At 59.7% G+C, this 55,719-nt stretch carries 57 protein-coding genes (2 of these 57 only partly in view); 38 read left to right on the forward strand and 19 right to left on the reverse strand.

The genetic code is table 11. The features are described 5' to 3' along the window. From fliA to ACEN8R_RS03540, 11 genes are all read left to right on the forward strand, one after another. A protein-coding gene (gene fliA / locus ACEN8R_RS03490; protein WP_018925059.1) for an RNA polymerase sigma factor FliA crosses the window boundary here: on the forward strand, positions 1-344 show its end. Its footprint begins 397 nt before the window's first position; only the last 344 of its 741 coding nucleotides appear in the window; its start codon lies beyond the left edge, outside the window; it ends in the stop codon at positions 342-344. Positions 345-511: 167 nt separating this feature from the next. Further along, positions 512-883, forward strand: coding sequence for a chemotaxis response regulator CheY (locus ACEN8R_RS03495; RefSeq protein WP_167331167.1), 372 nt, complete (start codon positions 512-514; stop codon positions 881-883). A gap of 21 nt (positions 884-904) precedes the next feature. Next, complete coding sequence (locus ACEN8R_RS03500; protein WP_018925061.1) at positions 905-1,693, forward strand: protein phosphatase CheZ; 789 nt, start codon at positions 905-907, stop codon at positions 1,691-1,693. A gap of 37 nt (positions 1,694-1,730) precedes the next feature. Next, positions 1,731-3,998 (forward strand): chemotaxis protein CheA, encoded by a 2,268-nt coding sequence (locus tag ACEN8R_RS03505; protein WP_018925062.1) that lies wholly within the window; start codon positions 1,731-1,733, stop codon positions 3,996-3,998. 49 nt (positions 3,999-4,047) lie between these two features. Beyond that, the gene (locus tag ACEN8R_RS03510) at positions 4,048-5,178 is read left to right on the forward strand and encodes a protein-glutamate methylesterase/protein-glutamine glutaminase (RefSeq protein ID WP_018925063.1); all 1,131 of its coding nucleotides are present in this window, start codon (positions 4,048-4,050) and stop codon (positions 5,176-5,178) included. After that, a complete protein-coding gene (locus ACEN8R_RS03515; RefSeq protein ID WP_018925064.1) occupies positions 5,178-5,918 on the forward strand; it encodes a flagellar motor protein in 741 nt (246 codons plus the stop codon). The genes ACEN8R_RS03510 and ACEN8R_RS03515 overlap by 1 nt, the downstream gene beginning before the upstream one ends. A 15-nt stretch (positions 5,919-5,933) precedes the next feature. Further along, positions 5,934-6,827 (forward strand): flagellar motor protein MotD, encoded by an 894-nt coding sequence (gene motD / locus ACEN8R_RS03520; RefSeq protein WP_018925065.1) that lies wholly within the window; start codon positions 5,934-5,936, stop codon positions 6,825-6,827. 43 nt (positions 6,828-6,870) lie between these two features. Continuing rightward, positions 6,871-7,659: a ParA family protein gene (locus ACEN8R_RS03525; protein WP_018925066.1), complete on the forward strand. Its 789-nt coding sequence runs from the start codon at positions 6,871-6,873 to the stop codon at positions 7,657-7,659. A 30-nt stretch (positions 7,660-7,689) separates the two neighbouring features. Continuing rightward, entirely contained in the window at positions 7,690-8,556 is an 867-nt protein-coding gene (locus ACEN8R_RS03530) for a CheW domain-containing protein (protein WP_018925067.1), read from the forward strand. 74 nt (positions 8,557-8,630) lie between these two features. Next, positions 8,631-9,116: a chemotaxis protein CheW gene (locus ACEN8R_RS03535; protein WP_007938663.1), complete on the forward strand. Its 486-nt coding sequence runs from the start codon at positions 8,631-8,633 to the stop codon at positions 9,114-9,116. Then, a complete protein-coding gene (locus ACEN8R_RS03540) occupies positions 9,117-9,509 on the forward strand; it encodes a DUF2802 domain-containing protein (protein ID WP_018925068.1) in 393 nt (130 codons plus the stop codon). A gap of 117 nt (positions 9,510-9,626) precedes the next feature. Here the strand turns inward: ACEN8R_RS03540 and ACEN8R_RS03545 are convergent, their stop codons facing one another. Both ACEN8R_RS03545 and fliK read right to left on the reverse strand, forming a co-directional pair. Beyond that, complete coding sequence (locus ACEN8R_RS03545) at positions 9,627-9,956, reverse strand: EscU/YscU/HrcU family type III secretion system export apparatus switch protein (RefSeq protein ID WP_018925069.1); 330 nt, start codon at positions 9,954-9,956, stop codon at positions 9,627-9,629. Then, positions 9,953-11,527 carry a flagellar hook-length control protein FliK gene (fliK, locus tag ACEN8R_RS03550; RefSeq protein WP_018925070.1) on the reverse strand — a complete coding sequence of 525 codons (1,575 nt, stop codon included), beginning with the start codon at positions 11,525-11,527 and terminating at the stop codon, positions 9,953-9,955. The genes ACEN8R_RS03545 and fliK overlap by 4 nt, the downstream gene beginning before the upstream one ends. Positions 11,528-11,724: 197 nt before the next feature. Between fliK and ccmA the strand changes: the two genes are divergently transcribed. The 10 genes from ccmA to ACEN8R_RS03600 all read left to right on the forward strand — a co-directional run bounded on the left by ccmA (position 11,725) and on the right by ACEN8R_RS03600 (position 19,110). Beyond that, positions 11,725-12,360, forward strand: coding sequence for a cytochrome c biogenesis heme-transporting ATPase CcmA (gene ccmA, locus ACEN8R_RS03555; RefSeq protein ID WP_018925071.1), 636 nt, complete (start codon positions 11,725-11,727; stop codon positions 12,358-12,360). After that, positions 12,357-13,025, forward strand: a complete 669-nt coding sequence (gene ccmB, locus ACEN8R_RS03560) for a heme exporter protein CcmB (protein WP_007939195.1) — start codon at positions 12,357-12,359, stop codon at positions 13,023-13,025. Before ccmA ends, ccmB begins: the two co-directional genes overlap by 4 nt. Before the next feature lie 80 nt (positions 13,026-13,105). After that, the gene (locus tag ACEN8R_RS03565) at positions 13,106-13,861 is read left to right on the forward strand and encodes a heme ABC transporter permease (protein WP_007939194.1); all 756 of its coding nucleotides are present in this window, start codon (positions 13,106-13,108) and stop codon (positions 13,859-13,861) included. Next, positions 13,858-14,034 (forward strand): heme exporter protein CcmD, encoded by a 177-nt coding sequence (gene ccmD / locus ACEN8R_RS03570; protein ID WP_007939192.1) that lies wholly within the window; start codon positions 13,858-13,860, stop codon positions 14,032-14,034. The genes ACEN8R_RS03565 and ccmD overlap by 4 nt, the downstream gene beginning before the upstream one ends. Then, positions 14,031-14,486 carry a cytochrome c maturation protein CcmE gene (gene ccmE / locus ACEN8R_RS03575; RefSeq protein ID WP_007939191.1) on the forward strand — a complete coding sequence of 152 codons (456 nt, stop codon included), beginning with the start codon at positions 14,031-14,033 and terminating at the stop codon, positions 14,484-14,486. Before ccmD ends, ccmE begins: the two co-directional genes overlap by 4 nt. A 3-nt stretch (positions 14,487-14,489) precedes the next feature. Further along, on the forward strand, positions 14,490-16,493 hold the full coding sequence (locus tag ACEN8R_RS03580; protein WP_018925072.1) for a heme lyase CcmF/NrfE family subunit: 2,004 nt from the start codon (positions 14,490-14,492) through the stop codon (positions 16,491-16,493). Continuing rightward, positions 16,490-17,026 carry a DsbE family thiol:disulfide interchange protein gene (locus ACEN8R_RS03585; RefSeq protein ID WP_018925073.1) on the forward strand — a complete coding sequence of 179 codons (537 nt, stop codon included), beginning with the start codon at positions 16,490-16,492 and terminating at the stop codon, positions 17,024-17,026. Before ACEN8R_RS03580 ends, ACEN8R_RS03585 begins: the two co-directional genes overlap by 4 nt. Beyond that, on the forward strand, positions 17,023-17,496 hold the full coding sequence (locus ACEN8R_RS03590; RefSeq protein WP_018925074.1) for a cytochrome c-type biogenesis protein: 474 nt from the start codon (positions 17,023-17,025) through the stop codon (positions 17,494-17,496). The genes ACEN8R_RS03585 and ACEN8R_RS03590 overlap by 4 nt, the downstream gene beginning before the upstream one ends. Continuing rightward, a complete protein-coding gene (gene ccmI / locus ACEN8R_RS03595; protein ID WP_258612520.1) occupies positions 17,489-18,697 on the forward strand; it encodes a c-type cytochrome biogenesis protein CcmI in 1,209 nt (402 codons plus the stop codon). The genes ACEN8R_RS03590 and ccmI overlap by 8 nt, the downstream gene beginning before the upstream one ends. A 14-nt stretch (positions 18,698-18,711) precedes the next feature. After that, on the forward strand, positions 18,712-19,110 hold the full coding sequence (locus tag ACEN8R_RS03600) for a hypothetical protein (RefSeq protein ID WP_086945855.1): 399 nt from the start codon (positions 18,712-18,714) through the stop codon (positions 19,108-19,110). Positions 19,111-19,166: 56 nt separating this feature from the next. Here ACEN8R_RS03600 and ACEN8R_RS03605 read toward each other — a convergent pair whose 3' ends face one another. The 3 genes from ACEN8R_RS03605 to ACEN8R_RS03615 all read right to left on the reverse strand — a co-directional run bounded on the left by ACEN8R_RS03605 (position 19,167) and on the right by ACEN8R_RS03615 (position 21,656). Further along, on the reverse strand, positions 19,167-19,742 hold the full coding sequence (locus ACEN8R_RS03605) for a PIN domain-containing protein (protein WP_026286329.1): 576 nt from the start codon (positions 19,740-19,742) through the stop codon (positions 19,167-19,169). Then, positions 19,739-20,206, reverse strand: coding sequence for a helix-turn-helix domain-containing protein (locus ACEN8R_RS03610; protein ID WP_018925078.1), 468 nt, complete (start codon positions 20,204-20,206; stop codon positions 19,739-19,741). The genes ACEN8R_RS03605 and ACEN8R_RS03610 overlap by 4 nt, the downstream gene beginning before the upstream one ends. 244 nt (positions 20,207-20,450) lie before the next feature. Beyond that, positions 20,451-21,656 (reverse strand): MFS transporter, encoded by a 1,206-nt coding sequence (locus ACEN8R_RS03615; protein ID WP_026286330.1) that lies wholly within the window; start codon positions 21,654-21,656, stop codon positions 20,451-20,453. Positions 21,657-21,891: 235 nt separating this feature from the next. Between ACEN8R_RS03615 and ACEN8R_RS03620 the strand changes: the two genes are divergently transcribed. Then, positions 21,892-22,524 (forward strand): hypothetical protein, encoded by a 633-nt coding sequence (locus ACEN8R_RS03620; protein ID WP_018925080.1) that lies wholly within the window; start codon positions 21,892-21,894, stop codon positions 22,522-22,524. Positions 22,525-22,581: 57 nt separating this feature from the next. On the opposite strand, the gene ACEN8R_RS03625 is transcribed toward ACEN8R_RS03620, so the two are convergent. The 8 genes from ACEN8R_RS03625 to gcl all read right to left on the reverse strand — a co-directional run bounded on the left by ACEN8R_RS03625 (position 22,582) and on the right by gcl (position 32,405). Further along, entirely contained in the window at positions 22,582-23,580 is a 999-nt protein-coding gene (locus tag ACEN8R_RS03625) for a sulfate ABC transporter substrate-binding protein (RefSeq protein WP_018925081.1), read from the reverse strand. A 106-nt stretch (positions 23,581-23,686) separates the two neighbouring features. Continuing rightward, entirely contained in the window at positions 23,687-24,511 is an 825-nt protein-coding gene (locus ACEN8R_RS03630) for an ion transporter (RefSeq protein ID WP_018925082.1), read from the reverse strand. Between the two features lie 21 nt (positions 24,512-24,532). Continuing rightward, positions 24,533-25,447, reverse strand: a complete 915-nt coding sequence (locus tag ACEN8R_RS03635) for an urea transporter (RefSeq protein ID WP_018925083.1) — start codon at positions 25,445-25,447, stop codon at positions 24,533-24,535. 218 nt (positions 25,448-25,665) lie between these two features. Continuing rightward, complete coding sequence (gene pyk, locus ACEN8R_RS03640; RefSeq protein ID WP_018925084.1) at positions 25,666-27,081, reverse strand: pyruvate kinase; 1,416 nt, start codon at positions 27,079-27,081, stop codon at positions 25,666-25,668. After that, entirely contained in the window at positions 27,071-28,351 is a 1,281-nt protein-coding gene (locus ACEN8R_RS03645) for a glycerate kinase type-2 family protein (protein WP_018925085.1), read from the reverse strand. The genes pyk and ACEN8R_RS03645 overlap by 11 nt, the downstream gene beginning before the upstream one ends. A 208-nt stretch (positions 28,352-28,559) precedes the next feature. Beyond that, positions 28,560-29,453: a 2-hydroxy-3-oxopropionate reductase gene (locus ACEN8R_RS03650; RefSeq protein ID WP_018925086.1), complete on the reverse strand. Its 894-nt coding sequence runs from the start codon at positions 29,451-29,453 to the stop codon at positions 28,560-28,562. A 226-nt stretch (positions 29,454-29,679) separates the two neighbouring features. Further along, complete coding sequence (gene hyi / locus ACEN8R_RS03655) at positions 29,680-30,462, reverse strand: hydroxypyruvate isomerase (protein ID WP_018925087.1); 783 nt, start codon at positions 30,460-30,462, stop codon at positions 29,680-29,682. Between the two features lie 167 nt (positions 30,463-30,629). Further along, the gene (gene gcl, locus ACEN8R_RS03660) at positions 30,630-32,405 is read right to left on the reverse strand and encodes a glyoxylate carboligase (protein ID WP_018925088.1); all 1,776 of its coding nucleotides are present in this window, start codon (positions 32,403-32,405) and stop codon (positions 30,630-30,632) included. A gap of 266 nt (positions 32,406-32,671) precedes the next feature. Between gcl and ACEN8R_RS03665 the strand changes: the two genes are divergently transcribed. From ACEN8R_RS03665 to ACEN8R_RS03685, 5 genes are all read left to right on the forward strand, one after another. Continuing rightward, the gene (locus tag ACEN8R_RS03665; RefSeq protein ID WP_007939170.1) at positions 32,672-33,112 is read left to right on the forward strand and encodes a GlcG/HbpS family heme-binding protein; all 441 of its coding nucleotides are present in this window, start codon (positions 32,672-32,674) and stop codon (positions 33,110-33,112) included. 223 nt (positions 33,113-33,335) lie between these two features. Beyond that, complete coding sequence (gene kynB / locus ACEN8R_RS03670) at positions 33,336-34,001, forward strand: arylformamidase (RefSeq protein ID WP_026286331.1); 666 nt, start codon at positions 33,336-33,338, stop codon at positions 33,999-34,001. Then, a complete protein-coding gene (kynA, locus tag ACEN8R_RS03675) occupies positions 33,998-34,852 on the forward strand; it encodes a tryptophan 2,3-dioxygenase (protein ID WP_018925090.1) in 855 nt (284 codons plus the stop codon). Before kynB ends, kynA begins: the two co-directional genes overlap by 4 nt. 98 nt (positions 34,853-34,950) lie before the next feature. Then, on the forward strand, positions 34,951-36,354 hold the full coding sequence (locus ACEN8R_RS03680) for an amino acid permease (protein ID WP_018925091.1): 1,404 nt from the start codon (positions 34,951-34,953) through the stop codon (positions 36,352-36,354). 22 nt (positions 36,355-36,376) lie between these two features. After that, entirely contained in the window at positions 36,377-37,390 is a 1,014-nt protein-coding gene (locus tag ACEN8R_RS03685) for an AraC family transcriptional regulator (protein ID WP_081626490.1), read from the forward strand. Positions 37,391-37,618: 228 nt separating this feature from the next. On the opposite strand, the gene ACEN8R_RS03690 is transcribed toward ACEN8R_RS03685, so the two are convergent. Beyond that, complete coding sequence (locus ACEN8R_RS03690) at positions 37,619-38,092, reverse strand: Lrp/AsnC family transcriptional regulator (RefSeq protein WP_018925093.1); 474 nt, start codon at positions 38,090-38,092, stop codon at positions 37,619-37,621. Between the two features lie 209 nt (positions 38,093-38,301). On the opposite strand from ACEN8R_RS03690, the gene kynU reads away from it, so the two are divergent. The 3 genes from kynU (at position 38,302) to ACEN8R_RS03705 (ending at position 42,456) form a co-directional block, all read left to right on the forward strand. Beyond that, complete coding sequence (gene kynU, locus ACEN8R_RS03695; protein ID WP_018925094.1) at positions 38,302-39,552, forward strand: kynureninase; 1,251 nt, start codon at positions 38,302-38,304, stop codon at positions 39,550-39,552. A 106-nt stretch (positions 39,553-39,658) separates the two neighbouring features. Next, positions 39,659-40,972, forward strand: coding sequence for an OprD family porin (locus ACEN8R_RS03700; RefSeq protein ID WP_018925095.1), 1,314 nt, complete (start codon positions 39,659-39,661; stop codon positions 40,970-40,972). Between the two features lie 74 nt (positions 40,973-41,046). Then, positions 41,047-42,456 carry an amino acid permease gene (locus tag ACEN8R_RS03705; protein ID WP_018925096.1) on the forward strand — a complete coding sequence of 470 codons (1,410 nt, stop codon included), beginning with the start codon at positions 41,047-41,049 and terminating at the stop codon, positions 42,454-42,456. Between the two features lie 71 nt (positions 42,457-42,527). Here the strand turns inward: ACEN8R_RS03705 and ACEN8R_RS03710 are convergent, their stop codons facing one another. After that, positions 42,528-43,133, reverse strand: coding sequence for a TetR/AcrR family transcriptional regulator (locus ACEN8R_RS03710; RefSeq protein WP_007939160.1), 606 nt, complete (start codon positions 43,131-43,133; stop codon positions 42,528-42,530). A gap of 134 nt (positions 43,134-43,267) precedes the next feature. Here ACEN8R_RS03710 and ACEN8R_RS03715 point away from each other — a divergent pair, with 134 nt between their 5' ends. After that, positions 43,268-44,182, forward strand: a complete 915-nt coding sequence (locus tag ACEN8R_RS03715) for a DUF808 domain-containing protein (RefSeq protein ID WP_018925097.1) — start codon at positions 43,268-43,270, stop codon at positions 44,180-44,182. Between the two features lie 85 nt (positions 44,183-44,267). Here the strand turns inward: ACEN8R_RS03715 and ACEN8R_RS03720 are convergent, their stop codons facing one another. Together ACEN8R_RS03720 and ACEN8R_RS03725 are read right to left on the reverse strand one after the other, a co-directional pair. After that, positions 44,268-45,056 carry an MlaA family lipoprotein gene (locus ACEN8R_RS03720; RefSeq protein WP_018925098.1) on the reverse strand — a complete coding sequence of 263 codons (789 nt, stop codon included), beginning with the start codon at positions 45,054-45,056 and terminating at the stop codon, positions 44,268-44,270. Next, on the reverse strand, positions 45,049-46,347 hold the full coding sequence (locus tag ACEN8R_RS03725) for a serine protein kinase PrkA (protein ID WP_018925099.1): 1,299 nt from the start codon (positions 46,345-46,347) through the stop codon (positions 45,049-45,051). The genes ACEN8R_RS03720 and ACEN8R_RS03725 overlap by 8 nt, the downstream gene beginning before the upstream one ends. 221 nt (positions 46,348-46,568) lie before the next feature. On the opposite strand from ACEN8R_RS03725, the gene ACEN8R_RS03730 reads away from it, so the two are divergent. Then, positions 46,569-46,925, forward strand: a complete 357-nt coding sequence (locus tag ACEN8R_RS03730; RefSeq protein WP_018925100.1) for a hypothetical protein — start codon at positions 46,569-46,571, stop codon at positions 46,923-46,925. Between the two features lie 94 nt (positions 46,926-47,019). On the opposite strand, the gene ACEN8R_RS03735 is transcribed toward ACEN8R_RS03730, so the two are convergent. Beyond that, positions 47,020-48,615, reverse strand: a complete 1,596-nt coding sequence (locus ACEN8R_RS03735) for a glycoside hydrolase family 17 protein (RefSeq protein ID WP_495624579.1) — start codon at positions 48,613-48,615, stop codon at positions 47,020-47,022. 285 nt (positions 48,616-48,900) lie between these two features. Between ACEN8R_RS03735 and ACEN8R_RS03740 the strand changes: the two genes are divergently transcribed. From ACEN8R_RS03740 to ACEN8R_RS03750, 3 genes are all read left to right on the forward strand, one after another. Continuing rightward, positions 48,901-49,752: a glycine betaine ABC transporter substrate-binding protein gene (locus ACEN8R_RS03740; RefSeq protein WP_018925103.1), complete on the forward strand. Its 852-nt coding sequence runs from the start codon at positions 48,901-48,903 to the stop codon at positions 49,750-49,752. 196 nt (positions 49,753-49,948) lie between these two features. Next, positions 49,949-50,260, forward strand: coding sequence for a DUF485 domain-containing protein (locus ACEN8R_RS03745; protein ID WP_007939152.1), 312 nt, complete (start codon positions 49,949-49,951; stop codon positions 50,258-50,260). Then, on the forward strand, positions 50,257-51,915 hold the full coding sequence (locus tag ACEN8R_RS03750) for a cation acetate symporter (RefSeq protein ID WP_018925104.1): 1,659 nt from the start codon (positions 50,257-50,259) through the stop codon (positions 51,913-51,915). The genes ACEN8R_RS03745 and ACEN8R_RS03750 overlap by 4 nt, the downstream gene beginning before the upstream one ends. 385 nt (positions 51,916-52,300) lie before the next feature. Here the strand turns inward: ACEN8R_RS03750 and gltA are convergent, their stop codons facing one another. Further along, positions 52,301-53,590 (reverse strand): citrate synthase, encoded by a 1,290-nt coding sequence (gltA, locus tag ACEN8R_RS03755; protein WP_018925105.1) that lies wholly within the window; start codon positions 53,588-53,590, stop codon positions 52,301-52,303. Positions 53,591-53,953: 363 nt separating this feature from the next. Here gltA and sdhC point away from each other — a divergent pair, with 363 nt between their 5' ends. The 3 genes in view from sdhC to sdhA are tightly spaced (at most 3 nt apart) and all read left to right on the forward strand, a layout consistent with a single transcriptional unit that may run on beyond the window. Next, positions 53,954-54,328, forward strand: coding sequence for a succinate dehydrogenase, cytochrome b556 subunit (sdhC, locus tag ACEN8R_RS03760; RefSeq protein ID WP_015096190.1), 375 nt, complete (start codon positions 53,954-53,956; stop codon positions 54,326-54,328). After that, the gene (sdhD, locus tag ACEN8R_RS03765) at positions 54,322-54,690 is read left to right on the forward strand and encodes a succinate dehydrogenase, hydrophobic membrane anchor protein (protein ID WP_003210573.1); all 369 of its coding nucleotides are present in this window, start codon (positions 54,322-54,324) and stop codon (positions 54,688-54,690) included. The genes sdhC and sdhD overlap by 7 nt, the downstream gene beginning before the upstream one ends. 3 nt (positions 54,691-54,693) lie before the next feature. After that, positions 54,694-55,719, forward strand: partial view of a succinate dehydrogenase flavoprotein subunit gene (sdhA, locus tag ACEN8R_RS03770; RefSeq protein ID WP_018925106.1) — the 5' portion only. Its footprint extends 747 nt past the window's final position; 1,026 of the gene's 1,773 nt are visible here — the first part of the coding sequence; it begins with the start codon at positions 54,694-54,696; its stop codon lies off the right edge, out of view.

The following is a 55,719-nucleotide window of genomic DNA, read 5'->3' on the forward strand; positions in this document are numbered from 1 at the left end:
ACGATTATTACGGGATTTTGAACGACACCCTGGGCAGCCGGTTATTCAGTTTCGACGATCTGTTGCAGGACGGCGAACACGAAGGGCTGCATGAGGATGGCGCGAGTGCTCATCTCGAGCCGTCACGCGATCTGGAAGATGAACGCTTCCAGGCGGCGCTGGCGGACGCGATTGCCAATTTGCCGGAGCGTGAGCGACTGGTGTTGGCGCTGTACTACGACGAAGAGTTGAATCTCAAGGAAATCGGTGAGGTCCTGGGGGTCAGCGAGTCGCGGGTCAGCCAGTTACACAGCCAGTGCGCGGCCCGTTTGCGGGGGCGTTTGGGGGAGTGGCGAGCGCGCTGAAGGCAGTGTGGGGACACTGCGAATGGAGCTGGTGTGGTGTTGAACCGTACCGGTCTCGATCTGTTGTGCTCCAGACAGTCATTGAGTGCTTTGCCGGATTGATTGAAATGGCGCGTCCAGGTGCTGGGCGCGTTTAAGACTGCTTGGAGGTCGAATTGGACAAGAACATGAAAATCCTCATCGTTGATGACTTCTCAACGATGCGGCGGATCATAAAAAACCTGTTGCGTGACCTTGGGTTCACCAACACCGCCGAAGCCGATGACGGGCTGACCGGGTTGCCGATGCTGCAAAGCGGTAACTTCGATTTTCTGGTTACCGACTGGAACATGCCCGGTATGACCGGCATCGACCTGCTTCGTGCGGTGCGCGCCGATGAAAGGCTCAAGCACCTGCCGGTGCTGATGGTGACCGCCGAAGCCAAGCGCGAGCAAATCATCGAAGCGGCCCAGGCCGGTGTTAACGGCTATGTGGTCAAACCCTTCACAGCCCAGGCGTTGAAAGAAAAAATCGAGAAGATTTTCGAACGCATCGGCTGATGTACTGCGCACGGGGGAGCTATGGAGCATAACGAATCTTCACAGGGCGATTTTGAGTCGACCCTGAAAAAACACGCGGTCGAACTGGTCGACAGCCTTGAAAAAGGCAAGTTTGGCGACGCTGTGCAACTGATCCATGAGCTCAACCAGACCCGTGACCGCGGCCTGTATCAGGAAGTGGGCAAGCTCACCCGCGAGCTGCATAGCGCGATCGTCAATTTCCAGATTGACCCGCACATGCCGCAAGCTGAGGAAGTGTCTCAGATCACGGATGCCACCGAGCGCCTGTCCTATGTGGTCAAGCTGACCGAGGCCGCGGCCAACCGCACCATGGACCTGGTGGAAAACGCCACGCCGCTGATCAACAGCCTGAGCGATGAAGCCCAGGCGCTGAGCACGGATTGGGGGCGGTTCATGCGTCGCGAAGTCGGGGCTGAAGAGTTCCGCGAACTGGCCCGGCGGGTCGATGGTTTCCTGACACGCAGCAGTGAAGACAACCGCGTCGTGTCGAGCAACCTCAACGACATTCTGCTGGCCCAGGATTACCAGGACCTCACCGGTCAGGTGATCAAGCGTGTGACCCAATTGGTCACCGAAGTTGAAAGCAATCTGCTCAAGCTCGTGCTCATGGCCAGTCACGTAGACCGCTTTGCGGGTATCGAACACGACCGTGAGGCGATGCTTGCTGAAAAAGATCCACAAAAACATCTCTCTCAGGGTGAAGGTCCGCAGATTCATGCCGATAAAAGAGAAGACGTTGTGTCCGGTCAGGACGATGTGGACGATTTGTTATCCAGTCTTGGATTTTAGTTTTCTGGGTTTTTAGACCTGTAGGAGCACCCCCTTAATGAGCTTCGGCGCCGATGAAGAGATCCTTCAGGATTTCCTGGTTGAGGCCGGCGAGATTCTAGAGCAACTGTCCGAGCAGCTGGTCGAGCTGGAAAGCCGACCTGATGATGCGGACTTGCTCAATGCAATTTTTCGCGGTTTTCACACTGTAAAAGGGGGCGCCGGCTTCCTCCAGCTCAACGAGCTGGTGGAGTGCTGTCACATCGCCGAGAACGTGTTCGACATCCTGCGCAAGGGTGAGCGTCGCGTCGACTCGGAACTGATGGACGTGGTTCTCGAAGCGCTGGACGCGGTGAACAGCATGTTCAGCGAAGTCCGCGAACGCAGCCCGATCACGGCTGCCACGCCTGAATTACTCGCGGCGCTGGCCCGTCTGGCCGAGCCGCAAATGGAAGCTGCACCGGCGCCGGTCGCTGAAGTGGTTGAAGCACCGGTCGCCGAAAGCGAATCGGGCGACATTACCGATAACGAATTCGAACAACTGCTGGACTCGCTGAACGCCGTCAAGGCCCAGGCCGAGGCGCCCGTAGCGGCTGCGCAGCCTGTTTCGCAGCCTGCCGCCGATGCAGCCGCCAGTGACGAAATCACCGATGCCGAGTTCGAGTCGTTGCTCGATCAATTGCACGGCAAAGGCCAGTTCGCCGCCGATGCAGTAGCCGCTGCGCCTGCTGCGCCGGCTGCTCCGAAAGCCGCCGGCGACAGCTCCGACATCACCGACGACGAGTTCGAAGCACTGCTCGACCAGTTGCACGGCAAAGGCAACTTTGCGGTCGATGCGCTGGAATCGGCAATCGCTTCGGCGCCAGCCCCGGCAGCGCCAACCGCCGCTGCGGCCGGTAGCGATCTGATCTCCGATCATGAATTCGAATCGCTGCTCGACGAATTGCATGGCAAGGGCAAGTTCACTGAAGTGGGCACTGCGTCTGCTGTTGCTTCGGTAGCGACTCCGGTTGCCAAGGCACCAGCACCTGTGGGCAAGGCACCCGAGCCAAAAGCCCCCGAGCCCAAAGCAGAAGCACCGAAGCCTGCTGCCGCCGCAGCGCCGGCTCCTGCTCGTGCCCCGGCCGCGCCGCCCGCGGAAAAGCCAACCAGCGAAGCCGAGACCACCGTGCGGGTCGACACCGCGCGTCTCGACGAAATCATGAACATGGTCGGCGAGCTGGTACTGGTTCGTAACCGCCTGGTTCGTCTGGGCCTCAACAGCGGCGACGAAGCCATGTCCAAGGCCGTGTCGAACCTCGATGTGGTCACGGCTGACCTGCAAACCGCGGTCATGAAGACCCGGATGCAACCGATCAAGAAGGTCTTCGGGCGCTTCCCGCGTCTGGTTCGCGACCTGGCTCGCCAGCTCAAGAAAGAGATCAACCTGGAACTGGTCGGCGAAGAAACCGACCTCGACAAGAACCTCGTCGAGGCCCTGGCCGACCCGTTGGTCCACTTGGTGCGCAACTCGGTCGACCACGGTATCGAAGAGCCGGCTGATCGCGAAGCGATGGGCAAGCCTCGCAGCGGCAAAGTGATTCTGTCCGCTGAACAGGAAGGCGACCACATCCTGCTGTCCATCTCCGATGACGGCAAGGGCATGGACGCTGACGTTTTGCGCGGTATCGCCGTGAAAAAAGGTTTGATGGACAAGGATGCGGCGGACCGTCTCAGCGAGTCCGATTGCTTCAACCTGATCTTCGCGCCGGGCTTCTCGACCAAGACCGAGATCTCCGACGTGTCCGGTCGTGGCGTGGGCATGGACGTGGTGAAAACCAAGATCGCCCAGCTCAACGGCACCATCAATATCTACTCGACCAAGGGCAAAGGCTCGAAGATCGTCATCAAGGTCCCGTTGACCCTGGCGATCATGCCGACGCTGATGGTCATGCTCGGCAACCAGGCGTTCGCGTTCCCGCTGGTGAACGTCAACGAGATCTTCCACCTCGACCTGTCGCGCACCAACGTGGTGGACGGCCAGGAAGTGGTGATCGTGCGGGACAAGGCGCTGCCCTTGTTCTACCTCAAGCGCTGGCTGGTCAGCTCCGCCGCTCACGAAGAGCAGCGCGAGGGCCATGTGGTGATCCTTTCGGTGGGCACTCAACGGATCGGCTTCGTCGTCGATCAGTTGGTGGGCCAGGAAGAAGTGGTCATCAAGCCATTGGGCAAAATGCTCCAGGGAACCCCGGGCATGTCCGGTGCCACCATCACCGGTGACGGCCGCATTGCTCTGATTCTCGATGTTCCGAGCATGCTCAAGCGTTACGCCGCACGGCGTATTTGATTCTGGGGGAGCGGGGCGCCAGAGCCTCGCCCCGTCTAACGGAGTGTTTATGGTAGTCAAAGTCCTGGTGGTGGACGATTCGGGGTTTTTCCGCCGCCGCGTCTCGGAAATTCTTGCAGCGGATTCAAATATCCAGGTCGTCGGTACGGCGACCAACGGAAAAGAGGCGATCGATCAGGCCCTGGCCCTCAAGCCAGACGTGATCACCATGGACTACGAGATGCCAATGATGGATGGCATCACGGCGGTGCGGCACATCATGCAGCGCTGCCCGACCCCGGTGTTGATGTTCTCCTCGCTGACCCACGAAGGCGCCCGGGTCACCCTCGATGCGCTGGACGCCGGCGCGGTGGACTTCCTGCCGAAGAATTTCGAAGACATCTCCCGTAACCCGGAGAAGGTCAAGCAACTGCTGTGCGAGAAGATTCTCAGCATCTCGCGCAGTAACCGTCGTGTCAGCGCCTACACCCCTCCGGCACCGGTCGCTGCGCCAGCCCCGACGCCTGCGCCTTCGAGCGTCGGCAGCTACGGCAGCAGCGCGCCTGCGCGTCCGGCACCGGCACCGATTGCGGCGCGCCCCCATGCAGCGGCTCCGTCATCTCCCGCGCCGAAACGCAAAGCCTACAAATTGGTCGCCATCGGTACCTCCACCGGTGGCCCGGTTGCGCTGCAACGGGTTCTGACACAGTTGCCGGCCAACTTCCCGGCACCCATCGTGTTGATCCAGCACATGCCGGCAGCCTTCACCAAGGCCTTCGCCGAGCGCCTGGACAAGCTGTGCCGCATCAGTGTCAAGGAAGCCGAGGATGGCGACATCCTGCGTCCGGGCCTGGCGCTGCTCGCACCGGGTGGCAAGCAGATGATGATCGATGGCCGTGGCGCGGTGAAAATCCTGCCGGGCGACGAGCGTCTGAACTACAAGCCGTGCGTGGACATTACCTTCGGTTCCGCGGCCAAGTCCTACGGCGACAAAGTTCTGGCGGTGGTACTGACCGGCATGGGCGCCGACGGTCGCGAAGGCGCGCGTCTGCTCAAGCAGGGTGGCAGTGCGATCTGGGCCCAGGATGAAGCCAGTTGTGTGATCTACGGCATGCCAATGGCCATCGTCAAAGCCGAACTCGCGGACGCGGTGTACAGCCTCGACGACATCGGTCGGCACCTGGTTGAGGCTTGCATCTGATGGATGTGCTCAGCCTTATCGGGATCATCATGGCGTTCGTCGCCATCATCGGCGGCAACTACCTTGAAGGCGGTCACCTCGGCGCACTGGCCAACGGCCCGGCGGCGTTGATCGTACTCGGTGGCACCATCGGTGCCGCGCTGCTGCAATCGCCGATGAGTGCCTTCAAGCGTGCCATCCAGATTCTCGCCTGGATTCTGTTTCCGCCTCGCGTGGACCTGGCCGGCGGCATTGATCGCGTGGTGAACTGGAGTCTGACCGCTCGCAAGGAAGGTTTGCTCGGGCTGGAAGGGGTGGCCGACGCCGAACCTGACAGCTACTCGCGTAAAGGCCTGCAATTGCTGGTCGACGGTGCCGAGCCGGAAGCGATCCGCAGCATTCTGGAAGTGGATTTCTACACCCAGGAAAGCCGCGACATCGAAGCCGCCAAAGTCTTTGAAAGCATGGGCGGCTACGCGCCGACCATCGGTATCATCGGTGCGGTGATGGGCCTGATTCACGTCATGGGCAACCTGGGCGACCCATCGCAACTGGGCAGTGGCATCGCCGTCGCCTTCGTCGCTACCATCTACGGCGTGGCCAGTGCCAACCTGGTGCTGTTGCCGATTGCCGCCAAGCTCAAGTCCATCGCGTTACGGCAGTCGCGCTATCGCGAAATGTTGCTGGAAGGGATCCTGTCGATCGCCGAAGGTGAAAACCCTCGCTCTATTGAGTTGAAGCTTCAGGGCTTCATGGATTGATGGGGGAAATGGATCATGGCTCGTCGCAGGCAACATGAAGAACATGTGAACCATGAACGTTGGCTGGTTTCCTACGCCGACTTCATCACCTTGCTGTTCGCGTTCTTCGTGGTGATGTACTCGATCTCGTCGATCAACGAAGGCAAGTACAAGATCATTTCCGAGGCGTTGATCGGGGTGTTTACCGACTCTGACCGCGCCCTCAAGCCGATTCCCATTGGCGAAGAGAGACCGAAGACCGTGACCCCGGCCAAACCGCTGGTCAAGGACAGCGAGCAGATCGACGCCGGCATCGCCCAGGCCGCCAACGATCCACTCAAAAGCATCGCCGATGACATCAGCGCGGCGTTTGGCGACTTGATCAGTTCCAACCAGATGACCGTGCGCGGCAACGAGTTGTGGGTCGAGATCGAACTCAATTCCAGCCTGTTGTTCGGCAGCGGCGACGCCATGCCCAGCGACATTGCGTTCAACATCATCGACAAGGTCGCTGCGATCCTCCGGCCGTTCGACAACCCGATCCACGTCGAAGGTTTCACCGACGATCAACCGATCCGCACCGCGCAATACCCAACCAACTGGGAACTGTCCTCGGCCCGTTCGGCGAGCATCGTGCGGATGCTGGCGATGCAGGGCGTGAACCCTGGTCGCCTGGCATCGGTGGGTTATGGCGAATTCCAGCCAGTGGCCAACAACGCCACCGCCGAAGGCCGTGCGCGCAACCGTCGGGTGGTGCTGGTGGTGTCACGCAATCTTGATGTACGCCGTAGCCTCACCGGTACCGGAACGGCTCATGCACAACCGGATGCCGCATTGAAGCGGGCTGGCACACAAACTGCACCGACCCCGGTCAAGTCGCCGGGACGCGAGAGTGCCGTCAATTCTCCGTCACCCGCATTAATACGTTGAGCTATTTCTCGGTCGACGTTTTCGACCGGGAGGAACAATCCGAATGAGAGTCTGGGCAGTTGCCAATCAAAAGGGTGGTGTCGGTAAAACCACTTCCTCCATTGCTTTAGCCGGTTTACTGGCGGAGGCGGGCAAGCGCGTGGTTGTGGTCGATCTCGACCCCCACGGCTCCATGACCAGCTACTTCGGTTACGACCCCGACAGCCTGGAGCACAGCAGCTACGACCTGTTTCTGCACAAGGGCAACGTGCCGCAAGGCTTGCCCGGTCAGTTGTTGATGCCCACCAGCGACGAACGCATTTCCCTGTTGCCATCGAGCACCGCGCTGGCCACCCTTGAGCGCCAGTCGCCGGGCCAGAGCGGTTTGGGCCTGGTGATCGCCAAGAGTCTGGCGCAGTTGTGGCAAGACTTCGATTACGCCGTGATCGACAGCCCGCCGTTGCTCGGCGTGCTGATGGTCAATGCCTTGGCGGCCAGCCAGCAGTTGGTGATTCCGGTGCAGACCGAGCACCTGGCGGTCAAAGGCCTGGAACGCATGGTCAACACGCTGGCGATGATCAACCGCTCGCGCAAACTGGCGTTGCCGTTCAACATCGTGCCGACCCTGTTCGACCGCCGCACCCAGGCTTCGCTTGGCACTCTGCGCGTGCTGCGCGACAAGTACCCGGAAGAAATCTGGCAAGGCTACATCCCGATCGACACCCGCTTGCGTGACGCGAGCCGGGCAGGGCTGACGCCGTCGCAATTCGATGGCAAGAGTCGCGGCGTTCTCGCCTACCGCGCACTGCTCAAGCATCTGTTGGCCCAGCAACTTGTTCCGCAGGTGGCTTGAGATGAGCCTGATTCCTACGATGGTATTCGCATGACCCGGCCGGTGAAGATCACCTCGCGCCCGCAATTGGCCCTTCAGTCTTATCTGGATGGCTTGCTGCAGGACGCGACCGAAGAGCTGTTGCCTGAAGTCGAGGCGTTCCCTGAGGTTGTCGAGGCTGAAGCTGCGCTGGACGAGTTCCAGGCGGCGATGCTCGAAGAGCAGGCGCGCGATGCGCAGAAGCCGGCAGTGGTCGCGGCCCCCGTTGTTGCGCCAGTGGCGAAGGCACCGGTGGCCGTGATCGAAGCGCCGGCACCGATTCTGGCGTCCGTGTCGACGATTGCGCCGTTGCTGCAAGCGTTGGTGCCGCCGGTGGTGGAAGTTCATCTGCCGCCGAGCAACACGCCGCCTCCGGTGGAAAATGACGATCGTCCGGCCTGGGCGGCCGAGCCGTTCGAATGCCTGTTGTTCGATGTCGCCGGGTTGACCCTCGCGGTGCCGCTGGTGTGCCTGGGTTCGATTTATTCCCTGGCCGGCCACGAGCTGACGCCGTTGTTCGGTCAGCCGGAATGGTTCCTCGGGATCCTGCCAAGCCAGGCCGGCAACCTGAAGGTGCTGGATACCGCACGCTGGGTCATGCCGGACCGCTACCGCGACGATTTCCGCCAGGGCCTGCAATACGTTATTTCAGTTCAGGGCTATGAGTGGGGGCTGGCGGTGCATCAGGTCAGCCGCTCGTTGCGCCTGGACCCGAATGAAATCAAATGGAGAAGTCACCGGGGGCAGCGGCCATGGCTCGCCGGCACGGTGATTGAACACATGTGCGCTTTGCTCGATGTCGCCGCACTGGCCGAATTGATCGCCAGCGGCGGGGCGAAGCACATGGGCGGCAGTAAGCCGAACCACAAACCGACATAAAAAACACGCATCGGCATTCAAGTGCCGGTGCACTGAATACACACCGCTAGGGCGGTTTTTCGAGGGGTCAGGGTATGAATGACAAGGCGACGGCGGCAAAAGGTTCCGAAGATCCGATCCTGCAATGGGTCACCTTCAAGCTGGACAATGAAACCTACGGCATTAACGTGATGCGCGTTCAGGAAGTCCTGCGCTACACCGAAATCGCTCCGGTACCGGGTGCCCCGAGCTACGTGCTGGGTATCATCAACCTGCGCGGCAACGTGGTCACCGTGATCGACACCCGTCAGCGTTTCGGCCTGGGCACGGTCGACGTCAGTGACAACACCCGCATCGTCATCATCGAAGCCGACAAGCAAGTGGTCGGGATCATGGTCGATAGCGTGGCTGAAGTGGTTTATCTGCGTCAGTCGGAAATCGAGACCGCACCGAACGTCGGTAACGAAGAGTCCGCCAAGTTCATTCAAGGCGTGTGCAACAAGAACAATGAACTGCTGATCCTGGTCGAGCTGGACAAGATGATGAGCGAAGAAGAATGGTCGGAACTGGAGAGTATCTGATTGATTCTTGAGGTGGCTGTGATTGTCCTGTTCCTTTTGTGGGCAGGCACGCTGGCGATGTTCCTGGCGTACATCCGCGCTCAAAGGCAGGTCGCCGCACAACAGGCTCAGGGCGATGCGCTGCGCGATCAGCGCATCAAGGACCTGGCCAAGCGCGTCGACGACTACCAGAACGGCAACGTGCGCATGGGTGAAGACCTGCACGAACTGCGCGCGGTGGTCGGGCCGTTGCCGGACAAGCTGGCGCAGTTGGAGCAGCGTGATCCGTCGAGCCTTTCATTCGCCCAGGCCGCGCGTCTGGTGGGGATGGGGGCCAGCGTCGATGAGCTGACTCAGTCTTGCGGCTTGACCCAGGCTGAGGCGGAGTTGATGAGCAAGTTGCACAGAAACTGAGAAGAGCAAAAGATCGCAGCCTCGTTTCACTCGACAGCTCCTACATTGGGATGGTGTACGCCCTGTAGGAGCTGTCGAGTGAAACGGGGCTGCGATCTTTTTACATTCAACAAAGATTCAATAATCATCCCCGCGCTCGGTGACGTCCTTCTCCACCGTCACCGCATGCGGATCATGCCCCGCCGGAAACTTGCCTTTCAGATTCCAGGCAAATGCAATGATCTCGGCAATCGTGCGGTACAACTCCTCGGGAATACTCTCGCCCAATTCCATCCGCGCCAGCAGTTTCACCAGTTCGGCGTTCTCGTAAATCGGCACTTCGTAGTCACGGGCAATCCGTAGAATTTCTTCAGCCAGTTCTTCGTCACCTTTGGCCGTAAGGGTAGGTGCGTGGCTGCCGTCGTATTTGAGGGCGATGGCCTGGCGCGGTGCGGTGGATTCGTTCATGCGGTTTCGTCGACCCAGCGTTGTTCGAGACGGGTTTGAGGGCCTTGTGGCGGTGTGCCGAGGTGGCAATCCAGATCGCCGACGTTCAGCCCGGAATCCAGCAGGCGCTGGCGCAGCGCGGCCAGATTGCTTTCGATCAGGCTCGCGGTGTACGGCCGTTCGGCCCACAGCTGACTGGAGAGGCTGCCTTTGATCAGTTGGGCCTGAATCTGCAACGGCCCCAACGGTTCCATGTCGAATGCCAGCTCGACGCGCCATAGTGGTTGCTTGGGTTCGCGTTCGTCGCGGCGTTCGCGCGGTTGTTCTTTTTCGGGGGCTTCTTCGCGCTGGAATTTGACCTGCAACGGCACGATGTCCTGCAGGTTGCGCATGGGGATTTCCAGTTGCCAGGTGCTCATCAACCGCCCGTCACTGGTGACGCCAGTCTGCTCAAGGCTCGACAGCTGATGACTTTGCAAACGTGAAACCGCCGCCGCAGCCAGGCGCAGCAGGTGCTCGAGATCATCTTCGCCTTCCGCGCTTTGCAGCAGGCGCTCGGGCAGTGGGAAGCTGGTCGGCGACGGTTTGGCACTGACTTGCCCGAGCATGCCGAGGGCATTGCGCACGAAACTCGGCATGGCCTGGGCCAGGGTGTTGGCGGCGATGATTGCGTTGAGATTGGTGTTGGCCGGCAGGCCCGGCGTCAGTTGGGCGATCAGCTTGAGCAGGTCGCCTTTCATGTCTGGCACCAGCGTCGGGTTTTGTCCGGTCAGCAATTTGGCTTCGAGGAACAGGCCACTGTTGGCCAGCGCCTGGGCCAGGCCTTTGGGCGTACTCAATTGTTGGGCGTCCGGCAGGCCAGCGAGCAATTTGTCCACGGCGGCGCGCAGGTCGCTGGAGGTTTGATCCGACGGCGGCAGGTTTTGCAGGACCTTGATCAAGCCATCCAGAGAACCCTGGCGACTTTGCTGGCTGACCAATTGTTGCGTCACCGCCAACTGTTCCTGACGGCTGCTCAGCGGCACGAATTTGAGTGTATGGGTGTCCTGCACCAAGGCGCTCAGCAAGGTGCCGATGCGCAGCGGTGTCGGGCTGTCGATGCTCAACGTGTTGCCGCTCAGCGCGGTGTTGAGCAGGCTCACCATCGAGCGAAACACCGTCGGCTGGCCCGGCACCTGCGGCATCACCTGAGAGGTCAGCACTTTGCCTTGCAGCAGGGTGCCGACCGGCAGTTGCGCGGTATCGATACGGGTGAGGGTGGCGACGCTGGAGGCGATGGCCTGTTGCACCGTGACTGCCAGATTGCCCGCCGACGGCTGGGTGATCGACAGGCTGGTACCCTGGGGCAACGGCTGAGTGCTGGTGGCCTGGACCGTGGTCTGGCGGCCGCTGTCGAGAGTGACCTTGAGCAACAGTTGAAAGGTCTGATCCGCCTGCTTGAGCGACAGCACTTCAGCCTTGGCGGTCTGACCGGCCGTGATCAGGCCCTCCATCGGCGTCAGCAGCTTGAGCAACTCGCCGCTGATCACCAATGGACGCGAAGTCACCGGGGTGGTTGGCGGGAGCGGGAGGATGTTCATTTCGCCTGTCATACGCGGACACAACCTGAGGAAATTGCACTCTTGAGAGTGAGACACGGCATGTATAATGCCGCCCGTCTTCCGCTGAGTGGCGAAAACATTGCAATTGATTGACGCAGCTCTCTAGAACAAGCCGTCATAGCATCTATGCTGCATCTCTTTAACGGCCGCGCCAGAGCCGACTTGAACCGCATAAGGCCCGTGAACCCTTGACCAGTCCTGTCCTGCAAACCGTTGCCCTTGCCTGTGAGCGAGACCTTCGGCTGCTTTTCGAAAATCTCGAATTGCGACTGGCCAGTGGCGAAATGTTACAGATCAGCGGCCCCAACGGCAGTGGCAAGACCAGCCTGTTACGTCTGCTTTGCGGCTTGATGCACCCGACCGCCGGTCAAGTGTTGCTCAACGGCCAGCCACTAAACGAACAACGCAGCGAACTGGCGCGCAACCTGCTGTGGATCGGCCATGCCGCTGGCATCAAGGACCTGCTGACCCCCGAGGAAAACCTCAGCTGGCTCTGCGCCTTGCATCAACCGGCCTCCCATGAGGCGATCTGGCAAGCGCTGGCGGCGGTGGGGCTGCGCGGTTTCGAGGATGTTCCCTGTCACACCCTGTCTGCCGGCCAGCAACGTCGTGTGGCGTTGGCGCGGTTGTACCTGGACAGCCCGCCGCTGTGGATCCTCGACGAGCCATTCACCGCGCTCGACAAACAAGGCGTGGCGCAACTCGAAGAACACCTGGCCGCGCACTGCGAGCACGGCGGCATGGTGGTGCTGACCACTCACCACACGCTGAGCCGGATGCCGGCCGGTTATCGCGACATTGATTTGGGGAATTGGGCCGTATGAGTGTTTTCGGCCTGTTGGTCGCCCGTGAGGCTCGTTTGCTGTTCCGCCGTCCCGCCGAATTGGCGAACCCGTTGGTATTTTTCGCCATCGTCGTCTCCTTGTTCCCGCTGGCGGTTGGTCCCGAGACTCAATTGTTGCAAACCTTGTCTCCGGGGCTGGTCTGGGTGGCGGCGCTTTTATCGGTTTTACTCTCGCTGGACGGGCTCTTCCGCAGTGATTTCGAAGACGGATCCCTTGAACAGTGGGTCCTTTCGTCGCACCCCCTGCCTCTTCTGGTGCTGGCCAAGGTGCTGGCACACTGGGCCTTTTCCGGCCTGGCACTGGTTTTGCTCGCGCCATTGCTGGCGCTGATGCTCGGTTTGCCTGCCGCTTGTCTGCCGGTGTTGCTGCTTTCTTTATTGCTCGGTACACCGGTGTTGAGCCTGCTCGGTGCGGTGGGCGCGGCGCTGACGGTAGGATTGAAGCGTGGTGGCCTGTTGCTGGCGCTGCTGATTCTGCCGCTGTATATCCCGGTGTTGATTCTCGGCAGTGGCGCCTTGCAGGCGGCATTGCAGGGCATGCCGGCGACCGGTTATCTCTTGTGGCTTGGTAGCCTGACCGCCCTGGCGATAACCCTGGCACCTTTTGCAATAGCTGCTGGCCTGAAGATCAGTGTCGGCGAATAATGAGGTCTGGTTAAAATTTAACCAGTAAAGACCCTTTGGCTGTTTCGTGATAACGAACAGCAACCGTGATGGAAACAGCAATGAACTGGACCTGGTTTCATAAGCTCGGCTCGCCCAAATGGTTTTACGGCATCAGTGGCAAATTGCTGCCCTGGCTGAGCGTCGCGGCGTTGCTGCTGATTAGCGTCGGCGTGGTCTGGGGCCTGGCCTTCGCACCGCCGGACTACCAGCAAGGCAATAGCTTTCGAATCATCTATATCCACGTTCCTGCCGCCATGCTGGCGCAGTCGATCTACGTGATGCTGGCCGTGTGCGGCGTTGTCGGGCTGGTGTGGAAAATGAAACTGGCCGATGTCGCCCTGCAATGCGCCGCCCCGATCGGTGCCTGGATGACCGCCGTGGCGCTGGTTACCGGAGCGATCTGGGGCAAACCGACCTGGGGTTCGTGGTGGGTCTGGGATGCGCGACTTACGTCCATGTTGATTCTGCTGTTTCTGTACTTCGGTCTTATTGCGCTGGGCAACGCCATCAGCAATCGTGACAGCGCGGCCAAGGCCTGCGCGGTGCTGGCGATTGTCGGCGTGATCAACATCCCGATCATCAAATACTCGGTGGAGTGGTGGAACACCCTGCACCAGGGCGCGACGTTCACCCTCACCGAAAAACCGGCGATGCCTGCCGAAATGTGGCTGCCACTGCTGCTGACGGTGCTGGGTTTCTACTGTTTCTTCGGCGCGGTGCTGTTGCTGCGCATGCGCCTTGAAGTGCTCAAGCGCGAAGCCCGGGCGAGCTGGGTGAAATCCGAAGTGCAGAACAGTCTGGAGGCCGCTCGATGAGTTTCGCTTCATTCGGCGACTTTCTCGCCATGGGCCATCACGGCCTGTATGTCTGGTCAGCCTATGGCATTTGCCTGGCGGTGCTGGCCCTCAACGTGGCGGCGCCGATCCTGGCCCGCAAGCGGTATCTGCAACAAGAGGCGCGTCGTTTGCGCCGGGAGAACGGCCAGTGAATCCGCTGCGTAAAAAGCGTCTTGTCATCATTCTCGCGATCCTGGTCGGTGTCGGCGCTGCCGTCGGCCTGGCCCTGAGCGCCCTGCAGCAGAACATCAATCTGTTTTACACCCCGACCCAGATCGCCAATGGCGAAGCGCCGCAAGACACGCGCATCCGTGCGGGCGGCATGGTCGAAAAAGGCTCGCTGCAACGTTCCGGCGATTCCCTGGACGTGAAATTCATCGTCACCGACTTCAACAAATCCGTGACCATCAGCTATCGCGGCATCCTCCCGGACCTGTTCCGCGAAGGGCAGGGCATCGTTGCCCTCGGCAAGCTCAACGCTGATGGCGTGGTGGTGGCCGACGAAGTGCTGGCCAAGCACGACGAGAAGTACATGCCGCCGGAAGTGACCAAGGCGTTGAAAGACAGTGGTCAATCGGCACCTACGCCAGCCAAGGAGGGCTAACGGATGACTTCCGCACTTTACAGCTCGGGGCTGTTCATCCCCGAACTCGGCCATCTGGCCATGATCCTGGCGTTGTGTTTTGCGTTGGTGCAGGCCGTGGTGCCGTTGCTCGGTGCCTGGCGCGGCGACCGTTTGTGGATGAGCCTGGCCCAGCCGGCCGCGTGGGGGCAGTTCGCGTTTTTGCTGTTCGCCTTCGGTTGCCTGACCTATGCGTTCATGACGGACGACTTCTCCGTCGCCTACGTGGCCAGCAACTCCAACAGCGCGCTGCCGTGGTACTACAAGTTCAGCGCCGTGTGGGGCGCTCACGAAGGGTCGTTGCTGCTGTGGGCGTTGATTCTCGGCGGCTGGACCTTCGCGGTGTCGGTGTTCTCCCGACAGTTGCCGCAAGTGATGCTGGCCCGGGTGCTGGCGGTGATGGGCATGATCAGCACGGGTTTCCTGCTGTTCCTGATCCTGACGTCCAACCCTTTCGCCCGGATCTTGCCGCAGATGCCGGCGGACGGGCGCGATCTTAATCCTCTGCTGCAAGACATCGGCCTGATTGTTCATCCGCCGATGCTGTACATGGGTTACGTCGGTTTCTCCGTGGCCTTCGCCTTCGCCATCGCAGCGCTGTTGGGCGGTCGTCTCGATGCGGCGTGGGCGCGCTGGTCCCGCCCGTGGACAATCGTCGCCTGGGCCTTCCTTGGCATCGGTATCACGTTGGGCTCCTGGTGGGCCTACTACGAACTCGGCTGGGGCGGCTGGTGGTTCTGGGACCCGGTGGAAAACGCGTCCTTCATGCCTTGGCTGGTGGGTACGGCGCTGATTCACTCGTTGGCGGTCACGGAAAAACGTGGTGTGTTCAAGAGCTGGACCGTGCTGTTGGCCATTGCCGCATTCTCGTTGAGCCTGCTCGGGACCTTCCTGGTGCGTTCCGGCGTGCTGACCTCGGTTCACGCCTTTGCCTCCGACCCTGAGCGTGGCGTGTTCATTCTGGTCTTCCTGCTGTTTGTGGTCGGTGGTTCATTGACGCTGTTCGCCCTGCGCGCGCCGGTGGTCAAGAGCCATGTCGGCTTCAACCTCTGGTCCCGGGAAACCCTGCTTCTGGGCAACAACCTGGTGCTGGTGGTGGCTGCTTCGATGATTCTGCTGGGCACCCTGTATCCGCTGATCCTTGACGCGATGACCGGTGCCAAGCTGTCGGTCGGCCCGCCGTACTTCAACGCGCTGTTCATTCCGTTGATGGCGATCCTGATGATAGTGATGGCGGTCGGTGTGGTGGTGCGCTGGAAAGACACCCCGGTCAAATGGTTGGTGAGCATGCTGACCCCGGTATTACTCGGCAGCGCCGCGCTGGCCGTCGTGGCGGGTGTTGCTTACGGCGATTTCAACTGGGCGGTGCTGGCAACCTTCATGTTGGCTGCCTGGGTGTTGCTGGCCGGTGTGCGGGACATTTTCGACAAGACTCGCCACAAAGGCCTGATCAAAGGACTGCCGACCCTGACCCGCAGTTATTGGGGCATGCAACTCGCGCATTTGGGCATTGCCGTCTGCGCCCTGGGTGTCGTGTTGTCGAGCCAGAACAGTGCCGAGCGTGATCTGCGCCTGGCACCGGGTGAGTCCATGAGCCTGGCCGGTTACCAGTTTGTGTTCGAAGGCGCCAAGCACTTCGAAGGCCCGAACTTCACGTCCGACAAGGGCACCGTACGGGTGATCCGCGACGGTAAGGAAGTCAGCGTGCTGCACCCGGAAAAACGCCTGTACACGGTGCAGAACTCGATGATGACCGAGGCCGGGATCGACGCCGGTTTCACCCGTGACCTGTACGTCGCACTGGGCGAGCCGTTGGGCGAGGGCGCCTGGGCGGTTCGCGTGCACGTCAAACCGTTCGTGCGCTGGATCTGGTTCGGTGGGCTGCTCACAGGTGTAGGCGGGTTGCTGGCGGCGCTGGATCGCCGTTATCGGGTCAAGGTAAAAAGTCGTGTGCGTGAAGCGCTCGGCATGACGGGAGCCACCGCATGAGACGTTGGTTGATGCTGTTGCCGCTGGCGATTTTTCTGGTGGTTGCTGTTTTTCTGTATCGGGGGCTGTACCTGAACCCGGCCGAGTTGCCCTCGGCGATGATCGGCAAGCCGTTCCCGGAGTTTTCCCTGCTCTCGGTGCAGGGCGACAAAACCCTGACCAAAGCGGACATTCTGGGTAAACCGGCGCTGGTCAACGTCTGGGGCACCTGGTGCATTTCCTGCCGGGTCGAGCACCCGGTGTTGAACAAACTGGCCGAGAAGGGCGTGGTGATCTACGGCATCAACTACAAGGACACCAATGCAGACGCCTTGAAGTGGCTGGCCGAGTTCCACAACCCGTATCAACTGGACGTCCGTGACGATGAAGGCACCCTGGGCCTGAACCTCGGCGTGTATGGCGCACCGGAAACCTTCTTCATCGACGCCAAGGGCATCATCCGCGACAAATTCGTCGGGGTGATCGACGAACAGGTCTGGCGCGAAAAACTGGCGGCCAAGTATCAGGCGCTGGTCGACGAGGCCAAGCCATGAAGCGCTGGATTGCCGCCGCCGTTCTGGGGTTGAGCATGGCTGGCGTGGCCCACGCCGCCATCGATACCTATGAGTTCGCCAAAGAGGGTGATCGCGAGCGTTTTCGCGAGCTGACCAAAGAGCTGCGTTGCCCAAAGTGCCAGAATCAGGACATTGCCGATTCCAACGCACCGATCGCCGCCGACCTGCGCAAAGAGATTTTCCGCATGCTCGGCGAGGGCAAGGACAACCAGCAGATCATCGACTTCATGGTCGACCGCTATGGTGATTTCGTCCGTTATAAACCTGCTCTGAATGCCAAGACCGCATTGCTCTGGTTCGGCCCGGCCGGCCTGCTGCTGGGCGGTTTTGTGATCATCGCCGTGATCGTCCGCCGTCGTCGCGTGCAACGCGCTGACAGCCCGGACACGCTTTCTTTTGATGAGCGCGAGCGCCTCGACCACCTGTTGGATAAAACCAAGCATGATTGATTTCTGGCTCGCTGCAGGCCTGCTGCTTCTGGTAGCCCTGAGTTTTTTGCTGATCCCCGTTCTGCGCGGTCGTCGCGCCCAGCTTGAAGAGGATCGTACGGCGCTTAACGTCGCGCTGTATCAGGAGCGCGTGGCTGAGTTGCAGACTCAGCAGGAAGAAGGCGTACTCAACGCCGAGCAAATGAATGCCGGCCGCGCCGAAGCCGCCCGTGAACTGCTTGCCGACACCGAAGGCGTCGAGGCACCGCGAGTGTCGCGCCTGGGCAAGCCATTGCCATTGCTGGCGGCAATTCTGGTGCCTGTGCTGGGCCTTGGGCTGTACCTGCATTTCGGTGCCAGCGACAAAGTCGAGCTGACCCGCGAGTTCGCCCAGGCGCCGCAGTCGATGGAAGACATGACCCGTCGCCTGGAGCGTGCGGTTGCGGCCCAACCGGATTCGGCCGAAGGCCTGTATTTCCTTGGCCGCACTTACATGGCTCAGGACCGCCCTGGCGATGCGGCGAAGATCTTCGAACGCACCGTGAACCTGGCCGGTCGCCAGCCGGAACTGCTCGGGCAGTGGGCTCAGGCCCAATACTTCGCCGATGGCAAGAAGTGGTCGGGCAAGGTCCAGGCCCTGACTGACGAAGCACTGAAAGCCGATCCGAAGGAGGTCACCAGCCTCGGTCTGCTGGGCATCGCGGCCTTCGAAGGCGAGCGTTACCAGGAAGCTATCGACTACTGGAATCGTCTGTTGGTGCAACTGCCGCCGGATGACCAATCCCGTGTCGCACTGCAAGGCGGTATCGCCAAGGCCGCCGAGAAGCTTGAAGCCAGCGGTGGCAAGGTGGCTCAGGTTCAGGCGCCGGCAGTAAAGGTTGCAGCACTGCTCAAGGTGCGTGTCGATCTTGCACCGGACTTGAAAGCCAAGGTCCAGCCCGGCGACAGCGTGTTCATCTTCGCCCGCGCCACCGCAGGCCCGCCCGCACCATTGGCGGCCAAGCGTCTGACCGTTGCCGACCTGCCAGCGACCGTCGAGCTGGGCGATGCGGATGCAATGATGCCCCAGTTGAAACTGTCGAACTTCCCCGAAGTCCAACTGGTTGCGCGCATCTCCCGCGCCGGCCAACCGACTGCCGGCGAATGGATCGGTCGTAGCCAACCTTTGGCCACCAGCACCACCGCGCCACAAAAACTGACCATCGACAGCCCGGATAAATAACAGGAAACGCCACCATGACCGCCTTCGCTCGTATCACTCTCCTCAGCATGATGGTTTTGGGGCTAAGCGCTTGTGCGGTCCAGGAGCACGAGCCCGAACGGCTGCCGCCGATTCCGCCCTCACAGCCGAGCACCAAACCGACCACACCGAGCAAACCGGTCACGCCGAGCAAACCATCGAAGCCGGTGCAACGCACCTCCGCCAGCTTCGCCCCGCCACCGGGGGGCAACAGCCATTGGGATGCGAAACTCGGTGTTTACGTCCTCGACAATCAAACCAACACCTTCTATCGCCAGCGCACCTACTACCGCTGGGACAACGGCTGGAGCCGCTCGATCAGCCCGAACGGGCCGTGGGAAGAGACGGATATCCACGGTGTGCCGGGTGGGCTGGGCAGACAATTCGGGCAGTGAATGGAAACGGCGATCTGAGGATCGCCGTTTTGCTTTTTGGCATTTATGAAAGGCGATTAAAGAATGGCCTGATAGTGGGTCAACGCCTTGCTCGACCGAGTCAGGCCCAGGTGTAACAGCAGTTCGAGATAAGTGCTGACATCCATCGGCGGCGTCTTTAGCTGTTTGCGTTGTCGTTGTGCTGCCGCAACAACTGCTGCCGGGTCCAGATCGAAGAGGTTATCGACGAACTCGTCAGGATGCTGGGCCTCGATGCCAAAAGGTCCCAGTGTTTCGTCAGGAAAATCTTTCTGATTAAAGGTCACAATGACACTGGCATTGCAGCGTATAGCGGCAGCCAGAACATGTCGGTCATCGACGTCAGGCAGTGTTAGCCCTTCGATCAGCCTTTCGTAACCGTAGACGCAAGCATCAGGTATGGCCTGATCCATCAAGTCGGACGTGCGATCCAACTGCTCTGTTGTCAGGTCCGGGCGGTTCTTCAGTAGATTGCGCTTCCATTCGTTATGTATCTCCAGTGACCATCGCGCCCTGAAACGCCCGGAGAGCGCGAGCCACATCAAAAAATCTCTCAAGGGGGCGGGGTACAAAACACATGCGTCATATACAGCGGTAAAAGGGGAGTGCCTCACTCGTATCCTGTCCTTAACGCTTGTGCCTGCTCGGCGAGAAGCGTCATTGCTTGCTCGCTGGCTATGTCGCGCTGGGTTTTATAGTCCATCAAATCGGTAAAGCGCACACGTCGGTGCTTGCCGGTTTTGTGGTAGGACAACTCACCGGACTCCAGCAGTTTGATCAGGTGCGGGCGTGAGACATTGAGCAAGTCCGCCGCTTCCTGGGTGGTCAGTTCAGCGTGTACCGGGACCACTTTGACGGCGTTGCCTGCAGCGAGCTCTGCCAGGATGTCGACAAGCAACCGAAGCGCTGAGGTGGGAAGTTCGACGCTGTGTGCTTCATTCTGCTCATCGAAAATCTGGATATGCTGAGTTTCGAATTGGGTGGCGAGGTAGGCAGCCAAGGCGCGCTGACCTTCGATAGCGGCCTGGACCTCACGCTCCATGGGCAGGTTAAGGGGGGGATGGATAACTGGTGACATGATGCTTTCCAATATTCTGAATAATCGATATTGGAAGGCTATTCGAATCAAACGAAAATCGCAATAAACGAAACGACCGGCTTTTCAGCTCCTTATGCAGTCGCGTTAGTGCTGGAGATCGGGTGTGTAGGCTTGTTCGCGAAGGCGGTGTGACATTTAGCAGAAATGTCGACTGACCTGACGCTTTCGCGGGCAAGCCCGCTCACACAAGGACTTACGTTTGTTCACGATGTTTCTAACGTTGTTACGCCGTCGCCAGTGCCGGTTTCTCCGACACACTCAAAAACCGCAACAACGCCAGCAACGGAAACACGCTGCCGACGATCACGATCCACAACCAGCCACCGTGTTCGTACACCGCACTGGCCACTGATGAGCCGAACGCGCCGCCGATGAAGATGCTGGTCATGTACAGTGCATTCAGACGGCCGCGGCTCTTGGCGTCGAGGGTGTAGACCGCGCGCTGGCCGAGGACCATGTTCATTTGCACGCAGAAATCCAGTACCACGCCGGTCACGGCCAGGCCGATGACGCTGTACGCCGGGTGGATGAAGGCCGGCAGGAAGCTCAGGCTGGCGAACAGCATCACCAGCAGCGAGGCGAGGCGGGTGTGGCCGGCATCGGCCAGTCGACCAGCGATGGGTGCGGCAATCGCGCCGATGGCTCCGACCAGGGCGAAGATCGCGATCTGGGTTTGCGACAGACCGTGATTGCGCGCCAGTTCCAGCGGCACGGCGGTCCAGAACAGGCTGAACGTAGCGAACATGCAACCCTGATAAAACGCCCGTTGACGCAACACCGGTTGCTGGCGCAGCAGCGTCCAGAGCGAGCCCAGTAACTGGCCATAAGAGGCGCTGTGATCAGGCTGGCGCTTGGGCACCGTCAGGGCCAGTACGATGCTGATTGCAGCCATCAAAACTGCGGCAATGACGAACATAGCGCGCCAGCCGAAGTGGTCAGCCACTACGCTGGACACCGGCCGGGCCAGCAGAATCCCCAGCAGCAGACCGCCCATGATCCCGCCAACCACGCGGCCGCGCGACGCTTCCGGCGTCAGGTGGGCGGCCAGCGGAATCAGGATCTGTACCGACACCGAGCTGAAACCCACCAGCAACGAAATCAGCAGAAACACGTTCGGCTGATCGGTGAACGCCGCGCCCAGCAAACTGGCAATCGCCACCACGGTGGTGATGATCATCAAGCGACGGTTCTCCAGCAGATCACCCAGCGGTACCAGGAAGAACAGGCCCAGCGCATAACCAATCTGCGTCAGCGAAACGATCAGGCTGGCCATGGTGTCGGTCAGGCCGATGTCCGGCGCGATCAGGCCGATGATCGGCTGGGCGTAGTAGATGTTGGCGACGATCGCGCCGCAGCAGAAGGCGAAAAGCAGCACCATGCCCCGGGTCATTGTCGCGGCACCGTGGGGCGCCTGAGTCGCTGGATTCATAACATGGCTCGCTGAACAAGAAGGAATGCGCAGAGGCTAATCGGCTGGCTAGAGCGGCGGAAGAGGGTTTGGATTGATAGTAATCATTCTTTTGCGGAATGAGTGACGCCGGTATGCGCTGTCTGCCGATGAACCATGCGTCCAAACAGTGGGATCCGATGATACATTCACTGACATCCTCTTCGATAGCGTGCTTATGTTGTCCTGCGCTCCATAAACCGGAAGGTACTTCGATATGAATGCGATGTTCCGTCACCTGATCCGCGGCGCTTGCGTTGTTACCCTGATCAGCTTGTTCACGGCAGGTCTTGCCCAGGCCGCCGATGTGCCGCCGGGAATGCGCATTGGCGTGCGCGGCGAGATCACCGGCATCAGCGCCGACGTCATGAAAGTCCATGCCAACAGCGGCGAAAACGTGCTGATCAACCTGACCAAGGACACCAAAATCCGCGCCGTCACCCTGGCCAATATCGAAGACATCAAGCCCGGCAGCTACATCGGCTCGGCTGCCGTGCCGCAGGAGGATGGCACGCTCAAGGCGCTGGAAGTCCACGTCTTCCCGCCGGAACTGGCCGGCAGCGGCGACGGTCATCGGCCTTTTGATCTGGTCAAGGGCAGCAGCATGACCAATGGCAGCGTAGGCGATCTGGTGGTCAGCAACGGCCGGGTTTTGACAGTCAATTACAAGGGCGGCCAAAAGACGATTCTGGTGCCGGAGGATGTGCCAATCGTCAATCTGGTGCCGGGGGATCGCCGCTTGCTGAAGGTGGGCGTGAAGATCGTGACGTTTGTGACCCAGAGTGCCGACGGGACACTGACCGCTCAATCCATTTCGGCCGGCAAGGACGGTGTGACACCGCCGATGTAACGGTATCCCACAAAAAAGGCGACCTTCACAGGTCGCCTCTTTCATTGAACTCAGTGATTACTGACCGTTGTAAATCTGGTCGAAAACCCCACCATCATTGAAGTGAGTCTTCTGCACGGTGCGCCAGTCACCAAAGGTCTTCTCCACCGACAGGAAATCCACTTTCGGGAAGCGATCGGTGTATTTCGCCAGCACCGCCGGGTCACGCGGACGCAGGTAGTTGGCAGCCGCAATTTCCTGACCTTCCGGCGACCACAGGTATTTCAGATACTCCTCGGCAACCGTGCGAGTGCCTTTCTTGTCGACGGTTTTGTCGACCACCGACACCGGCGGCTCGGCTTCGGCGGAAACACTCGGGTAAATCACTTCGAACTGATCACGACCAAACTCGCGAGCAATCATTTCCGCTTCGTTTTCGAAGGTCACCAGCACGTCGCCGATCTGGTTGGTCATGAACGTAGTCGTGGCCGCGCGGCCACCGGTATCCAGCACCGGCGCTTGTTTGAACAGTTTTCCGACAAAGGCTTTTGCCTTGTTTTCGTCACCGCCATTTTTCAGCACATAGCCCCAGGCCGAGAGGTAGGTGTAGCGGCCGTTGCCCGAGGTTTTCGGGTTGGGGACGATCACCTGCACGCCGTCCTTGAGCAGGTCCGGCCAGTCTTTCAGGGCTTTCGGGTTACCTTTGCGCACGATGAATACGGTGGCCGAAGTGAACGGCGCGCTGTTGTTCGGCAGGCGTGTGACCCAGTTGTCCGGGACCAGTTTGCCGTTGTCCGCCAGGGCGTTGATGTCGGTGGCCATGTTCATGGTGATGACGTCAGCCGGCAGGCCATCGATCACCGAGCGCGCCTGTTTGCTGGAGCCGCCGAAGGACATCTGCAGCGTGATGTTTTCGTTGTGCTCGGCTTGCCAGTGTTTCTGGAAGGCAGCGTTGTAGTCCTTGTAGAAATCTCGCATCACGTCGTAGGAAACGTTAAGCAGGGTCGGTGCGGCCTGAGCCATGCTGCTCAAGGCCAGGCCAGCGGCCAGAAGTGAGGCGCCAAAGAGTTTTTTCACTGCGCATTCCTTGTTTTATCAAACGTGTTCGATGGAAATTGTTGGCAATTTGCCAGCGACTATAGCCGGACTCGCATAGTCGCTTAAAGATTAAAAAACACTTTGCTTATTCCATTTTCTTGAACAACGCATTGCCACAACGAGAGCAGAACGCCGCGCTGTGCTCGTGGCTGTTTTTCTTGCAGATCGGGCAATCGTGTTGCAGTTGTTCACCACGCATGGCGTTGGCCAGTTCCGCGGTGAAGATCCCCGTCGGCACGGCGATGATCGAATAACCGGTGATCATAACCAGGGATGAAATCACCTGGCCCAGCGGCGTCTTGGGCACGATGTCGCCAAAACCCACGGTGGTCAGCGTCACGATAGCCCAATAGATCCCTTTGGGAATGCTGGTGAAGCCGTGCTCCGGGCCTTCGATCACGTACATCAAGGTGCCGAACACCGTCACCAGGGTGCTGACGCTGAGCAGAAATACGACGATTTTCTGCTTGCTGCCGCGCAACGCCGACATCAAATAGTTGGCTTGTTTCAGATACGGGCTGAGCTTGAGGACGCGGAAAATCCGCAGCATTCGTATGATCCGGATGATCAGCAGGTACTGCGCATCGCTGTAATACAGCGCGAGGATACCCGGCACGATCGCGAGCAAATCCACCAGTCCATAGAAGCTGAACGCGTAGCGCAGCGGCTTGGGCGAGCAATACAGGCGCAGGCCGTATTCGATGACGAAAATGACGGTGAAGCCCCATTCGATGTACGCCAGCACGTCGGCGTAGTTCTGGTGAACGCTGTCGATACTGTCCAGAACCACGATCACCAGGCTGGCGAGGATGATCAACAGCAAGATGCTGTCGAAGCGCCGACCGGCCCGGGTGTCGGTCTGGAAGATCATGACGTAAAGCTCTTCACGCCAGTTTTTGCTGCTGTCCATGGATAACGCCTGAATCGAGAATCAGCGCAGCCTAGGGTGATTCTCCCCGCCAGCGCAAGGTGCGCTGTCCATGGCGGACTGACGCAACACCCGAATGCCAGCGCGAATCAGCCAGCAGGCAAGAATGAACGGCGCGGTCAGCGTTGCCAGGCCCAGTGCGGCGAACCCCGGCGTGAGCAATACCGCGAGCAGAATGCCGAGCAGCGGCAGCCAGGGTTGGCGGCGTTGCGGGCTGAAGGCGAGGGCGGCGAGTACCGCGTTGTAACCGCTCAAACCCTGCAAGGCATTTGAAGTTTCGCCATGCAGAAGGGCAAATCCGAGGCCGGCAGCGGAGCCCAGCAGCGCCCAGACAAAGGCGTGGCGATCGGCGATCAGTAATCCGGCGGCAATCAGCGCGCCGGCCAGGGGATGGCCGAGAAACATGACTTGCCCCAGGCCTTTCAATTCGGCAGCGAGCAGGTTGAGGGTGTTCAGTTCGATCAGCGGCGCGGGTTGCTGTGGTGCGGCAAAGCCGAGCAATAACCAGCTCAACCCAACGAAGGGTGCTGTGTACGCCGGTAGACATTGATGATCGCGAGCACCTTTGAGCCATTGCTGAGTGAGCATCGCACTCAGGCCGCCGCAGGCGATGATCAGCGGTGGCAACAGTGCTGACCATGGGAAATACAGGCTCAGCAGCAGGCCGAGCAAAATACCGTTGTAACTGAATAGTCCGGCCTGACGATCTGCCTTGGCATACCCGCGACGTTGCGCGGTAAGCAACCCGGCGACACCGCCCAGCAGCGCACCGCCGAGCAGAGCGGGCGCGGTGAAAAGAATCGCTAACAGACACAACAGCCCGCTCAGCGGATGGCGCTGGAGAAATATCTGGCTGAAGCCGTTGAGCAGGGCGGTCGTCCAGTCGGGGCAGTGGGTATTGAAGTGGTTGGCAGGCATGGGTGGGGTCTAGGGCAGAGGAAAATCCAGGGTCTTGCACAAATCTGTGGCGAGGGAGCTTGCTCCCGCTGGGCTGCGGAGCAGCCCTGAAATCAGCAATGCGGTCTTTCTGTTGAAACCGTCATGCCAAAGCGACGACTGCTTCGCAGCCGAGCGGGAGCAAGCTCCCTCGCCACAGGGGTAGTTCTTACCGGGGTAGCTCTTACAGGGGGAGTTCTTTAGAGCAATGTCTCGATGCGCAACGAATTGGTTGACCCCGGCTGCCCAAAGGGCACGCCCGCGGTAATCAGCAGCGTATCCCCGCGCTGAGCCATCCCCTGAGCCTGGGCGATTTCCAGCGCCGTCGAGCACACTTCATCCACCTGCCGCAGCCGATCGTTGACCACCGAGTGCACGCCCCACGCCACCGTCAATCGCCGGGCGGTTTGCAGGTTCGGCGTCAGGTTGAGGATCGGCACCGTCGGCCGCTCCCGCGCCGCCCGCAGGCTCGAGGTGCCGGACTCGCTGTAGTTCACCAGCACCGCCACCGGCAGCACGTTGCTGATGCGGCGGATCGCGCAACTGATGGCGTCCGACACCGTGGCCTCGGCTTTTGGCCGGCTCACGTCCAGTTGGGTCTGATAATCCGGGCCGTTTTCCACCTGGCGGATGATCTTGCTCATCATCTGCACGGCTTCCAGCGGGTACTCGCCAGACGCGGTTTCCGCCGACAGCATCACCGCATCCGCGCCTTCGGCCACCGCGTTGGCGACGTCGGTGACTTCGGCGCGGGTCGGGGCCGGGGAGAAGCGCATCGACTCCAGCATCTGCGTCGCCACCACCACCGGTTTGCCGAGTTGGCGGCAGGTGCCGATGATGTTTTTCTGAATCTGCGGCACGCTTTCGGCCGGCACTTCTACGCCCAGATCACCGCGAGCGACCATGATCGCATCGCTCAATTCAGCGATTTCCCGCAGCTGAGTCACGGCCGATGGCTTCTCGATCTTGGCCATCAAGAACGCTTTGTCGCCGATCAGCGCGCGGGCTTCGCGGATGTCTTCCGGGCGTTGCACGAACGACAGCGCGACCCAGTCCACCCCGAGCTCCAGACCGAAGTTCAAATCACGGCGGTCCTTGGCGGTCAGCGGGCTCAGGTCGAGCACCGCTTGCGGCACGTTGACGCCTTTGCGGTCCGACAGCTCGCCGCCGTTGAGCACCGTGGTGTCGATGGCGTCGGCGTACTTGGTCACCACCCGCAGGCGCAGCTTGCCGTCATCCAGCAGCAAGTCCATGCCGGGCTCCAGCGCGGCGATGATTTCCGGGTGGGGCAGGTTGACCCGGCGCTCGTCCCCCGGCGTTGCATCCAGATCCAGGCGCAGCGCCTGGCCGCGATACAGCTGCACTTTGCCCTGGGCGAATTTGCCGACCCGCAGTTTCGGGCCTTGCAGGTCCATCAGAATCCCCAGCGGATAACTCAGCTGGCGCTCGACTTCACGAATCCACTGATAGCGCTGCGCGTGGTCGGCGTGATCGCCGTGGCTGAAGTTCAGGCGAAAGATATTGACCCCGGCGCGCACCAGTTCACGGATATCGTCGATCCCGTCGGTGGCCGGGCCGAGGGTGGCGAGGATTTTGACCTTCTTGTCAGGCGTCATGTTTAGGGCTCTCGAGAATCAGAATGGCGCGGAAGTCGTTGACGTTGGTACGGGTCGGCTCGGTGACGATCAGTGCATCGAGCGCCGCGAAGTAGCCATAGCCATTGTTATTGTCCAGCTCATCGCAGGCAGTGAGGCCGAGGGCGGCGGCACGGGCATAGCTGTCCGGAGTCATGATGGCGCCGGCGTTGTCTTCGGAGCCGTCGATGCCGTCGGTGTCACCGGCCAGGGCGTAGACGCCGGGCAGGCCTTTGAGGCTGTCGGTCAGGCTCAACAGGAATTCGGCGTTGCGCCCGCCACGGCCATTGCCGCGCACGGTGACGGTGGTTTCGCCGCCGGACAGAATCACGCACGGCGCCGCCAGCGGCTGGCCGTGCTGGACGATCTGCCGCGCAATGCCGGCGTGGACCTTCGCCACTTCCCGGGATTCACCTTCCAGGTCGCCGAGAATCAACGGGCTGAAACCCGCCTGACGGGCTTTCACCGCCGCCGCTTCCAGTGACTGCTGTGGGCGGGCGATCAATTGGAAATGACTGCGGGCCAGGCTCGGATCGCCAGGTTTGACCGTCTCCGACTCAGGACTTTGCAGCCAGGTGCGCACCGAGGCCGGGACTTCGATGGCATAACGCTTGAGGATCGCCAACGCTTCAGCCGAGGTGCTCGGGTCGGCCACGGTGGGGCCGGAGGCGATGACCGTGGCGAGGTCGCCCGGCACATCGGAAATCGCATAGGTGTAAACCGTGGCGGGCCAGCAGGCTTTGCCCAGACGCCCACCCTTGATCGCCGAGAGGTGCTTGCGCACGCAGTTCATCTCGCCGATGGTCGCGCCGGATTTGAGCAGCGCTTTGTTGATCGATTGCTTGTCGGCGAGGGTGATGCCGGCGGCGGGCAAGGCGAGCAGGGCAGAGCCACCGCCCGAGAGCAGGAAGATCACGCGGTCGTCTTCGCTCAGGTTGCTGACCAGTTCCAGAACCCGTTTCGCGACGGCCAGACCGGCAGCGTCCGGCACCGGGTGCGCGGCTTCGACCACTTCGATTTTTTCGCACGGGGCGCCGTGGCCGTAGCGGGTCACCACCAGGCCAGACACTTCACCCTGCCAGCAGCGTTCGACCACCTGGGCCATGGCTGCGGCGGCTTTACCGGCGCCGATGACGATCACCCGACCGCTGCGGTCGGTTGGCAAATGGGCTTCAAGGACATGCTGCGGATGGGCCGCGTCGATGGCTGTGGCAAACAGCTCGCGCAGCAATTGTTGCGGATTGACCGACATGGCGGGCTCCCGGAATTCTTGTTATTGGGTTTGTCGCGGACCCTGTGGGAGCGACTCTGTGGCGAGGGGGCTTGCCCCCGTTGGGTTGCGAAGCAGCCCCAAAATCTGTGATGCACTGAAGATCTTGTGAGTGCTACGCACTCAAACGGGGGCAAGCCCCCTCGCCACAGGCTCGCTCCTGCAGGTTTGATGCGGTTTGGGGCAGGGCTTACTTCTTGTCGCGAATCGAGAAATTCGCCATGTGTTCCAGGCCCTTGATCAGCGCCGAGTGATCCCAGTTGCTGCCACCGATGGCCGCGCAGGTGCTGAACACCTGTTGGGTATTGGCGGTGTTCGGCAGGTTGATGTTCAGCTCGCGCGCACCGGCCAGGGCCAGGTTCAGGTCCTTCTGGTGCAGGCTGATGCGGAAGCCCGGGTCGAAGGTGCCCTTGATCATGCGCTCGCCGTGAACTTCCAGGATCTTCGACGAGGCGAAACCACCCATCAGCGCTTCACGCACTTTCGCTGGGTCGGCACCGTTTTTCGAGGCGAACAGCAGCGCTTCGGCCACGGCCTGGATGTTCAGCGCGACGATGATCTGGTTCGCCACTTTCGCGGTTTGCCCGTCGCCGTTGCCACCGACCAGGGTGATGTTCTTGCCCATGGCCTGGAACAGCGGCAGGGCGCGTTCGAAGGCATCGGCCTCACCACCGACCATGATGCTCAGGGTCGCAGCCTTGGCGCCGACTTCACCGCCGGAAACCGGTGCGTCGAGGTATTGCGCGCCTTTCTCGTTGATTTTGGCGGCGAAGGTTTTGGTGGCGGTCGGCGAGATCGAGCTCATGTCGATCACGACTTTGCCCTTGCTGACACCCGCCGCAACACCGTCGGCGCGGAACAGCACGTCATCGACCTGCGGGGTATCCGGCACCATGACGATGATGAATTCGGCTTCCTGGGCGACTTCTTTCGGGTTGGCCAGCGCAACGGCGCCAGCAGCCAGCAGATCGGCAGGGGCGGCGTCGTGGTGCGCCGACAGGAACAGGCTGTGACCGGCTTTCTGCAGGTTCAACGCCATTGGGTGGCCCATGATGCCGGTGCCGATAAATCCGATTTTAGCCATGAGAAAATCCTCTTGTTTTTGTGTCGCCAAATAATGTGCGCGTAGCGGAGGTAGACCACATTCTGTGGCGAGGGAGCTTGCTCCCGCTGGGTTGCGAAGCGACCCCAAACCAACCGCCGTGGTGTGCCAGATAAAACTTGCTCGCAGGTTTACGACTGCTTCGCAGCCGAACGGGGCGGTGCGGCGTTCCGACAAGCCCCCTCGCCACAATGGTTCTGTTTCAACATCAGATCGCGTTATGGGTTTTCAACCAGCCCAGGCCCGCTTCAGTCGTGGTCAGCGGCTTGTATTCACAGCCGACCCAACCCTGATAACCGATGCGGTCCAGGTGTTCGAACAGGAAGCGGTAGTTGATTTCACCTGTGCCCGGTTCGTTGCGCCCTGGGTTGTCTGCCAATTGCACGTGGTTGATCTCGTCCAGGTGCGCGGCCATGGTGCGGGCCAGGTCGCCCTCCATGATTTGCATGTGATAGATGTCGTATTGCAGGAACAGGTTGGCGCTGCCGACCTGTTCGCGAATCGACAGGGCTTGCGCCGTGTTGTTCAGGTAGAAGCCCGGAATGTCGCGGGTGTTGATCGCTTCCATCACCAGCTTGATGCCTGCCGCTTGCAGCTTGTCGGCCGCGTACTTGAGGTTGGCGACGAAGGTTTTTTCCACGGTGGCCTCGTCGACGCCTTGTGGACGAATACCGGCCAGGCAGTTGACCTGGGTGTTGCCCAGCACTTGGGCGTAGGCAATGGCCAGATCGACACCGGCGCGGAACTCTTCGACCCGATCCGGCAGGCACGCGATACCGCGTTCGCCCTTGGCCCAGTCACCGGCCGGCAGGTTGAACAACACCTGGGTCAGACCGTTGGCATCGAGCCTGGCCTTGATTTCGGCAGAGCTGAAGTCATAGGGGAACAGGTATTCGACACCACTGAAGCCGGCCTTGGCGGCAGCGTCGAAACGGGCAAGAAAATCCTGCTCGGTGAACAGCATGGACAGGTTGGCTGCGAAACGCGGCATGGTGGTCTCCTGTAAATGTGTGTAGGCCCTCTGTGGGAAGCAAGCCTGTGTGGCGAGGGAGCTTGCTCCCGTTGGGTCGCGAAGCGGCCCCAAAAACTTTGCGACTGCTTCGCAGCCGAGCGGGAGCAAGCTCCCTCGCCACATAGACTCGCTCACCACAGGGGGGATCAATCGAGCAACGAAATCGCCGTTGGCGCATCGTTGCCGACCAGCGCCAGGTCTTCGAATTCGTTGACGGCGTTGATCTCGGTGCCCATGGAAATGTTGGTCACGCGCTCCAGAATGATCTCGACGATTACCGGCACCTTGAACTCTTCGATCATCTCCTGAGCCTTGCGCAGGGCAGGCTGGATCTGGCCCGGTTCGAATACCCGCAGGGCCTTGCAACCCAGGCCTTCGGCGACCGCGACATGGTCGACACCGTAGCCGTTGAGCTCTGGAGCGTTGAGGTTGTCGAAGGACAGCTGCACGCAGTAGTCCATGTCGAAACCACGCTGCGCCTGACGGATCAGCCCCAGGTACGAGTTGTTCACCACGACGTGGATGTACGGCAGCTTGAACTGCGCGCCCACCGCCAGTTCTTCGATCATGAACTGGAAGTCGTAGTCGCCCGAGAGCGCCACCACCTTGCGGGTCGGATCGGCCTTGACCACGCCGAGCGCGGCCGGAATGGTCCAGCCCAACGGGCCGGCCTGGCCGCAGTTGATCCAGTGACGCGGTTTGTAGACGTGCAGGAACTGCGCGCCGGCAATCTGCGACAGACCGATGGTGCTGACGTAGCAGGTGTCCTTGCCGAACACCTGGTTCATCTCTTCGTAAACGCGCTGCGGCTTGACCGGCACGTTGTCGAAGTGAGTCTTGCGCTGCAGGCTGGCTTTGCGCTGCTGACAGTCTTGCAGCCAGGCGCTGCGGTTTTTCAGCTTGCCAGCGGCTTGCCACTCGCGAGCGACTTCGATGAACACGGTCAACGCGGCAGCGGCGTCGGACACGATGCCCAGGTCCGGGGTGAACACGCGGCCGATCTGGGTCGGTTCGATGTCGACGTGGATGAATTTGCGGCCTTCGGTGTAAACGTCGACCGAACCGGTGTGACGGTTGGCCCAGCGGTTACCGACGCCCAGCACCACGTCGGACTTCAACATCGTGGCGTTGCCATAGCGGTGCGAGGTTTGCAACCCGACCATGCCGACCATCAACGGGTGATCGTCCGGGATGGTGCCCCAGCCCATCAGGGTCGGGATGACCGGAATACCGGTCAGCTCGGCGAACTCCACCAGCAACTCGCTGGCGTCGGCATTGATGATGCCGCCACCGGCCACCAGCAATGGGCGTTCAGCCTGGTCGAGCATGGCCAGGGCTTTTTCCACCTGCACGCGGGTCGCGCTCGGCTTGGCCAATGGCAGCGGTTGGTAGGCGTCGATGTCGAATTCGATTTCGGCCATCTGCACATCGAACGGCAGGTCGATCAGCACTGGGCCCGGACGGCCGGAACGCATCTCATAGAAGGCTTTCTGGAACGCGTAAGGCACCTGGCCCGGCTCCAGAACCGTGGTCGCCCACTTGGTGACCGGCTTGACTATGCTGGTGATGTCGACGGCCTGGAAGTCTTCCTTGTGCATACGGGCCCGCGGTGCTTGCCCGGTGATGCACAGGATCGGGATCGAGTCGGCCGAAGCGCTGTAGAGCCCGGTGACCATGTCAGTACCGGCAGGTCCCGATGTGCCGATGCACACGCCGATGTTGCCGGCCTTGGTGCGGGTGTAACCCTCGGCCATGTGCGAGGCGCCTTCAACGTGGCGAGCGAGGACGTGATCGATGCCACCGACCTTCTGCAAGGCGGAGTACAGCGGGTTGATCGCGGCGCCCGGGATGCCAAAAGCGGTATCGACCCCTTCGCGGCGCATCACCAGAACGGCGGCTTCGATTGCTCTCATTTTGCTCATGGTTTTGTGCCTCTTACGTTTTGTAATTGTATACAAGTGGCTTTGCGCAGAGTGTATTCACGGCGGACGGCGCAGGTCAATCCATTTTCTCAAGCGGCTGTTTCATTCGTCGGAAGCCCGAATAACTGTGGCTTTTCGTCGCATGTCGCGCTTTTCGAAAATTATTGTATACAAAAAAATAATTCATTGTGTTCTATTTGTTGCATCGGATTGCGCAACACAAAGCAATCCAACGGCTTTCCCTATAACAAAATGAGGACGGCACCATGAGCGCTTTAACCTTGAAAGTCGCAGTCAACCTGGCCGATCAGGCCATCACCGCGGGGCGGGCGATCTCTGCCGCGCCATTGACCGTTGCAGTACTGGATGCCGGCGGGCACCTGATAACGCTGCAACGTGAAGACGGAGCCAGCCTGCTGCGTCCGCAGATCGCCATCGGCAAGGCCTGGGGCGCGATTGCCCTGGGCAAGGGCTCACGCCTGCTGGCACAGGACGCCCAACAACGCCCGGCCTTCTTCGCCGCGCTGAATAGTCTGGGGCAGGGCAGCGTCGTCCCGGTACCCGGCGGCGTGTTGGTTCGGGATCAGGACGGGACTGTGTTGGGAGCGGTGGGCATCAGCGGTGATCTGTCAGATGTCGATGAGCAATGTGCGATCCGCGCGATCGAGGGGCAGGGGTTGAAGGCGGATGCGGGGGTGGCTGGTTGATCTTCGGCGCCTGATTTACCGCTTTCGCGAGCTTGCTCGCGAAAGTGCCTTGCGGACGAAAACAGCTTTTTAGCTGCCTGCTTTCTCCGTTGAAATTTCCATCCGGTAAATTCCGGATTTTTAGAATTTTGTGCGAAACATTTGGCTGTTGCCGAATATTTTCGCAAGAAAATTCATAGGTATCACTCGTATCATTCTCTCGGAACATGCCGAGAGCTTTACAATGAAAACAACACTGTCGTGGTGGGATATCAGCCCGCCTCTGAGCACCGCTACACCTACCTGGCCGGGTGACACACCTTTCCAGGAAGAGCGCGTTTGGACGTTCGGACCCGAGTGTCCGGTGAATGTCGGGCGTATCACCCTGTCGCCTCACACGGGGGCCCATGTCGACGCGCCGCTGCATTACAGCGCTGATGGAGTGGCCATTGGCGATGTATCGCTCGATGTCTATATGGGGCCTTGCCGTGTGCTGCATTGCCTGAATAGCGGCCGGCTGGTACACCCCGAGCAGCTTGAAGGTCGCTTGCAAGACCTGCCTGAACGGGTGCTGCTGCGCACCTGGCAACAAGCGCCATTGAGCGCCTGGGATCCGGATTTCACCGCCGTCGCCAAAGAAACCGTCGACCTGCTGGCGAACCTCGGTGTGCGCTTGATCGGTATCGATACGCCGTCGCTGGACCCTCAGCAATCCAAAACCATGGATTCGCACAATGCCGTAGCCCGACATGGCATGGCCATCCTCGAGGGCATCGTGCTCGATGACGTCCCGGAAGGGGACTATGAATTGATCGCGCTGCCGCTGCGTTTTGCCCATCTGGACGCCAGTCCGGTCAGGGCAATTTTGCGTCCACTGAATAAACCGCAACTTGAGGAGCCGACTCAATGAGCCAATGCCCCTATTCAACTGCAAACCAGACGGAAGAATGGCATAACGCCGAGCTGAATTTTTCCGACTCCATGAGCTACGGCGACTACCTGGATCTGGGGCGCATTCTCAGCGCACAGCACCCGTTATCTCCGGACCATAACGAGATGCTGTTCATCATCCAGCATCAGACGTCAGAGCTGTGGATGAAGCTGATGCTGCACGAGCTCAAAGCCGCTCGTGAACACATTCGACAGGGAGAGTTGCCGCCCGCGTTCAAGATGCTGGCGCGGGTCTCGCGGATTTTTGATCAACTGGTGCATGCCTGGACGGTGCTGGCCACCATGACACCCACCGAGTACCACGCGATACGGCCGTTTCTGGGGCAGTCATCGGGCTTTCAGTCGTTCCAGTACCGCGAGATCGAATTCATTCTGGGCAACAAAAGCGCGACCCTGTTGCGCCCCCATGCGCATCGGCCGGAACTGTTGCAGGCGCTTGAAAAGGCGATCGCCACACCGTCGCTGTATGACGAGGCGATTCGCTTGATGGTCAGCGCAGGCTTGACCATCGACCCACAGCGTTTCGAGCGCGATCCGAGCAGTCCGACGGCGCATGACGCGTCGGTCGAAGCCGCCTGGCGCGAGGTCTACACTGACCCTTCGCGTTATTGGGATCTCTATCAGCTGGCGGAGAAACTCATCGACCTTGAGGACTCGTTCCGTCAATGGCGCTTCCGGCATGTGACCACGGTCGAGCGGATCATCGGCTTTCAACCAGGGACCGGTGGCACAGAAGGTGTCGGTTATCTGCGCAAGATGCTCGATACCGTGTTGTTCCCGGAGTTGTGGCGAGTGCGCTCAACTCTTTAATTTACCGAGAATGATGTTTGAACGCTTAAACCGAGCGGCAATTGAGTAAATTGACGCATTCAAACCATGCCTGACCATAACAATTAAAAGGTAACCAGATGGCGGATGAAATCTTGAGGCAAGGCGAGCTCAAGCGAGGGCTGAAAAATCGTCATATTCAGCTGATCGCATTGGGCGGAGCGATAGGGACCGGGTTGTTTCTCGGCTCTGCCGGAGTACTCAAATCGGCCGGGCCGTCGATGATCCTCGGCTATGCGATTGCCGGCTTCATCGCCTTTCTGATCATGCGCCAGCTGGGCGAGATGATTGTCGAGGAACCGGTGGCCGGCTCCTTCAGTCATTTTGCCCACAAGTACTGGGGCGGCTATGCCGGCTTTCTGTCCGGCTGGAACTACTGGGTGCTGTATGTGCTGGTGGGCATGGCCGAGTTGACGGCTGTCGGCAAGTACGTGCAGTTCTGGTGGCCGGAAGTCCCCTCCTGGGTCAGCGCGGCAGTGTTCTTCGTCCTGGTCAATTTGATCAATATGATGAACGTCAAAGTCTTCGGCGAAATGGAGTTCTGGTTCGCAATCATCAAGGTCGTCGCGATCATTGGCATGATTGTCCTGGGCTGCTACATGTTGTTCAGCGGAACAGGCGGCCCGCAGGCCTCGGTCAGCAATCTGTGGAGTCACGGCGGCTTCTTTCCCAACGGCACCACCGGATTGCTGATGTCCATGGCGTTCATCATGTTCTCCTTCGGCGGCCTGGAACTGGTCGGCATCACCGCCGCTGAAGCCAGCGAGCCGGGTAAGGTGATTCCCAAGGCGATCAACCAGGTGGTTTATCGCGTGCTGATCTTCTACGTCGGCGCACTCACCGTGTTGTTGTCGCTGTATCCGTGGGATCAACTGCTACAGACACTGGGCGCTTCGGGCGATGCCTATAGCGGCAGCCCGTTCGTGCAGATCTTCTCCTTGATCGGCAGCGACACCGCAGCGCACATCCTCAATTTCGTGGTGCTCACCGCGGCACTCTCTGTCTATAACAGTGGCGTCTACTGCAACAGCCGCATGCTCTATGGCCTGGCCGAACAGGGCGACGCACCCAAGGCGCTGATGAAACTGAACAAGCAGGGCGTGCCTCTACTGGCGCTGGGCGTATCTGCGTTGATCACCATGCTGTCCGTGCTGGTTAACTACCTCGCCCCGCATGAAGCGCTTGAGTTGCTCTTTGCGCTGGTGGTCGCATCGCTGATGATCAACTGGGCGATGATCAGCCTGACGCACCTGAAATTTCGCAAAATCATGGGCCAGCAAGGTATCGTGCCGGGCTTCAAGGCGTTCTGGTTCCCTTACAGCAATTACTTGTGCCTGGCCTTCATGGCCATGATTGTCTGCGTCATGCTGATGATTCCAGGGATACGCGCTTCAGTCTTCGCCATACCGGTGTGGGTGTTGATCATCTTCGGTTTTTACCGGATGCGTATGGCCAAGGATCGGGCCTTGCCGATAGTTCAATAGCCTTTGCCGTGGGTGCGCCGTGATGAGTAGCAACGCTGATCCGCAGTTTCGCGACATTCGTATCGATCACTATGACCTTGAGGGTGCAAGGAGCTGGATGTCTGGTATCTGCGGACCGCACCGCCTCCAGACTTCGACGCCCGAGCGGATCCGCTTTCATCACAGCGCCAATGTGTTCAAGTCGATGGCCACGACCCTGGGCACGCTCTCGTACGGCACCGATGTCACCATCGATATCGAAGACGCCGAGCACTTCAGCAGTTACAGCCTGAGTTTGCCTTTGGTGGGCGAGCAGGAGCTGAGCAAGAATGGCAGCGTGTCGAAATCCAACCGCGATCAAGGGGTGATCATTTCCCCGAACGAGAACCAGATGCTGGCGATCTCCGGCGACTGCTGCAAAGTTCAGGTGGTGATCACCCGCGTCGCCATGAGCGAGTCGCTGGAGGGCATGCTGCAGCGACCGTTGGATACGCCGCTGCGTTTCGAGCCGGTGATGGATGCGGTGGACGGCGCGTCGGCCTCGTGGTGGCGCATGGCGCGTTATTTCATCGCGGAGCTGGAACGCAGCAATGAACTGTACGAACAGGTGGTCTTCACTCGGGACATCGAAAGCTCATTGATCAAAGGCTTGATCCTCGCCCAGCCGAACAACTACTCCGAAGAATTGCGCAACGTGCTCGGCGTGAAACTGCCGCACTACCTGATCAGGGCCAAGCAATACATTCACGACAATGCTCGCGAAGCCTTGCACCTGGAGGATATCGAGGTCGCGGCCGGGGTCTCGCGTTTCAAGCTGTGCGAGGCGTTCAAGAAGTACTTCGCCCTGTCGCCGATGGTCTACCTGAAAAAATACCGGTTGAACGCTGTGCGCCAGGAAATCCTCGAACACGGCTCGGCGCGCAATATTTCCGCGATCGCCATGGGCTGGGGCTTTACGCATCTGGGACGTTTTTCCGCCGAATACCGCAAGTTGTTCGACGAGTCCCCCAGCATGACCTTGCAGCGTAACGAAGCCCGGCGCATGCGCGGGGTCTGAATATCCCGGTGTCCAGAATTGAATCAGATCTGCGACAGCAGCCTGATGAAGCTCTATTTGTGGCGAGGGAGCTTGCTCCCGCTGGGCTGCGAAGCAGCCCTAAAGCCTGCGGATGGGGGATCTCTGACAAACCTCGGTTGCGAATTTCAGGACCGCTTCGCGCTCCAGCGGGAGCAAGCTCCCTCGCCACAATTGATCACCTGATCATCGATATCCATTAACTGGCGCTCACTTACGCACCACCAAATCAAGCAACGTCTCCCGCTCCTTGATTTTCTGCAACACGATTTCCGAGCGGATATCAGTCACCCCCGCCGTGCGGTTCAGGTGGTTGACGATGAAGTCGGAGAAGTGCTTGACGTTACGCGCCTGGACCCGCAGTACATAGTTGCTCGCCCCGGTAATCACGTAGGCGGTGACCACTTCCGGCCACAACTGGACCTTCTTGATGAAGGTCTCGTGCCAGTCCTCGACGTCCTGTCGCAATGACACATGGACGATGGCTTCCAGTTCGACTCCCAGCTTCTCTGCGTTCAGCATCGCGCGATAGCCAGTGATGATTCCTTCACTTTCCAGCAAGCGTAAACGGCGCAAGCAGGCCGACGGAGACAGTGCGACTTTCTCTGCCATTTCGTGGTTGCTGATACGGCCATCTCGTTGCAAGAGGTGCAGGATCCGCAGGTCTGTGGGGTCGAGAGTCATGACTAGAATAAATCCGCGATATTTGGCGTTGGATTCGAATTTTCTTCGAGATAAATACTAGATGGCCGCTTACTTTGCACGAAAATTCTCTAAAGCTTCGTTCATTATTTCCTCACCGTGAAGGCGCAAATAACGCCTGAAACACGACACTCACACCCAACTATCGCGATCTGCCCGGACGGCACTTCTTTCAAAAAGCAGGACACCCAATGACTACAAGAAACGATTGTCTGACGCTTGATGCGCAGGACGCTCTGGCCCCTCTGCGTCAGCAGTTTGCGCTCCCCGAAGGGGTGATCTATCTCGACGGCAACTCCCTCGGCGCGCGCCCGGTCGCAGCGCTGGCGCGTGCTCAGGCCGTGATCGCCGATGAATGGGGCAATGGCCTGATCCGCAGTTGGAACAGCGCCGGCTGGCGCGACCTGCCTGAACGTCTGGGCAATCGACTGGCGGGGCTGATTGGCGCCGGTGACGGCGAAGTGGTGGTGACCGACACCACCTCGATCAACCTGTTCAAGGTGCTCAGCGCCGCCCTGCGCGTGCAGGCCATGCGGGCGCCGACGCGGCGGGTGATCGTCAGCGAGACCAGCAACTTTCCGACTGACCTGTATATCGCCGAAGGTCTGGCGGACATGCTGCAGCAGGGCTACAGCCTGCGTCTGGTCGACAGCCCGCAAAAGCTGGCGCAAGCGATTGACCAGGACACCGCGGTGGTCATGCTCACCCACGTCAACTACAAGACTGGCTACATGCACGACATGCAGGCCCTGACCGCGCTGACCCATGAATGCGGCGCGCTGGCCATCTGGGACCTGGCGCATTCCGCCGGGGCGGTGCCGGTCGATCTGCATCAGGCGCGCGCCGACTACGCCATCGGTTGCACCTACAAGTACCTCAATGGCGGTCCGGGCTCGCAAGCTTTCGTCTGGGTTTCCCCTGAGTTGTGCGATCTGGTGGCGCAACCGCTGTCCGGCTGGTTCGGTCATTCGCGGCAGTTCGCCATGGAGTCGCATTACCAGCCGAGCAGCGGAATCGCCCGCTATTTGTGCGGCACCCAGCCCATCACTTCATTGGCGATGATCGAGTGTGGTCTGGATGTCTTCGCCCAGACCGACATGGCCAGCCTGCGCAGCAAGTCCCTGGCGCTGACGGACCTGTTCATCCAGTTGGTCGAGCAGCGCTGCGCCGCTCACGAGCTGACCCTGGTCACTCCACGCGAACACGCCAAACGTGGCAGCCATGTCAGTTTCGAACATCCCCAAGGTTATGCGGTGATCCAGGCCTTGATCGCCCGTGGCGTGATCGGCGACTACCGCGAGCCGCGGATCATGCGGTTCGGCTTCACCCCGCTGTACACCAGCTTCACCGAGGTCTGGGATGCGGTGCAGATCCTCGGCGAAATACTTGATCAGAAAACCTGGTCGCAAGAGCAATTCCAGATCCGCCACAGCGTCACCTGATACCCCCCGACGCCTTTGTCTTGCTGCCGCGAATTTCCCGGCAGCAGGGCTTCGGTCGCCTCCGATAAGCACTTCTGTGAAAACACAATAATAAGGAACACGCAGAATGAAACTGTCCCTTTGGCCCGCCTTGCCGCTCGCCATTACCAGCTGTCTCGGCCAAGTGGCCCATGCCGCACCCGACAATGGATTCGTTGAAGACAGCAGCCTGACCCTGACCCATCGCAATTTCTATTTCTACCGCAACAACCTCAACAACCCGGGCGGCCAGAACTATCGGGAGGAGTGGGCGCACGGACTTATGCTCGATTACCGTTCAGGCTATACCCAGGGCACAGTGGGTTTCGGAGTCGACGCCTACGCGCAGTTGGGTCTCAAGCTCGACAGCGGCAGGGGGCGTACCGGCACCGGTTTGTTGCCGGTCGGTTCCGATGGACGCGCCGAGGATGAGTATTCCGAAGCGGGTGGCGCGCTCAAGGCGCGGATCTCGAAGACCGAACTCAAATACGGCAATCTGACACCGCTCAACCCGGTGTTCGGCACCGGCTCGGCGCGCCTGTTCACCACCTACGCCAATGGTTTCCAGCTGATCAGCAACGAGTTGAAAGGACTGCAACTCGATGCCGGGCACTTCACTTCGGGCAATGACAGTGCGTCGACCAACGACGATGGCGCCCTCAAGGCGCTGTATGCCGGGGTCGAGACTCGCAGCGTCGATTATCTGGGCGGCAGCTATGCCCTGAGCGATCAATTGAGCGTCAGCCTGTACGGTTCGCAGTTCGCTGATATCTGGCGGCAGTACTACGCCAACGCCAACTACAGCTATGCCCTGAGCGAAAACCAGTCGCTGAACCTGGATTTCAACCTCTATCGCACCAACGACTATGGCCAGCGCCTGGCCGGCAAGATCGACAACACCACTTGGTCGCTGGCCGCCGCTTACAAGGTGGGTGCACACCGCTTGACCCTGGCCTACCAACGGGTCGATGGCGATGAGCCGTTCGATTATCTCGGCTTCGATCAGCAGCCGGGCACCTCGGTATTCCTTGCCAACTCGGTACAGATCCTCGATTTCAACGCGCCCAATGAACGCTCCTGGCAGCTGCGTTATGACTTGGACATGGCGCCCTTTGGCGTTCCGGGCCTGAGCTTCATGTCGCGCTATGTGAGCGGTGACCATATCGACGACAGCCACTACGACGGCGGCCCCAATGGTGCCTATGGACGTTACGGCAGTGACGGCAAGCGCTGGGAACGCGACCTTGAAGCGCGCTACGTGGTGCAGGAGGGCAAGGCCAAGGACCTGTCGATACGTGTGCGCCAGGCCAGTATACGTTCCACCGCCCAGGTGGCCCGGGCGGACACCACCGACAACAACGAAGTCCGGGTGATCGTCGAGTATCCGCTGAATATTTTCTGATCCGTGGCTGATCCCCACCGGCAACCCAAACGATTTGCTCTCTTCAAGAAAGACAATATTCAGAGGAAAGAAAAATGACCGATAACGCCGGTTTTGAAAACATCTCCAAGCGTGAGCAGGGCCTCAGGCGCCAGCTCACCTCGGGTCAGATGAGCATGATCGCCATTGGCGGTGCGATTGGCACCGGGCTGTTCATGGGCAGTGCCTACGCCATTGGTTATGCCGGGCCGAGCGTGCTGCTCAGCTATGCGATTGGCGCGATCATCACCCTGCTGTTGATGGGCTGTCTGGCGGAAATGACGGTGGCCCATTCGACCTCCGGCTCGTTCGGCGCCTATGCCGAATTCTATGTCAGCCCATTGGCCGGGTTCCTGGTGCGCTATGCCTATTGGGCGGCGATTGTGCTGGCAGTGGGTACGGAAGTGACGGCGGTGGCGATGTACATGAAGTACTGGTTCGCCAACGTGCCGGAATGGATCTGGATTGTTTCGTTCTCGAGCATGCTGATCGTGCTCAACGCCATCAGCGTGAAAACCTTTGGCACCTTCGAGTACTGGTTCTCGACCATCAAGATCGGTGCGATTGTCGGCTTCATCATCCTCGCGGTGTATGTGGTGTTCGGATCCGGCAACGCGGATTACGGCGTGCACAATTACACCGCCCACGGCGGCTTCTTTCCCAATGGTCTGCAAGGCATGTGGATTGCGGTGATCGTCTCGATCTTCAGCTATCTGAGCGTGGAAATGATCGCAGTGGCCGCCGGCGAGGCGCAGGACCCGGAGCGGGCGGTGAAGAAGGCCTTTCGTGCGACCATCGTGCGGCTGGTGGTGTTCTACCTGCTGACCCTGGCCCTGATGCTGGCGATTGTGCCGTGGGTCCAGGCCGGTCAAGCGCAGAGCCCGTTCGTCACCGTCATGCAGACCATCGGCATTCCCGGCGCAACCGGCGTGATGAATTTCGTGATCCTGATTGCGGCGTTGTCGGCGATGAACAGTCAGCTCTACATCACCACCCGCATGATGTTCAGCCTGTCCCGCGGTGGTTATGCACCCAAGTCCATGGGGGTGTTGAGCAAGACCGGAATCCCGCTGAATGCCTTGTTGCTGTCGAGCTCCGGCATTGCCCTGGCAACGTTGCTCAATGTGCTGTACCCGGAAAGCTCCTTCACCTTGATGATGGCGATCTCGATGTTCGGCGCGATCTTCACCTGGTTCATGATCTTCCTGACCCACTACTGTTTCCGTCGCTACCACGAGCGCAACGGTGAACGGAAACTGTCCTTCCGCATGCGCCTGTTCCCGTACACCACGCTGTTGGGGCTGCTGCTGATGGGCGCGGTGATGATCACCACCTACTTCACCGATGCCTTCAAAATGACCTTGGTATTCGGTGTGCCTTTCCTGCTGATCCTCACGATCGTCTACTGGATCTTCTTCAGAAAACCCAAGGCAGCCGGGGTGTTGAATCCGCTGCCGAAGGTTTAGAGGGCGCAAACACGCAATCCCGACCGGCAGTTTTCATGGACTGCCGAGTCGGCATTGATCCTGGGCCGCTATCAGTCCGGCTCACACCCCTTGAGCACCAACCGGATAATCGTCTGTGCCGCCGCCTCATAATCAGCCTCATCCAGCTTGGCCTTGCCGGTCACTGCAGAAATCTGCCAGTCGAAATCGGCGTAGGTCTGGGTCGCGGCCCAGATGCTGAACATCAGGTGGTTGGGGTCGATCGGGGCGATCTGGCCGCGGTCGATCCAGGTCTGGATGCAGTCGATGTTGTGCCTGGCCTGGCCGTTGAGCTGCTCGACCAGGTCGGGGCTCAAATGCGGGGCGCCGTGCATGATTTCGCTGGCAAACACCTTGGAGGCGAAGGGCAGGTCGCGGGAGATGCGGATTTTCGAGCGGATGTAGCCACTGAGCACTTCGCTGGGCACGCCGTCGGCGTTGAACGGCGTCGAGGCTTGCAGGATAGGCTCGATGATGCTTTCCAGGACCTCGCGGTAGAGGTTTTCCTTGGATTTGAAGTAGTAGTAGACGTTAGGCTTGGGCAGCCCGGCCTTGGCCGCGATGTCACTGGTTTTGGTCGCAGCGAAGCCCTTGTCGGCAAATTCTTCACTGGCGGCACGCAGGATCAGTTCTTTGTTGCGCTCGCGGATAGTGCTCATAAACCAAGGGGTTCCTTGCCTGTTCTGGCGGTTGCGCATGGTAGCACCGGCCTCGCGCGACGCTCAAGAATGCCCCGTGTGGCCTCGGGTCGCGTTATGCTGCGCACCATTCATTCAAGAAGGAAACCCGATTCATGGCAGGAAGCAGTTTGCTGGTGCTGATCGACGACATCGCCACCGTACTGGACGATGTAGCGTTGATGACCAAAATGGCCGCGAAGAAGACCGCCGGTGTACTGGGCGACGATCTGGCGCTCAACGCCCAGCAGGTTTCCGGCGTGCGTGCGGAACGGGAAATCCCGGTGGTATGGGCGGTCGCCAAGGGCTCGTTTCTCAACAAGCTGATCCTGGTACCGTCGGCGTTGGCCATCAGTGCGTTCATTCCGTGGCTGGTCACACCGTTGCTGATGGTCGGTGGCGCTTACCTGTGCTTCGAAGGCTTCGAAAAACTCGCCCACAAATTTCTGCACAGCAAAGCCGAAGATCAGGCTGAACACGCAGAGCTGGTCGAGGCTGTGGCCAACCCGGCAGTCGATCTGGTGGCGTTCGAGAAGGACAAGATCAAAGGGGCGATTCGTACCGATTTCATTTTGTCGGCAGAAATCATCGCCATCACCCTGGGCACTGTGGCTGACGCTTCGCTGACCCAGCAAGTGATCGTGCTTTCGGGCATCGCCATCGTCATGACTATCGGCGTCTATGGCCTGGTAGCCGGCATCGTCAAGCTCGACGACCTTGGCCTGTGGCTGACCCAGGAGCCGGGCCAGATGGCTAAAAGCATCGGCGACGGGATTCTGCGCGCGGCGCCGTACATGATGAAAAGCCTGTCGGTGATCGGCACGGCGGCGATGTTTCTGGTCGGCGGCGGGATTCTGACCCATGGCGTGCCGGTGGTTCATCACTGGATCGAGAGTGTCACCGCTGCGTCTGGTGGCGCCGGGTTTATCGTGCCGACGTTGCTCAATGCAGTGGCCGGGATTGTCGCGGGCGCGGCGGTGTTGGTGGGGGTAATGGCGGTAGGCAAGCTCTGGAAAACGGTGAAAGCCTGAAGCTCTGGGAACTGGTGTTTGATACGCCGCGCATGAAAAAGGCCATTCGACGCAAATCGAATGGCCTTTTTTGTTGCCGACGAAGTTACTCGGCGATCTGCAGCTTGCGCGCCTCGGTATACACGTAACGCACTTTTTCATACTCGAACGGTGTGTTCATCTGCCCGTAGCGGAAGCCGTTCTGATAGCGCTTGTCGATGCCGCGCAGTACCCAGATTTCCGGGTGGTTGGAACTGACTTCGGACACGTTCAGGAAGTTGATCGCCGATTCGCCGGTGTAGTCGACCGCCAGGCCTGCGGTGTCACGCAGGTTCGACGGGCCGAGGATCGGCAGCACCAGGTAGGCGCCGCCCGGTACACCATAGAAGCCCAGGGTCTGGCCGAAGTCTTCATTGCGGCGCGGCAGGCCCATGGCGGTGGCCGGATCCCACAGGCCGGCGACACCGATGGTGGTGTTGAGCAGCAGGCGCGCGGTGGTGTCCAGCGAGCGCTGCCCCTTGAATTGCAGCAGGCTGTTCACCAGGTTCGGCACATCACCGAGGTTGTTGAAGAAGTTGCTGACGCCGGTGCGCAGGAAACTTGGGGTGACGTAGCGATAGCCGTTGACCACGGGCAGGAACACCCATTCGTCGAACCGGTAGTTGAAGTGGTAGACGCGGCGGTTCCACTCTTCCAGCGGGTCATAGACGTTCAGTGCGTTGAGCGATGAGCGTTCGAACTCGCGCTGGTCCAGCCCCGGGTTGAATTTGAGTTTGCTCAGCGGTTCCTTGAAGCCGTCTTTATCGATCACCACTGGGGCGTTGGCTTTGCTGTTGTCGGCATTGGCGACGCCTGCACAGAGTAACGCTGCGATCAGCAGGAGGTATTTAGCCACGGAAAAACTCCAGCATGGCGTCGCTGTTGACGCGATAGTTGAGGTTGCCGCAATGGCCGCCCAATGGATAAACAGTCAAACGGTCGCCAAAGGTGCGGCGCAGAAAGCCCAGGTCGCCAGGGCCGAGGATCACGTCGTCGGCGTTGTGCATGACGGCGATTTTCGGGCTGTCGTGCAGGTAGTCCTTCAGTGCATACAGGCTGACCTGATCGATCAGTTGCAGCAGGCTGCCACCATCGGTGCGGGCGCGCCACATCGGGATGACCTGCTCGGTGATGTAGCAGTCGAAGTCGCACTGCAGCGCGCGTTTAAGGAACGGCGTGAGGGTTGTGCCTTCGGTGATCGGGAATTTCGGTGGAGTGATCAGGCCGCGACGGTTGATCAGGTCCGAGGTAAAGGCGATGTCCGCCGCCGAGAAACGGAACGAAGTGCCGATCAGCATTGCCATCTGCTCGTTGCTCAGGTGTTGCTTGGACTGCTGGAAGTCGTAGAGCAGGGCATCGTTAAGGTCGATGTAGCCCTTTTGCTGGAAGTAGCGGGTCAGTTTCCCCAGCACCAGCTCATAGAAAGTGGTGGTGTTGTTGATGCCCTTGACCTCGGTCTGTACCAGCTTGTCCAGGTTGGTGACCGAGGTGTAAAGGTTGACCGGCGGGTTGAGCAGCAAGACTTTCTTGAAGTTGAAGCTGCGACGGGTTTCATCCAGGTGTGCAACAAAAGCCGCATCCAGGGCGCCGAGGCTATAACCGGTCAGGAAATAATCGGTGACCGGCAGCTTCGGGTTTTGCGCCCGCACGGCCTGCATCACCCGATACATGTCTTCGGCATCTTCCTTGGTTACGCCCGGGGTGGCGAAGCGCGAGGCGGCGCTCATGAAGTCGAAGCTGGTGGGCGACGACAGCTGCACCACGTGATAGCCGGCCTTGTAATAGAGCTTTTTCAGGTATTCGTTGAGGGTGCTGTCATAGCGTGCACCGGTGCCGGAGATCAGGAAGATCAACGGTGCGGCATGATCCTGCGTGGCGATGCGATAGGTGAGTTTTTTCACCGGCCAGAAGTTGTCCGGCAGATTGAACTCACGCTCCGGGCGCATCGTGACACTGCGGTCCGACTGATTGATGTCTTCATCCAGCGGCAATTCCGGGCGCAAGTCGGGCGGTGTCGTGGCGATGGTCGCCTCGAACGGGTTGGTCAGGGGGTAGCCATAACTGGCGGCGTCAATATCGGCCGCCAGTACGGACGCACTTAAAAGCAAGCCGCCAAACAGGGCGACGAAGCGCAAGGAACGGAGCATGACTAGATCCCTTAGAGGAAGGTGCCAGATGAAGTTCGCAGGCTATGACCATCGGATTTGGGCCAAAGTGCCATGCATCGGCCGCAAACAGGCCTGATTTCGGAGCAACGGTAGCGGGACGATACACTTTGCAGTTATTTCATGAACAGTTAATTGATGTTATTTGCTTACCAAGGGCGGGGGATTAAGCTGGCGACCGATTTCGTTTATTGGAGTGCTTCATGTCCCGCCGTCTGCCCGTGATTCTGCTGCTCGTTCTTCTGCCATTGTGGCTGGCCGCCAGTTATGGCGCGCGTTATGGCTTCATGGAGGATGCTCAATGGGTCGGCATCTGCGTTGACGAGGCCAGTCGCTGGGAATGCCTGGTGCGCTCGAACCTGGGTTTGATGATTCATTTCAAGGTGTTGGGCTGGGCGGCAGTGGCGGCAGCCGTGACCGGTTTTGTGCTGCCGGGGCGGGCAGGGTGGTGGCTGGCGGTACTGGCGCTGGTGCTCGGGTTTCCGGCGCTGGCGTTGTACACCACCACGTTGGCGGTGTTTGCGGTGGTGATTGCTGCTTTGCGTCTGGTTCGGGCATAAAAAAGATCGCAGCCTGCGGCAGCTCCTACACGGGGATATGCGTTTCCCTGTAGGAGCTGCCGCAGGCTGCGATCTTTTGATCTTGCTGTGTTGATTACCCTTTGCGAACCCGCAAGCTGCGCCACAACGCCGCGACCATCAACACACTCACCAGCGCCCAGCCCCAAGCCTGCTGATTCTGCAGACCTTCACGAAACAGCTGCGGCGCAATGCCGGCGCCGATGATGAAGGTCAGCACGGCGATTTCCCGACGAGGCACTCTCACCGGCCGGCACAGGTACACCAGCGCCGGCAGGATGAAGGCGACACTCGGGAAGCTGCGATAACGCGGGTCGAACACCAGTTCCAGCATCATCACCGCCGCGGCAAAACCTGTCGCTGCCAGCCACCAGCCGGCTCGACGTTCCAGTGCATTGAAGGCGCGTCCACGCCAACCGGTGCGGGCGCTCAAGGTCAGCGCGGCATGGGCCAGCACCAACAGGTTCAACCCCGTCAGCAACGCTACCCACAACCATTCACTGGCAAATCGGGTGGTGACGCGGGCCAGGTCGCCCCAGGCGCCAATCGAGCAGGCCGCCAGGGCACCGAGCAGTGGCAGCACCAACGCTGCGCGGGTGCTGCGAACCCGACCGCCGAGGATCAGCGTGCCGATGAAGATCAAGCCACCCACCGCCAGCCATTGCGACCAGTACGGCACGTTCGAGACCGGCCCGGCGAGCACGCCCTTGTCCTGGCGATCGGCATCGAACAGTCCCCAATAACCGCCCACCGCCCCTTCGCTGGCGCGTTTCCAGGGCTGGTCGAACGCCTCGATCAGGTTGTAATGCCAGCCTTGCTGCTCGGCCATGATCACAAAGCTGCGGATGAACTTGGCTTCATTGACCCGGCTCGGCAGCGCCGTTTCGCGCTGACGACCTTCGCTCGGCCAGCCGGTTTCGCCAATCATCACGTCCTTGGGCGCGAACTTGTTGCCGAACACCTGGCGCACTTCTGCCACATGTTGCAGCGCAGCATCGATGTTCGACGGATCGTCTTCCCAGTACGGCAATAAATGGATGGTCAGGAAATCCACTGCCGGGGCGACTTCCGGGTGTTTGAGCCAGAACTCCCAGACGTCGGCGTAGGTCACTGGTTGCTTGATCCGGCTTTTGACTTTATTGATCAGCGTTGCCAGTTGCGCGCCGGTGACTTCCTTGCGCAGCAGGGCTTCGTTGCCGACGATGACCGAGGTCACCACATCCGGGTTGGCATTGGCCGAGGCGATCAGCAGGTCGACTTCCTTGGCGGTGTCCACCGGGTTGCTGTTGACCCAGGCGCCGATCATCAGCTTCAAGCCGTGCTTGCGCGCCAGGTCGGGCAGATCCTGGAGGCCGGTCATGGAATAGGTGCGGATGCATTCGAAACGGGTCGCCAGCAGCGCGAGGTCGGCGTCCATGCGCTCGGGGCGCAGTTTGAACGGCACGTCGAATGGCGATTGGTCCTTGTCGAACGGGGTGTAGGAGGCGCATTGCAGCTTGTGCGTTGCGCTGGCCACGTCCGGCAGGATCACCGGTTTGCCGAGGCCGTACCAGAAGCCGCCGAGGGCAAACAGCCCCAGCAGGCAAGCGAAAAGATAAGCCAAAAAAGGAAAGCGTGATGTCGCGGGCATGTTCAGGCCGTCTGGGAGCAAAGCCGGGCATGTTACCTGCATTTGGCCTACGCTTGGTGGGCTGCTTGGTTTTGACATGCAAAGTTCAGGCGGGATGGCCTATGCATTTTTAGCGGTCGCGATTAATGGCCTTCTGATGTCGTTTCTCGATGCCTTGAGGTCGCTGGCAGAGCAGGTCACTGTTGGCGTCAGGTTGATGATCGACACGTCAGTACTCCACTGATAATCGAGCGAGTTTGCGGTCGGCGTGATGGGGGCGCTGTGCACCATAAAAATACGTTGAGCGACTCGGCATCCGTCGAGTGCAGCACTTTCGGGGAAGTAACGATGAAGATGCGACGACTCTTGGGCGCAGGTGCCGCTTTGGTGCTGGCAATCAGTTCTACCGTAGCCAGCGCTGAAGGCAAGGCAGTAACGATCGGTTATGTGGACGGCTGGTCGGACAGCGTCGCCACGACCAACGTGGCTGCTGAAGTGATCAAACAGAAACTCGGTTATGACGTGAAACTGCAAGCGGTTGCCACCGGGATCATGTGGCAAGGTGTGGCCACCGGCAAACTCGACGCCATGCTGTCGGCGTGGCTGCCTGTGACTCACGGCGAATACTGGGCGAAGAACAAGGATCAGGTCGTCGACTACGGCCCGAACTTCAAGGATGCGAAAATCGGTCTGATCGTGCCGGAGTACGTCAAGGCCAAGTCGATTGCGGACCTGAAAACCGACGAGAGCTTCAAGGGCCGTATCGTCGGCATCGACGCCGGTTCAGGCGTGATGCTCAAGACCGATCAGGCCATCAAGGATTACGGTCTGGACAATTACACCCTCAAGGCCAGTTCCGGCGCCGGCATGATTGCCGAGCTGACCCGTGCCGAGAAGAAAAACGAATCCATTGCCGTCACCGGTTGGGTGCCGCACTGGATGTTCGCCAAGTGGAAACTGCGCTTCCTGGAAGACCCGAAAGGCGTTTACGGTGCAGCTGAAACCGTGAACAGCATCGGCAGCAAAGAACTGGCAACCAAAGCGCCTGAAGTCGCGAAGTTCCTGAAGAACTTCCAGTGGGCGTCGAAAGACGAAATCGGCCAGGTCATGTTGGCGATTCAGGACGGTGCCAAGCCTGAAGCGGCAGCGAAAGATTGGGTGGCTAAACACCCGGATCGCGTTGCCGAATGGACCAAATGATTTGAGCTGAAGCGTCTGGTCAGCACCTCCCAAGGCCCCTTGGCTTAAATGCCAAGGGGCTTTTTGCTTTCTGTGGGAATTCGGCGGGGGAGAAGCCGTCATGTCGTTCTAATACTAAGGTCGTCTGGAACCTCTCCGGCAGCCGCATAGAGTGGATAACGTTCCAACTAAAATCTGTGCTGCGAGGATAAAAACAATGAACGACAGCATTTACCTCTCGATTCAAAACAGCCCGCGCTTCAAGGAGCTGGTTAGCAAGAGAGAACGATTCGCCTGGATTCTTTCAGCGATCATGCTTGGGCTGTACTCAGGATTCATCCTTTTGATTGCTTACGGGCCGCATATTCTGGGCGCAAAAATCAGCCCCGAGTCTTCGATTACCTGGGGCATTCCGATCGGTGTCGGGCTGATTGTTTCGGCCTTTGTCCTGACTGGCATCTACGTACGACGCGCCAACGGCGAATTCGACGACTTGAACAATGCGATTCTCAAGGAGGCTCAGCAATGATCCGGCGTCTAATCGCTCTCTTGAGCATCGCAGCCTTTGCACCGGGCGCCTGGGCGGCTGAGGCCCTGACAGGTGCAGTGCAGAAACAACCGCTCAACGTATCCGCGATCATGATGTTCGTGGTATTCGTCGGGGCAACCTTGTGCATCACCTATTGGGCGTCCAAGCGCAACAAATCGGCCGCCGACTACTATGCGGCGGGTGGCAAGATCACCGGTTTCCAGAACGGTCTGGCGATTGCCGGTGACTACATGTCCGCGGCGTCCTTCCTGGGTATCTCCGCCCTGGTGTTCACCTCCGGCTACGACGGCCTGATCTACTCGATCGGCTTCCTGGTGGGCTGGCCGATCATTCTGTTCCTGATCGCCGAACGCCTGCGTAACCTGGGCAAGTACACCTTTGCCGACGTGGCGTCCTATCGCCTGGGGCAAACCCAGATTCGCTCGCTGTCGGCGTGCGGTTCGCTGGTGGTGGTGGCGTTCTACCTGATCGCGCAAATGGTCGGTGCCGGCAAGCTGATTCAGCTGCTGTTCGGCCTGGACTACCACGTTGCGGTGATCCTGGTCGGTATCCTGATGTGCCTGTACGTGCTGTTCGGCGGCATGCTGGCGACTACTTGGGTGCAGATCATCAAGGCGGTGCTGTTGCTGTCCGGTGCCTCGTTCATGGCGCTGATGGTGATGAAGCACGTCAACTTCGACTTCAACACGCTGTTCTCCGAGGCGATAAAGGTTCACGCCAAAGGTGAAGCAATCATGAGCCCGGGCGGCCTGGTGAAAGACCCGATCTCGGCGTTCTCCCTCGGCCTGGCACTGATGTTCGGTACCGCTGGCCTGCCGCACATCCTGATGCGCTTCTTCACCGTGAGTGACGCGAAAGAAGCGCGTAAAAGCGTGCTGTATGCGACCGGCTTCATTGGTTACTTCTACATCCTGACCTTCATCATCGGTTTCGGCGCGATCCTGCTGGTCAGCACCAACCCGGCCTTTAAAGATGCGGCAGGTGCGCTATTGGGCGGCAACAACATGGCGGCGGTGCATTTGGCCAACGCGGTGGGTGGCAGTGTGTTCCTGGGCTTCATCTCGGCGGTGGCGTTCGCGACCATTCTGGCGGTGGTGGCCGGCCTGACCCTGGCCGGTGCCTCGGCAGTGTCCCATGACCTGTATGCCAGCGTGATCAAGAAGGGCAAGGCCAACGAGAAGGACGAAATCCGCGTCTCGAAAATCACCACCATCGCCCTGGCGGTGCTGGCGATCGGCCTGGGCATTCTGTTCGAGAAGCAGAACATCGCGTTCATGGTGGGCCTGGCGTTCTCCATCGCGGCGAGCTGTAACTTCCCGGTGCTGCTGCTTTCCATGTACTGGAAGAAACTGACGACTCGCGGTGCGATGATCGGCGGTTGGTTGGGGCTGGTCAGTGCTGTTGGCTTGATGGTGCTGGGGCCAACCATCTGGGTGCAGATCATGGGTCACGAGAAGGCGATCTTCCCGTATGAATACCCGGCGCTGTTCTCGATGATCATTGCCTTTATCGGGATCTGGTTCTTCTCGATCACTGACAAATCTGCTGCGGCTGACAATGAGCGGGCGCTGTTCTTCCCGCAGTTTGTCCGTTCGCAGACGGGGTTGGGGGCGAGTGGGGCGGTTTCGCACTAAGGCTTCTTATATATAAGCTGCGCTGACACGAATGCCCCGGTCGAGAGATCGGGGCATTTTTATTGGGCTTTTATGGGCGGTTATCGCCCTTTGTAGGGGCGAGGCTTGCCCGCGAAGGCTATATGCAAAAGCCAAAGCGAGGCGGCCGACCGGCCGGCCTGATCGGACGTGGGGATATATTCCTCCCGTAGGAACTGCCGAAAGCTGCGATCTTTTGATCTTGCCGTTGCTTTGGCTTTTGATCTGTCTGCACGTTTCCGGGAGGCCGAGCCGCCGTTACCGAAGAAACGGATATATACACAACCAAAGAGCACAAACAAAAACGGCCTCTATCTACATAGAGGCCGTTCTCGGTGCAACTTAAGACGTTATCGCAAGACAGGTCTTATTTGCGGTCTTCAAGCGGGGTGATGTCACGCGACTCGTAGCCGGTGTACAGCTGGCGCGGACGGCCGATCTTGTACGGGCTGGAGAGCATTTCTTTCCAGTGGGAGATCCAGCCGACGGTCCGCGCCAGGGCGAAGATCACGGTGAACATACTGGTTGGAATGCCGATCGCCTTGAGGATGATCCCCGAGTAGAAGTCGACGTTCGGGTACAGCGAGCGTTCGATGAAGTACGGGTCGGTCAGGGCGATCTCTTCCAGGCGCATGGCCAGTTCGAGTTGCGGATCGTTGGTGATGCCCAGTTCCTTCAATACTTCGTCGCAGGTCTGCTTCATGACGGTAGCGCGTGGGTCGCGGTTTTTGTAAACCCGGTGACCGAAGCCCATCAGTTTGAACGGATCGTTCTTGTCTTTGGCCTTGGCGATGTACTTGTCGATGTTCGAGACATCGCCAATTTCATCGAGCATGGTCAACACGGCTTCGTTCGCACCGCCGTGGGCAGGGCCCCACAGTGCAGCGATACCGGCGGCGATACAGGCGAACGGGTTGGCCCCCGAGGAACCTGCCAGACGTACGGTGGAGGTCGATGCGTTCTGTTCGTGGTCGGCATGGAGGATGAAGATCCGGTCCATGGCCTTGGCGAGTACCGGGCTGATCGGTTTGATCTCGCACGGGGTGTTGAACATCATGTGCAGGAAGTTTTCCGCGTACGACAGGTCGTTGCGCGGGTACATCATGGGTTGGCCCATGGAGTACTTGTAAACCATTGCAGCCAGGGTCGGCATCTTGGCAACCAGGCGGATCGCGGAAATTTCGCGATGCTGCGGGTTATTGATGTCGAGGGAGTCGTGGTAGAACGCCGAGAGGGCGCCAACTACACCGCACATGACGGCCATCGGGTGAGCGTCGCGACGGAAGCCGTTGAAGAAGGTCTTCAACTGCTCGTGGACCATGGTGTGGTTCTTCACGGTGCCGACGAACTGGGCCTTCTGTTCTGCGGTCGGCAGTTCGCCGTTGAGCAGCAGGTAGCAGGTTTCCAGATAGTCCGACTTTTCAGCCAGCTGTTCGATCGGGTAGCCGCGGTGCAGCAGAATACCGTTGTCGCCGTCGATGTAGGTGATCTTCGACTCGCAAGAGGCGGTCGACATGAAACCAGGGTCAAAGGTGAAACGGCCCGTGGCCGTCAGGCCCCGAACGTCGATAACATCGGGACCAACGGTGCCGGTTAAAATGGGCAGCTCGACGGGGGCTGCGCCCTCGATGATCAACTGCGCTTTTTTGTCAGCCATGTGGCCTCCTATTTATGCTTGAAATCATCAGACAGACCCCCCACGCAGGGCCCGCACCACTATAGTGAGATAAATTCGAATGTCAATTTGCCTAAAGTCTTGCTCCAGAAGGCTTTAACCGCACTTTTTTCTCGAAATTGTCTGCCGTTTACGCCTTTTATGTCACTTGTGCAATCCGCTATTAGGGGAAGGTGAACGCGTTGTCATTAGTAGCCTAACTGTCTATACTCGGCCACCGACCGCCAGGGGCTTTTGGGCCTGCTTTATTGGGGGTCGCATCCCTGGGTGGTGGTTACCTGACCAGTGCACTCCCCAACAACTTTGCCCTGATTGTTAGGGGCTCTTCAGTGTGAAAAAAAAGCCGTGAAAAGCCAACGACCTGTAAACCTAGACCTAAGGACCATCAAACTCCCCATCACCGGCGTTACGTCGTTTCTTCACCGTGTTTCCGGCATCATCCTCTTCCTGGGCCTTGGCTTCATGCTTTATGCATTGGGCAAGTCTCTGGGTTCCGAGGAAGGTTTTGCCGAGGTGAAGGCATGCTTGACCAGCCCGCTGGCCAAGTTCGTAGCATGGGGCCTCCTGTCCGCTCTTCTGTATCACCTGGTAGCCGGTGTGCGCCACTTGATCATGGACATGGGCATCGGTGAGACGCTGGAAGGCGGCCGCCTGGGCTCGAAAATTATCATCGCCGTTTCCGTGGTGTTGATCGTTCTGGCAGGAGTTTGGATATGGTAACCAGCGTTACGAACCTTTCGCGTTCGGGCCTCTATGACTGGATGGCGCAACGTGTGTCTGCGGTTGTTCTCGCGGCTTATTTCATTTTCCTGATCGGATACCTCGCTGCGAATCCTGGCATTGGCTACGCCCAATGGCATGGCCTGTTCGCCCACAACGGGATGCGTATCTTCAGTCTGCTGGCCCTTGTGGCCCTGGGCGCTCACGCCTGGGTCGGCATGTGGACCATCGCGACCGACTACCTGACGCCGATGGCGCTGGGCAAGTCCGCGACTGCAGTACGTTTCCTTTTCCAGGCGGTATGCGGCGTTGCGATGTTCGCTTACTTCGTCTGGGGTGTGCAGATTCTCTGGGGTATCTGATCCATGGCTAACATTCCAACGATTTCTTTCGACGCCATCATTATTGGTGGCGGCGGTGCCGGCATGCGCGCAGCGCTGCAACTGGCACAAGGCGGTCACAAGACTGCCGTGATCACCAAGGTTTTCCCGACTCGTTCGCACACCGTATCGGCCCAGGGCGGCATCACTTGCGCCATTGCATCTGCGGATCCGAACGATGACTGGCGCTGGCACATGTACGATACCGTCAAGGGTTCCGACTACATCGGTGACCAGGACGCTATCGAATACATGTGTCAGGAAGGTCCGGCCGCAGTTTTCGAACTGGACCACATGGGCCTGCCGTTCTCCCGTACCGAAACCGGTCGCATCTACCAGCGTCCGTTCGGCGGTCAGTCCAAGGACTACGGCAAGGGCGGCCAGGCTGCACGTACCTGCGCGGCGTCCGACCGTACCGGTCACGCGCTGCTGCACACCCTTTATCAGGGCAACCTGAAAGCCGGCACCACGTTCCTGAACGAATACTACGCTGTCGATCTGGTAAAGAACGGTCAAGGCGAGTTCGTCGGTGTGATCGCGATCTGCATCGAAACCGGTGAAACCACCTACATCCGTGCCAAGGCCACCGTACTGGCCACCGGCGGTGCAGGTCGTATCTACGCTTCGACCACCAACGCCCTGATCAACACCGGTGACGGCGTTGGCATGGCGCTGCGTGCCGGCGTACCGGTACAAGACATCGAAATGTGGCAGTTCCACCCGACCGGCATCGCCGGCGCCGGTGTACTGGTAACCGAAGGTTGCCGTGGTGAAGGTGGTTACCTGATCAACAAGCACGGCGAGCGTTTCATGGAGCGTTATGCTCCGAACGCCAAAGACCTTGCCGGTCGTGACGTGGTTGCCCGTTCGATGGTTAAGGAAATCATCGCCGGCAACGGTTGCGGTCCGAATGGCGACCACGTAATGCTCAAGCTCGACCACCTGGGCGAGGAAGTGCTGCACAGCCGTCTGCCAGGCATCTGCGAACTGTCCAAGACTTTCGCGCACGTT

This window comes from Pseudomonas sp. Pseusp15, from assembly GCF_059492165.1.

What these genes read in the sequence shown, in the direction of transcription:
- ACEN8R_RS03495 (WP_167331167.1), top strand. Translation starts at nt 512, where the DNA reads ATGAAAATCCTCATCGTTGATGACTTCTCAACGATGCGGCGGATCATA.
- ACEN8R_RS03500 (WP_018925061.1), top strand. Translation starts at nt 905, where the DNA reads ATGGAGCATAACGAATCTTCACAGGGCGATTTTGAGTCGACCCTGAAA.
- ACEN8R_RS03505 (WP_018925062.1), top strand. Translation starts at nt 1,731, where the DNA reads ATGAGCTTCGGCGCCGATGAAGAGATCCTTCAGGATTTCCTGGTTGAG.
- ACEN8R_RS03510 (WP_018925063.1), top strand. Translation starts at nt 4,048, where the DNA reads ATGGTAGTCAAAGTCCTGGTGGTGGACGATTCGGGGTTTTTCCGCCGC.
- ACEN8R_RS03515 (WP_018925064.1), top strand. Translation starts at nt 5,178, where the DNA reads ATGGATGTGCTCAGCCTTATCGGGATCATCATGGCGTTCGTCGCCATC.
- motD (WP_018925065.1), top strand. Translation starts at nt 5,934, where the DNA reads ATGGCTCGTCGCAGGCAACATGAAGAACATGTGAACCATGAACGTTGG.
- ACEN8R_RS03525 (WP_018925066.1), top strand. Translation starts at nt 6,871, where the DNA reads ATGAGAGTCTGGGCAGTTGCCAATCAAAAGGGTGGTGTCGGTAAAACC.
- ACEN8R_RS03530 (WP_018925067.1), top strand. Translation starts at nt 7,690, where the DNA reads ATGACCCGGCCGGTGAAGATCACCTCGCGCCCGCAATTGGCCCTTCAG.
- ACEN8R_RS03535 (WP_007938663.1), top strand. Translation starts at nt 8,631, where the DNA reads ATGAATGACAAGGCGACGGCGGCAAAAGGTTCCGAAGATCCGATCCTG.
- ACEN8R_RS03545 (WP_018925069.1), bottom strand. Translation starts at nt 9,956, where the DNA reads ATGAACGAATCCACCGCACCGCGCCAGGCCATCGCCCTCAAATACGAC.
- fliK (WP_018925070.1), bottom strand. Translation starts at nt 11,527, where the DNA reads ATGACAGGCGAAATGAACATCCTCCCGCTCCCGCCAACCACCCCGGTG.
- ccmB (WP_007939195.1), top strand. Translation starts at nt 12,357, where the DNA reads ATGAGTGTTTTCGGCCTGTTGGTCGCCCGTGAGGCTCGTTTGCTGTTC.
- ACEN8R_RS03565 (WP_007939194.1), top strand. Translation starts at nt 13,106, where the DNA reads ATGAACTGGACCTGGTTTCATAAGCTCGGCTCGCCCAAATGGTTTTAC.
- ccmD (WP_007939192.1), top strand. Translation starts at nt 13,858, where the DNA reads ATGAGTTTCGCTTCATTCGGCGACTTTCTCGCCATGGGCCATCACGGC.
- ACEN8R_RS03580 (WP_018925072.1), top strand. Translation starts at nt 14,490, where the DNA reads ATGACTTCCGCACTTTACAGCTCGGGGCTGTTCATCCCCGAACTCGGC.
- ACEN8R_RS03585 (WP_018925073.1), top strand. Translation starts at nt 16,490, where the DNA reads ATGAGACGTTGGTTGATGCTGTTGCCGCTGGCGATTTTTCTGGTGGTT.
- ACEN8R_RS03590 (WP_018925074.1), top strand. Translation starts at nt 17,023, where the DNA reads ATGAAGCGCTGGATTGCCGCCGCCGTTCTGGGGTTGAGCATGGCTGGC.
- ccmI (WP_258612520.1), top strand. Translation starts at nt 17,489, where the DNA reads ATGATTGATTTCTGGCTCGCTGCAGGCCTGCTGCTTCTGGTAGCCCTG.
- ACEN8R_RS03600 (WP_086945855.1), top strand. Translation starts at nt 18,712, where the DNA reads ATGACCGCCTTCGCTCGTATCACTCTCCTCAGCATGATGGTTTTGGGG.
- ACEN8R_RS03610 (WP_018925078.1), bottom strand. Translation starts at nt 20,206, where the DNA reads ATGTCACCAGTTATCCATCCCCCCCTTAACCTGCCCATGGAGCGTGAG.
- ACEN8R_RS03615 (WP_026286330.1), bottom strand. Translation starts at nt 21,656, where the DNA reads ATGAATCCAGCGACTCAGGCGCCCCACGGTGCCGCGACAATGACCCGG.
- ACEN8R_RS03620 (WP_018925080.1), top strand. Translation starts at nt 21,892, where the DNA reads ATGAATGCGATGTTCCGTCACCTGATCCGCGGCGCTTGCGTTGTTACC.
- ACEN8R_RS03630 (WP_018925082.1), bottom strand. Translation starts at nt 24,511, where the DNA reads ATGGACAGCAGCAAAAACTGGCGTGAAGAGCTTTACGTCATGATCTTC.
- ACEN8R_RS03635 (WP_018925083.1), bottom strand. Translation starts at nt 25,447, where the DNA reads ATGCCTGCCAACCACTTCAATACCCACTGCCCCGACTGGACGACCGCC.
- pyk (WP_018925084.1), bottom strand. Translation starts at nt 27,081, where the DNA reads ATGACGCCTGACAAGAAGGTCAAAATCCTCGCCACCCTCGGCCCGGCC.
- ACEN8R_RS03645 (WP_018925085.1), bottom strand. Translation starts at nt 28,351, where the DNA reads ATGTCGGTCAATCCGCAACAATTGCTGCGCGAGCTGTTTGCCACAGCC.
- ACEN8R_RS03650 (WP_018925086.1), bottom strand. Translation starts at nt 29,453, where the DNA reads ATGGCTAAAATCGGATTTATCGGCACCGGCATCATGGGCCACCCAATG.
- hyi (WP_018925087.1), bottom strand. Translation starts at nt 30,462, where the DNA reads ATGCCGCGTTTCGCAGCCAACCTGTCCATGCTGTTCACCGAGCAGGAT.
- gcl (WP_018925088.1), bottom strand. Translation starts at nt 32,405, where the DNA reads ATGAGCAAAATGAGAGCAATCGAAGCCGCCGTTCTGGTGATGCGCCGC.
- ACEN8R_RS03665 (WP_007939170.1), top strand. Translation starts at nt 32,672, where the DNA reads ATGAGCGCTTTAACCTTGAAAGTCGCAGTCAACCTGGCCGATCAGGCC.
- kynB (WP_026286331.1), top strand. Translation starts at nt 33,336, where the DNA reads ATGAAAACAACACTGTCGTGGTGGGATATCAGCCCGCCTCTGAGCACC.
- kynA (WP_018925090.1), top strand. Translation starts at nt 33,998, where the DNA reads ATGAGCCAATGCCCCTATTCAACTGCAAACCAGACGGAAGAATGGCAT.
- ACEN8R_RS03680 (WP_018925091.1), top strand. Translation starts at nt 34,951, where the DNA reads ATGGCGGATGAAATCTTGAGGCAAGGCGAGCTCAAGCGAGGGCTGAAA.
- ACEN8R_RS03685 (WP_081626490.1), top strand. Translation starts at nt 36,377, where the DNA reads ATGAGTAGCAACGCTGATCCGCAGTTTCGCGACATTCGTATCGATCAC.
- ACEN8R_RS03690 (WP_018925093.1), bottom strand. Translation starts at nt 38,092, where the DNA reads ATGACTCTCGACCCCACAGACCTGCGGATCCTGCACCTCTTGCAACGA.
- kynU (WP_018925094.1), top strand. Translation starts at nt 38,302, where the DNA reads ATGACTACAAGAAACGATTGTCTGACGCTTGATGCGCAGGACGCTCTG.
- ACEN8R_RS03700 (WP_018925095.1), top strand. Translation starts at nt 39,659, where the DNA reads ATGAAACTGTCCCTTTGGCCCGCCTTGCCGCTCGCCATTACCAGCTGT.
- ACEN8R_RS03705 (WP_018925096.1), top strand. Translation starts at nt 41,047, where the DNA reads ATGACCGATAACGCCGGTTTTGAAAACATCTCCAAGCGTGAGCAGGGC.
- ACEN8R_RS03710 (WP_007939160.1), bottom strand. Translation starts at nt 43,133, where the DNA reads ATGAGCACTATCCGCGAGCGCAACAAAGAACTGATCCTGCGTGCCGCC.
- ACEN8R_RS03715 (WP_018925097.1), top strand. Translation starts at nt 43,268, where the DNA reads ATGGCAGGAAGCAGTTTGCTGGTGCTGATCGACGACATCGCCACCGTA.
- ACEN8R_RS03725 (WP_018925099.1), bottom strand. Translation starts at nt 46,347, where the DNA reads ATGCTCCGTTCCTTGCGCTTCGTCGCCCTGTTTGGCGGCTTGCTTTTA.
- ACEN8R_RS03730 (WP_018925100.1), top strand. Translation starts at nt 46,569, where the DNA reads ATGTCCCGCCGTCTGCCCGTGATTCTGCTGCTCGTTCTTCTGCCATTG.
- ACEN8R_RS03735 (WP_495624579.1), bottom strand. Translation starts at nt 48,615, where the DNA reads ATGCAGGTAACATGCCCGGCTTTGCTCCCAGACGGCCTGAACATGCCC.
- ACEN8R_RS03740 (WP_018925103.1), top strand. Translation starts at nt 48,901, where the DNA reads ATGAAGATGCGACGACTCTTGGGCGCAGGTGCCGCTTTGGTGCTGGCA.
- ACEN8R_RS03745 (WP_007939152.1), top strand. Translation starts at nt 49,949, where the DNA reads ATGAACGACAGCATTTACCTCTCGATTCAAAACAGCCCGCGCTTCAAG.
- ACEN8R_RS03750 (WP_018925104.1), top strand. Translation starts at nt 50,257, where the DNA reads ATGATCCGGCGTCTAATCGCTCTCTTGAGCATCGCAGCCTTTGCACCG.
- gltA (WP_018925105.1), bottom strand. Translation starts at nt 53,590, where the DNA reads ATGGCTGACAAAAAAGCGCAGTTGATCATCGAGGGCGCAGCCCCCGTC.
- sdhD (WP_003210573.1), top strand. Translation starts at nt 54,322, where the DNA reads ATGGTAACCAGCGTTACGAACCTTTCGCGTTCGGGCCTCTATGACTGG.